We start from the raw sequence: 57671 nt of genomic DNA on the forward strand, positions 1-57671 counted from the left end.
GCATAAAAATGGGCAATGCAGCAAAAGTCAGATTTGGACAGAAATTTTCAGTAGAGCAGATGGTCGATCAATACCAGCGATATTACAGTGCAAGTTCGGCTCATTAAATCATCTATTTTTTTAATTTATGCTAAAGTTACGATGATGAATTTAGTGCTCGAAAAGTCTTTTTGCGCGCAAGGTAAATCTGGAGGTGTCCTCATGCAGGCCAACAAAAAATTTCTTGTTATTTGTATTTCTATACTTATAACCTCTGGCTGTAGCACTTTGACGCCTCGGGATATCGATACCTTGCCTGCGCCAGCTGCTTTGCCTGAAAAAAGTGAGCAAGGCGTTGTTGAGATTTGGTATTACAACAACATAACTCTCTCATCTGTAAGTGGTTTAGATAGCCTAGCACGATACCCCGACAACCCAGACGAAGTGTTACAGCTTAATCGCTTAGAAGGCCCCACTAACAGGGGTGACCGTTATGCTGGTTTGGTGAGAGGTTACATCACGGCACCCGCTGACGGGCAATACCGATTTTTCGTAAATAGCGATGATGATGGGCAGTTTTTACTGAGCGACTCTACCTCGCCCAGTGAGGCACGAGTTATAGCTTCCGTCCCTGGCTGGGCTAGACGCGGAGAATTCACAAAATATAGCTCTCAAACTTCCGGCAACATCACTCTGTCATCCGGTCAACGGTATTATTTTGAAATGCGGTACCGTGAAGCCGGCGGTGGCGACCAATTTGCCGTTGCCTGGGAAGGCCCAGGCTTTAGTCAGGCGGTAATAGACGGGCAGTATCTGTCATCGTTTTCACAAGGATCGCAGATTTATCCTGACGATGCTCAGTCTGTCGCCGGTTACGAACTCGGATACCGGGTTGGTTTCTTTGATGGCAAACAGGCTTTGCCTTTTACGCCCGCCTACCCGCCGTTAGATAACGACCAAGACCGTCTATACGACAACTGGGAAGCGTTCTATGGGCTGGATTCTACCAACCCGAATGACAGCAACGCCGACACTGACAATGACATTCTCACGAATTACGACGAGTTCTGGGTGGGCTCCAGCCCAACTATCGCTGATTCGGATGGGGACGGAATACCTGATGGGGCCGAATTTGCTTACGGCCTAGACGCATTGGACGCTGCCGATGCGCAGGCCGATTTCGATAACGATGGATTTAGTAACCTTAATGAGTATGAAGCTGGTTCGGATTTGACAGATAGTGAAGATATGCCGGTTCAAACAGAGACTCGCACAGCAGGAATATGGGCGCAGTATTTTTCGGGTAAGAATTTCGAAGAATTTGTGCTTGCGCGAGTAGAACCCGGACTGGACTTTAATTGGGGCGCCGGCTCTCCGGCATCTGGAGTTCCAGTTGATCGTTTCAGCGCTCGCTACGTCACACAATTCACTCCACCTCATGAGAGTGGAGCCAGGGACTATCAAGTTGTTATTAAACGTGATGATGGCGTAAGGATGGACTTCGACGGTCAGCGTATTATCAATACGTGGGTTGACGGGACATGGGGTGTTTCTGCTCAAATCACTGCGAATGCCGGACAAAACTACCCGGTCAATATTGAGTATTATGAAAATCGCGGCGATGCCCTTCTCGCTGTTCAGTTCGTTGACACAATTACGGGCAAGACGCTGAACTCAGCAGACATTTTGACGGTGTTAGATTTATCTGATCCGTCGAATCAGTCCTTTGATAATGATAATGATGGTATTCCAGACGTATGGGAGCAACAACAAGGCACGAGCGTTTATGTCGCAGATTCAGCGATTGTTAACAATACCGCAGGCATTTCGAACCTCGAAGCCTTTCAGACGAATGTGAGCCCGTGGACATTAGAAGCTCTTGATGAAGCCGTCAGCATTGTGCCAGGACCTGGTCAGTCGTCGGTTACCTTGACATGGACTGCGCCACTTACAAGAGTTGACGGTGGCTCGTTGACGTTGGGAGATATTAAAAGTTACGAACTAACCTACGGTCAGCAGCCCGATGCTTTAAATACAAAGATCGATATCCCAGGGCAGGAAACCAGCTATACCACTAAAGAACTAGTCAAGGGGACGTGGTATTTTCAGATACGGACTTATGACTACAACAACCTTTACAGCCCACCGACCGAGATTCTGGAATATGTCATGAAGTAATTTTTGGACTAATCAACCACTGTGTGCAGCGCTTAAAGATCAATATTACAGAGAGGCGCTCGATCCAGCTGGAGAGCGCCTCAAATCAATGAGTAATTGCTACCCTGTCACTCTAAACCAACAACATTCTCACTACCGAGCCCGACAGGCTCCAAAACGATGACCTTATCAATATAATCGATGAGCATTTGGGCTCCGGCTTTCGCAAGATGATCACTGTCAAAATAACGTATTTCACTTTTTTCCCAGAGTGGACAGTCGCCGTCGGGGCAAAGGGTACTATTCAGACGAATGAGTCGTAGTTTAGGACTTTCTATACCCTCAAGTACCTTCAAGCTTTGGAAAGGTGGTCTACCATCTACAAAAGTATCGATCGACTGCTGACCGATTAACGCCCTTCGTGCGAGGACATTTGCAACATCGAAACCCGGTTCTGGCAAGCTGTCCACGATGACAACATTGAGCCCTAGCCCCAGAAGCTGGCGAACCGTAGCCAGTAACGCATCACCAAATTTATTGCTTGATTGATTTTCCGTCAATGTCAGGGTCGTTAGTTGGTATAAAGGCCATCGGGCGGCGACAAGAACTGTGTTGATGGTCGGGTCAGACTCGATAATTTGTTTTGCTGACCTCTGCGATTCAAGACACGCTACCTTGTCAATATTTGCAGAAACTGGCACCCCATAAAAAATGGGGGGGCAGCCACCCTTGGTTACATGGCGAACAGCAGCCCCTCGCCGTTCGGCAATACTGTTGATTGCCCATATCAATGTTTGCGCGTGAGAGTCCCCCCACACTAGAGTTGTCGCTGGCTTCCCTTCAGGACCAAGAATACAATTATAATAGTGATCTTTATCGTATTTCGTCACACAGCTACCGAAGTCCGGCCATTTTTTAATAGCTATCAGACTCTGAGCGGCCTCTGGCAAACGTTTTTCGTATCCATCATGCAACATGATCATGCCGGCACTCACCGCGACGGGCACAGACATGACGACGGCACCGATATAACCTCGCCACTTGCCCGCCAACCAGCGATGCCCACGCAATCTGGATTCAATCCATCGCCAAGAGCCGTAAGAAAGCACGACTGTAACCGCCCAGCAAAGCAGTAATTGGAAAAGTGTCAGTTCATCACCGAAGTAAAAGCGGGCGTAGAGCAAGACCGGCCAGTGCCAAAGGTAAAGGGAATAGGACATCTTTCCGATCATCACAAGGGGGCGCCAAGAAAGACATGACGTCAGCAAGCCTGTTTCAGCCTGGGTTATGTTATAAACCAGAATGACAGTCGCAAGCACAGGAACGATCGCAGCAACGCCGGGAAACAGCGTTGACTTATCAAAGAAAACAAATGCCGCTACCAGAAGAAGCAGTCCTGCTGCCGTGAAGACATGTCGCTCTCTTCCCCGAAAGGCTCCATTCATGTACGCCAGACCCAAAAGCCCCCCAGCGATTAGCTCCCAAGCCCTCGCAGGAAACATAAAGAAGGTGAACTGCGCGTCTTGAGGGGTCATGACTAGATTCAAGGCTAAACTCGTTACGCCGAGAAGTAACAACGTAATGAGCACCCTGCCAGTAAACCGAAAGGCCAGCCAAAGAACGGTAGGAAATATCAAATAGAATTGCCACTCAACCGCCAATGACCAAGTGTGCAGTAAAATTTGCTGCTCAGCCGCAGCATCAAAATACCCTAGATTCTGATAGAAAAAGATGTTGGAGAGAAAAAATAAAGAAGCTAAAGCTGTCTCCGCGAGGCGTTCGAACTCAGCCGGCAAAAGAATGAAAGGCGCTGCCGCCAAACAGGCGCTTACCATCGCAAGATAGGCTGGGAAAAGGCGCCTAACACGCCCTGCGATAAAATCTACGTAAGAAAATCTTCCCGCTTCCAGGCTCCCGACCACCATCTGGGTAATCAGGAAGCCCGAAAGAACAAAGAAAACATCCACGCCAACAAAGCCGCCTGATAGCCAATCAGTCCGGGAATGAAAAATAACGACAGCCAAAACAGCCAAAGCACGCAAGCCATCAAGCTGAGGAAGGTAGGTTAGTTTTTTTGGCATTGTTCTCTCTGTGAAGTCCATGTTTCGAGTTATTCTAGATCGCGCAACCGCGATGAAACTGGTGTCGCCATTTTTTTATCGAGCACTATCTTTTCAGATTACGGCATACACTTACAACTCAATTCCGGCCGGTGGTTATTGATAATCACCTTTAACATAGAGCTTTGCGCGCTATTTTTTTCACATCAAAATTATATCAGACGGCTTACTCTCACATCACTCGGATTTGAGTTTTATGTAGACGAAATACACAGTATCCTATTGTTTGATATTCAGTCCGGCGCTAATAAAATGTAAGCGCTGCCTAAATGCGAAGGTTCACTTGAAAGGGTAGCTCGTCAAATGGTTCAAGTTAGCAAACTCTTACTACCAGATAACGGGTGATGGCGTTAATAATTGGTTCATCCGGACTAGCTAAATCATGACGACCAGCTTGAGAGTTCTCAAAAGTGGCAGCCTGCTGCTTGGCATGCAAGTCGTGCAGCGCGGCCTTGGCATTGTCAGCACTTTGGTACTGGCCCGCCTGCTGCTACCTGAGCACTTCGGTGTGGTAGCCCTTGTCATCATCGCTCTGCAGTTCTTTGAGCTTTTGGTGGAAATTGGAAATCAACAGTACATTATTCAAAAACCCGAAGTAACCGATGCAGACCTCAACACCGCCTGGAGCATGGACATCGTCATCAAGTCCACGATGTTCGTTGTGATTCTAGTTTTTGCGCCCTTCCTCGCTGATTTCTTCGAAACGCCTGAGCTCACAAAAGCATTAGCCGTCGCGGCAATCACACTCCCGGTCCGGGCACTAAAGAGCCCAGGCATGATGCTGCTGGCGCGCGAGATAAATTACAGCCCATTGTTCCAGCTGACGCTCTGGCAGAAGGGGCTCTCTTTTATAGTTGTCGTCCTCTGGGCAATCACCAGCCCCAGCTACTGGGCAATCATCGCGGGGACTTTGGTTTCCGGCATAGTATTCACCATTGGATCTTACCGCGTTCATAGCTTCCGCCCCCGCTGGACACTCGTCCACTTTCGTCAGCAGTGGCACTTCTCTCAATGGTTGCTTTTACGGGGCATCGTCGGGTTCACACGCTCGCAAATCGACAATCTGATGGTGTCTCGGCTGTTTGGAACGGCCCAACTAGGTGGTTACAATCTCGTGCGAGAGGTCAGCCTGTTACCTGCTCTGTCGGCTATTATTCCTATGAGCGAGCCTTTGCTCGCAGCCATTTCCGAAAGTAAAGCGGATCGCCAGGCTCTTGCTTACCGAATACGCTTGAGCTTGGCGCTGATGATAACCGTACTTACACCCGTAACCGCCTTTATCATGCTGTATCCGGAACTCATTATCCGTGTGCTGCTTGGCCCGGACTGGTCTGAATATGGCCCTCTACTAAAACCATTCGGGCTATTTTTCTTCACGTTCTGCCTGTTTGCCCTAGTGAGTGACGCCATTATCGCCCAGGGCAAGGTTAAATTATTGTTCTGTTTCGATGTTGTGTCGACTGTCGCGATCATCGTTATCCTCTGGCTAACCGCGACAGGTGGCCTAGAAATCATGGCATGGGTTCGTGGCTGGCTATCAGTTGCAACCACCGCTGCACTATTGCTCATTCTTGCGCAGCAAACGAAGTTCTCGTTATTCAAGCTTATTTTCCTGTGCATTCCAACGCTCACAGGAACGCTGTTAGCCGTTGTCGCTACACAGTCATTAGATCTCTCGAGCAGTCATTACTTAGTGCAATTTTTACTACTTGGCACACTGCACGTCATAACAGCCGCACTCAGCATTTGCATTATTAGTTTGTTCCTACTTAAGGGAACAGAAGAATGGGGGCAACTTCGCTATCTAGTAAAACAGGCTCGTGGAAAATGAGAATGCAGAAGCTATAACATGGCAAAATGTGGCTTTATGTTGCTCTTCTGGCAGACTATTCTATGCAATACACAGGACGTTAGGCAGTAGTCAGATTTATGGAAAAAATAACCATTCGGCTAGAAGAAAAAGACGGCACCGCTCGTATTAAAGAGCCCGTGGGACTAGGTATTCCGCTGCCAAAAGGCGGCGTGCAGGCCATTCACCAACTTGCGTTCATGCACGACCAGGAGCCTATCAATGTTCAAATTGAGCCCCTTGCACACTGGCCAGACGGCAGCCTTCGCTGGGTTCACACCAGTTTTCTGATCAGCCTAGATTCCGGCCAAATAAAAGATCTAGAACTGGCAAAGCCGCAAAACCCGAACGACAACACCAGCCATGCGCCTGCTATTGAGCAAGCTTCAGAAGGCTGCGTCATCCGCACCTCAACAGGTAGCGTGGTTCTAGTTTCTAACAGTCTTAGTTGGCAAGTCACCCAACAAAATAACCCAGGCACGCCATCGACCGTAACACTCCACGATGAAGCAGGCCTGCCCTGCACTGCTGAAGCCGATGTCAGTTGGGAAATCATGCATAAAGGCCCCGTTTTTGTCGCAGCAACGTTAAAGGGCCAATGGGTAAAGCAAAACAATGAGCCGCTGGCGCGATTTGAATGTGGACTCAGAATTTTTCTGGAGACTGGGCTCATTCATGTGGAGCTAACCACTCACAACCCAAAACGTGCCCGACATCCGGGCGGTTTGTGGGACTTAGGCGACACTGGCTCGGTGTACTTTCGAGAGCTGGCGATAGAAACAACACTACCAGCAAAGTGCCTGGCGCAAGTAACGCCGCAAGCGACCGATAAAGAACCAAAAATGGTTCAACTCGTCGATTTCAACCTCTACCAAGATTCCAGCGGCGGCGAAAACTGGCAAAGCCGCAACCATGTCGATGCGAACGGTGAAATAACCACACAATTCTGTGGCTACCGGCTCGCTAATCCGAACGACCTAGTACAAGAAGGCAAGCGCGCTAACCCACTAATCAGCATTGAGTATGATGGCGGAACACTCGATTTAGCCGTTCCGGGCTTTTGGCAAAACTTCCCAACCAGCCTGCGCAAAAAAGACAACAAACTTACAGTTGGTCTATTTCCAAAAGATTTCAAAAAGACCTACGAACTGCAAGGCGGTGAACGCAAAACCCTCCGCTGCATCATGGCGCACGGCTCAAACAGCAATATAGTTACCACAGCCTATACGCCTCTTGTGCCGGTCCTCACGCCAGAATGCTACGAGCGCACCAGCGCCTTCCCGTGGTTTAAGGCCAACACGCAGCCGGACGCACTCGACCAGCTCCTCACAGAAGGTGTGGACGGAAGCTCTAACTTCTTTGCCAAAAGAGAAGTGATCGACGAATTTGGTTGGCGCAACTTTGGCGATATCTTTGCCGACCATGAAACGCTTTACCAGGCCGAAGACGATGCACCGTTCATCTCCCATTACAACAACCAGTACGATGCGATATTCGGCTTCGCCCGACAGTTTGCCATGAGTGGCGACAAACGCTGGTTTGAGTTGATGGATGACCTTGCTCAGCACGTCACCGACATCGACATTTACCATACCGATCAAGATCGCGGCGAATATAACAACGGCCTGCTCTGGCATACAGACCACTACCTGGACGCACAAACAGCCACGCATCGAACGTTCACACGTCGTAACGATACCAGCTCCACCCCAGGGCAAACCGGCGGCGGCCCGGCAGCAGAGCACTGTTACACCACCGGTTTGATGTACCACTATCTGCTAACAGGCAGTAAAGCCTCAAAAACCGCTACACTGGAATTAGCCCAGTGGATGGTGACGAGCCATGAAGGGTCTGGTGGGTTACTGGAATCGGTACTCACGTTGAAAAATCGTGAACTCCCTCGCATCAGAGCCTTGGCTAGAGGCAACACGGTAACCACGCACAGCTACCCGTTCACCCGTGGTACTGGCAACTACCTGACAGCGCTTATTGATGCATCTATTCTTGAGCCTGAAAACGATTGGCTTACTCGAGCGGAAGACGTTATCAAAAACACCATTCACCCGAAAGACAACATTGCTAACAGAGATCTTTTAAATGTTGAAACCGGATGGTCTTATCTAATTTTGCTATCGTCGATAGCTCGCTATTTGCAGGAAAAACGAGCCCGTAACCAACTTGATGAATCCTATCAGTTTGCCACTGCATCCCTTCTTGCTTACACAAATTGGATGCAGCAAAACGAACGCCCATTTCTAGCCGATACAGCTCAGCTTGAGTTCGCCAATCACACCTGGGTTGCGCAGGACATTCGCAAAGCCATGCTGATATTTCAAGCCGCGGAATTAGTCAGCCAGCCAGAGGCAGACAGCCTTATGAGCACCGCTCAGGAGTGGCTCAAACAGGTATGTGACACATTAAAGGTCAGCGAAGAGCGTCACTTTGCGAGAATACTGATAATTCTGATGCAGAATTATGGCCCTCACCTAGCTGCGATCCCGGCAAACCACAACGCGGCGCTAAAAAGTCCCAAATTGATTGGGTCGAAGCCTTTAAAGCTTACTTGGCGTGAGCTCATTGGCAGAATCGCAGGCCGAATGGTTTGCAGCATCAAGCATTTGAATATTGCGAAAGAAAAAGCTTGGCTGGATACGCGGCGGGATAAAAAATGACTGCACGTCAAATCACCAAACGTTCTATTAAAAATGCTTTTTTGGTGTTGATATGGCCGGTTTACGCGTTGTATCGCGCTTTAAGTATGGTGGGAGACATTGACGGTACGTTTATGTCGTTCTCACAAGCGCTAAGCCTGATACCCGGTAAAGTCGGGACTTACCTCCGGGCGGCTTTTTATCGCCTGGCCTGCCCGGCCACGACTGACGAAATCTCAGTAGGCTTTTTGACTATTCTGTCCCACCGCAATACCAGTATCGCCAAGGGGGTGTATATCGGACCGCAGTGCAATATCGGTATGTGTTCTATCGGAGAAAACACGCTGATCGGCAGTGGCGTCCATATCCTGAGCGGAAGTCGTCAGCATGAATTCCAAGACGCTCAAAAGCCCATTCAGGACCAAGGCGGTGCCTTTGAAAAAATACGGATCGGTGCTGACTGCTGGGTTGGTAATAGTGCAGTGATTATGGCAACGGTGGCCGATGGCTGCATCGTCGCTGCGGGGAGTGTATTGAGTAAATCCGCGAATAAAGAGGGCGACATACTCGCAGGCAACCCCTCAAGGACCATCCGAAACCGTTTTGTAGATAGTAGCCAAACTCAACAAGGAACCGTAGGATGAAAAGTCACCTACCCGAGCGACTCTACTTATCTTCTCCCGTATGGCTCCAGAATCTAATGGTGAGCGTCTACGGATATATGGAACATAAAAGGCGATACGAAGGGGAATATGGCGCTTTCCTGAAGCACCTCAGAAACAACAAGCTTGTTAAACTTCAAGAAAACAAGCTCCTTCAAAAAAAACTTCTGGAGGCCACTCTCGCTAGCGCAACAAAAAATGTACCTGCCTATCAGCACTTGTGCTCTGCACAGCCGAAACTCTCTGACTTCCCGCTGTTAGACCGGCAGCAAGTCGCCAACAACACCGAGCAATTCGTATCGAGCGAATTCGATGTCAAAAACCTGTTAGCGCTCTATACCGGGGGAAGCTCCGCGAGCCCCCTGAAAGTGTACATCTCGAAGACGACACGGCAGAAAACCTACTCTTTCTGGCAGCTGTTCTATGACAATATGGATTTCAATATTGGAGACCGTAAAGCTTCTTTCGTAGGACGAAAGTTACAGGAACCTGACAATAACCTGCCCCCGTTTTGGCGATACAATATCACCGATAGACAGCTTCTGTTTTCGTCTTACCATATGGAAGAGGCTAATCTCCCGCACTATATAGAGAAGCTGAACACGTTCAAACCTAAGGTTATTGAAGGCTATCCATTTAGCATCTATCGCATCGCCGAGCACATTCTTAATAACTCGCTAACACTTTCATACACGCCCACCGGCATCAGTACAAGTTCCGAAAATTTATCTAAACACCACCGAGGCGTAATAGAACGTGCTTTTAACTGCCGAGTTTTTGACCAGTACGGATCCGCAGAATCGGTTGTCTTCGCATCAGAGTGCGAACACGGCACAATGCATATAGAGCCGGAGTATGGAATAATTGAAGTACTAACAGAGTCTGGAGAAATTACTCCAACTGGTACAGGCGAGCTTATCGCAACGACTTTACTAAACGATGCAATGCCTTTGATTCGATACAGAATAGGCGATCTCGGAGTGATAGCCGAAGAGTCATGCCTCTGCGGACGCGAGACCTTCGCTTTAAAAGAACTCCATGGCAAAGTCGGCGCTGTAGTCATCAACGAAGGGCGTCAAGCGCCAACTGCAGCAATCGCGATTGCATTCGAATATCTGGAAGGGATTAAAAACGCTCAAATTATTCAGAACGTACCTGGCGCTGTCATTGTTAAGCTTGTAAAAAAACCAGATTTCAATCCAAAATCTGAGGATTTTATGATTTGGGAGCTCAGAAAGATGTTAGGGGAATCGCTTAAAATCAAAGTTGAGTACGTCGACGGCATACCCCCAGAATCCAACGGTAAATATAAAATGGTCATTCAGAATCTCTACCAATAAGATAATAGACACTTTTCTAAGTGACGTCGATTCAATACCCCGAGATTCCAACGGTAAATTCAAAAATTTGCTTCGGAAAGCGCTACTTTGGTCATAATCTATACGAATAATTTTTTGTGACATTAATCCCGGTGGATACTAAACACCTTTTGGAAGCGGCCTCATGAGCTACCTGGAACACTTCGACGCTTTCGAGAATATGTGTTTTTTTAGCCACGTAAAAAAAGTTAAACAATTTATCGTATGGGGATTTACGCACATGATCAGTCAGGATATTGAAATTAAAGAAAAATATTTTTGAAACACCATTCGACTTACATATATCATGAGCCAAATTTATCACAAACACATTAGAACAAAAAATTCATAACTAAATAAGTGAAAAAAATGAGCCTTGATTTTATTAGCGTTATTGTACCCGCCCATAACGAAGAAAAGTATTTATCACAATGCTTAACCTCACTTATAAACCAAGACTATCCTTCCGATAAGTATGAAATAATATTAGTGAACAACAACTCTACGGACGGGACAAAAAAAATTGCGGAAAATTTTAAAATAATTACTATTGATAAAAAAACTGGTCCGGTTGGCGCTGTGAGAAATGCAGGCGCCGCTCGCGCGCAAGGGTCGGTGCTAGCTTTTATCGACGCTGACTGCATAGCTCATGGGAATTGGCTAACGACTGGTGCCGGGTTAATAAAAAATGGCAATACTGTTTGCGGGGGAGGTTACGACCTCAGGCCAAAGCCTTTTTGGTTAGAAAAAGCATGGCTACTTAAAACAGGTAACCGCCTAAAGACCTCCTTGGTGGATGCATTATTATGAACAAAAACGATTTTTTTTCAGTAGGTGGTTTCGATGAAAAGATAACGTCTGGCGAAGATACTAAACTCACAGTATCCCTAAAGAAAAAAGAATATCAAGTGATAATGACCACTGAACTAAATGTGATTCATTTAGGAAACCCCATAAAAATTAGCCACTTCTTCACCCGCCAAATATGGCACTCCGAAAACTACTTCCAAAACTTATCTGACTCAGTGAGAGATCCAACATTCTATTTGGTGATCACATTTTTTTTCAGTATCGCAACGATGGTTTCGTGTCTCATCCTAAATAACCCAGTAGGTTTTATTACTTCTTTGACTATCACGCTAATCATCCCGGTTGTACTATCAATAAAAAGATTACACAGATCTAAATATTTACTTAGCAATCTACGCAATCTTCCCTCAATTTACTTGCTAGACTTAACCTATATATCTGCCCGAGTTATAGGTCTTTATAAAAGCTTCGTGAATATAATGAAAAAAAAACTCCAATTGTGAAGTCTGTCATTCTCCTCTGCCAACCTAGTCACCCAGTTAGGGATTACGCATGAATTTCACTAGATGGTACAAATAAACACATTTTTATATTATCCTGAAAAGTACACAATCGTTTTTAGCAACTTGACCGGAGTTTTGCGAGAACATCAACACTGATCAGTTTCGACCAAAAAAATGCAAGCCAGTGTTATTACAACCTTTGATAGCCGGGTGTTTACTTCACTTCAAGATTTCCTGGAGGCATTGGCTCGTAGCCTAGTTTAACTCCGGTAGATAAATCAGTCGGTAAGTCAGATCTTACAACGATGTCATCAATGGAGTACCAGTCTTCAAACTGGTCTTTGTTCGGAAACGGTGCAAAGTAGTCATTGCCACCAATGGCAAAGTAATTCCAACCTGGATGCACCCCCGTACCGTTATCCTCTACCCAAGGAATATTGGTCCTGTGTACAATGCGCTCATCGTTTATAAACACACTTAGCGTTCCGTCCGCCGCGCCAATTGCGCTGTTTTTCTTGACATGAAAACCCATCTTCGTCCAATGCCCCGCAGCGCCGAACACTTGGTCATGACTTGTTGCGCCACCGAAATTAGCCAGAAAACCACCACTAACCTGATCCAGCACTTGAGGATCACCACCGCCAACGGCCATTCCTTTCGTGCTACTTGTATAATTTAGAGATTGCTCACTTGTGTAGGACCCGCTTGGAAAAGCATAATTCGCACCCCAAGGGCCACCCCGCACGGAGAAGAAGTTCCTCACACCATAGGCATCTTTTTTGTAGTCCCAAAGATACAGCGGACCGATGTCACCATTGATGCCGGATTCGATATCTCCAGATTGAGACCAACTACCGACCCGAAATATCTTTGATTGCCAGTTTGCTTCGTTCCCCACGGTTCGCTGCCACCAGTTCGGAGAAAACGCAATCCAGAACTCTACATACAGCTCGTCGTATTCCTGTCCCAAATATTTAATAAGCTGGCTATCGCTGTTAAACGCATAACCACCTCCAGTTACGTAGGACTCACGCCAGTTAACCATAGCCTTTCCAGTGCCGTTGCGCGTCTTTTCGATATTGCTGGCCAAGATTTCCATCGAGGCATGCTTAAATGGCAATCCTTTTTCTGGAGACCACCAAGTGCTCTGGTACAACCCATACCAGCCATCAGGAATGACGGCTCCGAGATTAGCAAACTGAGGCTGACTTGTTGTATGCATCGTGCTGGTAAAGTCGGGTTGAGAATCAAACGTTTCCTCGAAAAGGATTTCCCCAGTCGATTTTGAAGCGATCCCAAGACAGATAAGAGCTGCGCTTACTAATACAAAATGCCGATGATAATTCATAACATTCCTCATACTAATAACTTAAAACGGCCATTAATACCGATTTTTCGTTTGGTAATTCATGAATCTGCAAGCTAGTCGCCGAGAACTCAGAAGAGTTTCACCTGATGCAGCTCCACTAAAAGCACTTGGCCCGCTTCTTCGAACAGCCGCCCCTATCGAGAACGTCACAGTCTCGCTCCTCAACTCTTCCTGCAACCTCGCAACTCACTTAATTCGAAGAACCGCTATCAATTTAAGCTTCGCCTCAATATTCACCAAACACCTTCGACTAACCATTCACTAACCAAAAAAAACTTCACCCTTGGTGTACTAGCCATAGTAAATCCCCGTAGCAGCGCGACAAGAATACCTAACCGGTTGGATACAGTTTGCACCAACTTTGCAAGCCATGCCATGTATCAGTTCAAAAAAATTAGTACCCACCGATTGGTCATTTCTTTGTAAAATCCAGCGATGCGTTTTGTTTGCATGTTCCACTGAACGTTACGAAACAGCTCTAAATGGTTGCGAAGATTAAGGGATAATGATTATTCCCAGAGAACCGTTGAGCAGTCTGCTTTCGCTGTAAAAAATCATAACAACGAGATCCGTGAGTTTTCGGCGTAGGCCAGCTACCAGCGCCAACTATTTCGAGTGAGTCATCGGCGGTCCCCGTTTTCATTTCGTAAGCTAGCCCGCCATTATATTCCTAAAAAATCACCTGAAAAGTAGACTGGCAACCAGATTTTTTAAAGTTTCTTGATTCCAAGGCGCAGCAACAAAGCTCGCCAAAGCAGACCTAATGGCCTTGAGCTTATGTCCATTATTTCGATACCAGTAAGTATTTAATACCAGGTGATGGCGGATCTCACTCTTTAAAATAGCCCTGTGCCCTTGGAAAGCTGGGTCATTTAGAAGTTTTCGAAAAACATCCACTGCACCTTTCGTTTCAGGATCTCCCGAATGAGTCAAGCTGCCTATTCTTTGTCTATACCGTGAACCTACAACTGGGATGTAAACGATGCAATCCGAGTATGCTGATAATTTAAGCCAAAGAAAAACATCCTCATAAGTATAAAGAGACTCATCAAACCCGTCTAGAGACCGCAAAAGTTCAGTCTTAATCATAATAACTGATGTATGAGTAAGCGCCGATTCAATAAAGGCCCCAATTGGTTTGAACATTTCAAATGATTCGCCGCTTTTGTTGCTCGCCGAAAAATATTTCGCCCAAACTGGATTAACGGAACTTATCGAGACCTCCGCATCGTCATTATCCGGAAACCAAATGTTGTAATCAGAGGTAATGACATCGCAGTTTGGGTATCTATTGACTACAAAAACTCTCTGTTCAAGAGTGCCTGGAAACCAAATATCATCACTATCAAGGAATGCAACCCAGGCCCCTCTAGCCTCTGATATCCCTGTATTTCTCGCTCCACTAACACCCTTTGTTCTCATGTTATTCAAGGAAAATACTCGAGGATCTTTACTCACAAACCAATCTATAATGCTCGCGGTGCCGTCAGTAGAGCCATCGTCTATCACTAATAGTTCAAAATTAGAGAAACTTTGAGCAAGAACGGATTCAATACTGTCAGCAATAAAACTCTCTGCATTAAATGCCGGCATTATTACGCTAATAAGTTGAACATTTCCCATCTATGCAGCTCACTTTTCCCTATACTTCTGCGTAGTTTTGGCCTGTTTATTTCAGAAGGCAACAAGACTTGTAAAAAAATTGATCATTTTGAAAAATCTCACAAATTACAAACCCAAAACTCCACGTACGAATGCAACTAAAAATCGTATTCGGTCTCGGGTGCCAAGATTTTTTAAGGGAATATTCCTTGCCAACTGCACCGCTTTTTTATTTTGCGATGTCCAATAGTAGGATCGAAATAACCGAACTGAAAAATGATTTAGTTGCTCCGCAATCACTTTCATCAATGAGTCAGGCACCAGTTTGCGATCACGAATATCTTGTAGTATGCGGACCTCACCCTCTAAATTTCTGACATATTCGGAAGAAAAGTTGCCTTCATGCTTGTTAATCAAAACCGTTTTTTCGGTACAAACAACCGCGTCCGCAAACGCAGCCAACCTTGCTGTAAGATGGAAGTCTTCCGATGCCCAACGGGAGACACAGTCATTTATGCCCCCTGCGGCCTGGTAAACATCTCGACGGAATATTAGGCAGGATTGAAAGCAAGCTTGAAACTCTAATAGGGTTTCCAAGAAAGGGTTCTGAACTTGGTAGAAAAGCTTGGTGCCTTCCCACGGCTCACCAGTGAGGCGTTTAAACCAACCCTCCGGAGCGAACTCAAACTTGGTCTGCTCCGGCTTGTCCGAGGTTGAAAAGTTCGAAAAATAAAGATTACTTTCTGGAAATTGAGTTCGAGAGTTTAGAAAGTTTTCGAGGTGGTTTGGACACCAGAAATCATCGCTGTCGCATAACGCTATCCAGTCACCATTACTGTGCTCGATAGCTGTCTTGCGAGCAATAGCAGGGCCACTGTTCTCAATTCGAATAACTTTGATCCTGCTTCTATAGTCTTGGATCGCCTGCTCTAAATCATCTGTGGATCCGTCATCACAAAGAACAACTTCATCAACAGGGACGCTCTGCGAAAAAATATGTTCTAGTGTCTTGCCAATCCAGTCAGCTCGATTAAAGACAGGAATTGCTACCGAAATTGATTCCTTCAAAGTTTATCTTCCTCTCTCTTACTAAACCAACTGTAGTATTGCCCGTTATCATTACACGCCTTACTGAAATAACTCTATCGCCTTTTCTGCCAGCTTATCCCAACTAAAATTTTGTTCCATATGAACACGGCCGTTGCTTCCCATATTATCAATACGTGGCATATCACTAAGCAAAGCCTTAACTGCTTTTACTAAAGGTTCAGGTTCAGTGCAGTCAACAATAACTCCTGTTTTTTCAGCTACAAGCGTTTCACCTGTGCCACCGGCATCCCCGGCGAGCACCGGGCGCCCACAGGCCTGAGCCTCCAGAAGAACCATTCCGAAGCCTTCATCATCATTACCGATACGACGGTTGGGTAGTGCGAACAGATCACAATGCCGGTAGTGTTCTACCATTTCCGCATCATCAATCTCCCCCACAAACTCAACCATGTGAGAAACACCCAGCTCGGTAGCTAATCTGGCCAGCGGCTCTCGCTCTGCACCATCACCAACAATGCAGTAATACAAATCGGGAAACTGGGCTTCTAACGCTGGCAAGGCGCGGATCATCATATCTTGGCCCTTGCGTTGCTGCAGTCGCCCCACCGTAAGAACAACCCGCTTGCCAACCCATTTCTGGAGAGGCTGGCTGCTGGGAGACGGAGTAAACTTATCCACATCCACTCCCGGCGTCATGACCACGACTTTGTGTTCAGGTAAGTGCCACTTCTCCGTGAGAATACGACGACTGTTCTGGCTATTCGCTACAATCCGCTCGACGCGCTGCATTACCAGCCGCGTTAGAAGCTTCAGTTCACGGCTGGTCAAAGCCACTTCTACATCTTCACCATGAACATAGCAGGTATATGGTACTCCATGGGTCAGCTTGATGAGCATTGCCGCCAGCCCCTCTGGCAGAATACGCCCACAGTGTATCTGCGTAATACCTTCGCTTTTTACAAGTTTCCGAAGCCTGTTCCATACCTTCAGGTAATAACGCAATCCAGAAAATGAACGCAATCCCCATTCGGAACTGCTCAGAGCGAAGCGTTGTATGGGGTGAGGGAAAGTAGAGTCGATTACCGTGGCATTTGGGTGTTCGCCCACCAGGCAAGCTACATTGCCGACCGAAAAGCGACTGTAAATTTCCCAGAACCAGCGCCCACTTCCACCGTGGGTAGGAGGAAATATCTCGCTGACCAACAGAATCTTACGCATTTTTTAATTACTCCCTGAAAATTTTTCCCACACCCCTTACTCGATTACAAGCGCGACTCCATGATCCCGCTTGTGAAAAGGCTAACTAGATTCACGATAACAATCCAACAGGCAAGGGTCATAAATACCCCACAAGCCAGCTTTTAGCGTCTCACACTAAAATGAACAGAGGGTTATATTTCTGCCAACAGCAACCTCATACAAACCCCTCTAGTCAAATTTTCAATAATAGACGAATTTCCCCATACAGGGGGTGGCGTAAAACTTTCAGGGATACCAGCCAGACAATCGGCAAGCACAAGGCAATCACCCCCACTGGACGCCAAGCCTGCTCATCGTTGAATGACACAAAGTGCGATATCGCGACAGTGGAAGCAGCACATATGACAGAGAGCATTAGATTTGGCAGTAGCGCCAGGAAAAACGGCCCTGTTTTAAGGTGGACAGCACGAGTGAGAAGACTGCTTACCAAGATAATTTCAAAAATACCTAAGACTATAAATGACTTGGCTACCGCCTGAAGCCCCATCGGGAATGAAAAAATGACAAGACCGAACACGCTGCCCATAAGGATCGCCTCCTTGATAAGCATCAGACTCTCGTTGCCCGAGGCAATAAACAGATTGTTGGCGAAGTTATGGGTTGAACGCAAGATCAACCAGATAGCTAGAGTGGATGCTATAGGTGCCGCCGCATCCCACTGATCACCGAAAAAAATCCGAATAACCGGTAAACTTGCCACCGACGCAACGCTTAATACTGGCCATACCAGTGCCCCAAGCAATACAGTCGCTCGAGTGTATGCCTCACTCAAATTCTCACCAGAGCGTTTTGCTTCAGATAAGTAAGGCAGTACGACGGGCGACACGCCCACCTGCAGTGTCCCGGAGAGAAACTCAACAAATCCAAGACCACGAGAAAACATCCCCACCTGGGCCGTTGTACCCATTTTGCCAATTACCAGATCGGGCGCGATATTTATTGCTCTACTGCAGAGATTGCTCAAAGAGGCAAAAATGCCGAACCGGGCTATAGCAGCGATACCCGAGAAGGTTGGCACCCAATACTTCGGGAACTCGCGAATTAGACAGACAACAGCAAGCTGAGTCGCCATCTTTGCGCAATAGCCCCACGCCAGCGAATAGTAGCTGAACCCCAGATTTATAAGAAGAACTGTCGTGGCCAGTGACGTAATCGAACTTACAATATCCGCGACCAGCACAACCCTGAATTCAAAACGCCTTGCAACCACTGCCATGGGGATACTAATGAAAGGGGCAAGAAAAAGTCCTGTGGAGAGTATCGCAAAAATCACTGCAAGCTGAGGGATATCGTAAAACGCCGCAGTTGGCATCGCCAAAGCCAGAGCAAGCAATCCCAACCCCCAGGAAATGAGTATGGTAAGGCCCAGCGCGCGCCGAATTTTGAGATCCGTGATTTCCGGTTCCCTTATAAGATAGTCGGCAGCGCCAAGGAGCTTGAACTCAGAGAGAAGCATGATGATAGCGCTGGCGATGGCGAACGTCCCCACTTCGTCTGGCGTTAAAAGGCGGGCCACAATCATCGTGGTGACTAGCCCTACTAGGCGCACGCCATACTGAGCCATTGAGGAAAATACAACAGCTCTGCGAATTTTAGACATATTAGTGAATCACTGGAGTTGATTGAAACCGCTCAATCGTCATTGCGAGTTTCCGTTGTTGAACCCGAGTTTGGCCTGAACCAGGCCAAGTAACAAAGGAACAGCAAGATAAGTAATAGAGGAAATACCCATTTCGCTATATAACTCACTTTTTCGAAAATATATCGCAAGGTCATAAAGTGATAGGTGTTATCGAACAGCGCGAACGCGGTTTGATAAATGCTAATCAGATCGTCTACTTCGGCGTCGCTGTATCCGGCCGCAAAGTATCGCGCACGCACCTGTTCGGGTCGCTCTAACAAACCCTCAAGGGGGATCACCAGGGCAATACCGAAATCCGGGTCAAGGAGCTGCGATTTTCCGTCCTCCTGCTCATATTCAACGATGACGTGCCCACCAAACGATACAATGCGGTTGGGAATCTGATGCTGATCGAGAATACTGGAAAGAATCGTGGAAGCGTCTCCACAGATCCCGATACCCCTCTTGATGTTTCGCTCATAATCTGCGTAATGATAGCGCTCGAACTGAGGTAATCCTGAAAACATGCCGATACCCCACAAGAAGTAATTTTCCCAGATGGGCACCAACTGCCGATACTCAACAGGGTCGATTTCCTCCCAGTCGGGGTGAACCAAACTCTGATGAACGACTCGATTGGCGGCTTCGGCTAACGCACTTCGCGGCGACACGGCATTGAGCCCGTTTATCGCAGTAAGACTATCCTCATAACTCCAAACCTGCTCCGGAATAAACCGAAGTTGATCGTGATCGGTAACCCCCAGGCCCGGCTTCCGGATGGGCTGGGTCAACCCATAGATGTTAATCCCCATAAGCATAAGAGCAACCACGAGGCTTATGACGGCCAGTCCGTGAAGCCAGTAGCTGAGCCGCCCTCTAGCTTTCCTATCATGGCGTTCATCCATGTCATGGCTCCCGCTTTTAGTCTTTTTTATCATTGGTACGCTTTCCACCAAAGCTCAAATGCCAGCATACTCCAGAGTTCCTGAGTATTCTGGTCCTGGCCGCGCTGATGGTTCTGCCAAAGCTTGCGAACCTTGTGCATGTCAAAACACTGGGCAAGGCCGCCGTTATCGGACTGGAAGGTGGCGTCTGCGACTTCAAAAAGCTCGCTTCTCAACCACTGGGCCAGTGGCACCGAAAATCCCATTTTCTTACGATAGAGCACGTCCTCCGGGAGCAGCTTTTCAAATGCGCGTTTCAGAATGTATTTTTTTTCCTTGCCACTGAGCTTCAGGGCAGATGGAATACTGGCAGCGTATTCAACCACCCGGTAATCCAGCAGGGGAGCTCGTGTTTCAAGGGAATTAGCCATGCTCATCCTGTCCACCTTGACTAGAATATCCCCTGGCAAGTAGGTCTTAATATCCGTGTAGAGAATTTTGGACAAATGATCATCCGCGTTAGCGTTAGCGTTAGCGTAATGGTAACGGGTAATGTCGGCGGGGTCATATCCTGCGGTCTCGCGCTTCAGATCACCGCGAACCAGATCATCCCAAACGCTCTGGCGGAAAAAGCTATTGGTTATGAAGAAGGAACGGTCTGGATCCATGGCCAAGGTTCCGAGAAGTGACTGAGCCTTGCGGGTAGCCGATGTGCCAAATCCACCGGCCATTTTTTCCAGCATAGGAAACAGGCCACGGCGCAGGGGCCCGGGGAAAAGATTGCGAAGCCGGTTTTCAATCTGGTCCGTACGATATTTGCTGTAGCCCGCAAAGTTTTCATCTCCCCCGTCACCAGCAAGGGCAACGGTCACTTTCTGGCGCGCCAGCTGGGACACAAAATACGTTGGAACAAACGATGGGTCGGCAAAAGGCTCATCAAAGTAACGAGCGATGTCGACAAGGCTGCCCGCAACATTGCCTTTCACCGTGAACTCGTGATGATCTGTTTTGAACTGGTCAGCTACTTTTTTGGCCCATTGCACTTCATCAAAACGCTTTGAATCGAACCCGATGGCGCAGGTGGTTACCGGCTTACTGGAGTGGCCAGCCATCAAACCGACAACGGCGCTAGAGTCAATCCCGCCGCTGAGAAACGCTCCAAGAGGTACGTCACTGATCATACGAAGGCGAACAGCGTCATCAATCAGATCGTAAAGGCCGGCTTCCAGTTCGGACTGACTTGCACTACTAGGATTTGCGAAAGACAGATCCCAGTACTGTTGTAGCTGACATTCTTCGCCGTTCGTGATCAGCCAGTGGCCGGGGGGTAGCTTGTGAATATTCTTGTAGATGCTTTTCGGGTCTGGCACATACTGGTAGGCAAAAAAATCTTTCACTGCGTCCGGGCGAAGCTCGGTTTTGATAAACGGGGCGGGAAGTAACGCCTTGATTTCGGAAGCGAACGCAAATTGCCCGCTTTCCTGATAATAATACAAAGGCTTCTTACCCAGGCGGTCCCGGGCCAAAAACAGCTGTTTTGCTTCAGTATCCCAGATGGCAATAGCGAACATGCCATTGAGCTCATCAAGACATTTGACACCTTTATGCTCGAACAGGGCCAGCAGAACCTCAGTATCGGTTTGAGTGCGAAAAATGAAGCCGTCCGTATTTAGCGTTTTCCGGAGCTCTAGATAGTTGTAGATCTCGCCGTTAAAGGCGATGACATAGCGGCCAGTTCGAGACACCATGGGCTGAGTACCGGCGTCACTTAAGTCCAAAATACTCAGGCGGCGGTGCACTATACCGATGTGGTCATCTAGCCATACCGCACCAGCGTCTGGGCCGCGATGAATAATGGCCTGCCCCATGGCTTCCAGCCAGCCTTGATGAGCCTCACGATGAGGCGTAGCTGGGGTACGGAAAAAACCTGCCAGTCCGCACATACCTAGCTTACCTCCTTCTTGGCCGAAGGCTCCGGTTGATCCGGATTTACCAGTTGCGCAAACAGGGCTTCGTATTCCCGGGCCATACGCGCGGCAGAAAAACGCTCATCAACCAGCTTCCGGGCGTTGGTGACCATGTAACGAGCCATCTCAGGATTTGTGAGCACCTGACAACAATAGTCTACCAAGGCATTAACGTCGCCCAGAGGTGCAAGCAGGCCCGTCTCCCCATGTTTAACCAGTTGATCCACACCTGGAATGTCATAAGCAACAACGGGCACACCAACTGCCATGGCCTCCATCAGGCAACGGGGTATGCCTTCAAGGGAAGATGTCATCACAAAGAGGTCAAACTGTGACAGCAGGGCAAGCCTGTCGCTGCGAAAACCCAGAAACTCTATCGCGCTGGCGCTTTCCAGGGAGGCAGCCTGGGCTTCAAGTTCTGCCCTCTGGCTGCCATCGCCGAGCATTTTCAGCGTCATTGACTCATCCTTGGCGTAGAGTCTGTCAAACGCGGCCAGCAGGTCAGGCAACCCTTTCCGTGGAATCATTTGCCCGATGTAGCCGATGTTTTTGAAAATTTCCTGAGAGTCCCCAGCGGGCAGGTTCTGCGTAGCGGCGTCAATCTCCGTTAAATCGACGCCGTTGCGGATAAACCGGGTTTTGCTTGGGGGAACCTTGAAGCGGCTCATGTCGGCCTCTAGCTCTTCCGACAAGGGCGCAACCGCGTCGAAGTACCGGAGCATATAGGTACCAATTCGAATAAAAGTGGCCAGCTTAAATCCGACATTTCCCGCAAAGCCGTGAGGGGTGCTAACGCAGCGGATACCGGCTTTCTTTGCTGCTAAAAGTCCAAGAATATCGGATTTGTAGCCGTGGGTATGAATGATATCTATCTGCCGCCTTCGGATCACGTCCACCAACTGGCGAATAACCCGCAGATCGAACCGCCCCGCCATCTCCAGGTAATGAACTTCGCCTACAGCTTGGGGGTAGACCTCTGCCACGGTCAGATCCTGGTGTTCGCTCTCCCGGGTCACCGCCAGGTCGCAAGTCACGCAGTTCACGTCGATGTTATTTGCCAAAGCCAGCACCCAGCGTTCAGCGCCGTAAAAGCCGGCAGGCGTGATGAACTGCAGAATATTCAGACGTCGCATCAGCGCGAGGGCTCCTTGGTATAATTTGGTGTTAGTGAATTGGGCATCACATCGTCTTGTGCTTTGGAAACTGCCACTTTCGCTTTCCGGCGTTGCAAGAAATAGACGTTAATTCCGATAGCTAAAAGCAAAATCATCCAATACAAAATTTCAGCACGGAAACGGTTAATAAAGCTGCCAGCTGCCAAATAGCCCAGAAGCGCACATTCTAGCGCAAGCAATTTGAAATAAGATGCGTTGTCGTCACTTTCAAGCACCCATTTTTTTGCCTTTCGGGATAGCCTGAATAACGAGAAAAGCGCAATAACGAAGAGCCCGGTACCGGGCCAACCTACCTCACTCAACCCCTGAAACCAGAGCGAGTGAACGCTTTTTCCTCCCTCTCCCCCGTGATATTCCGGAGCAAGGTAAATGTCGGAAAGGAAGTTAAAACCATAGATTCCTGCACCTAACGGATAGTCTTTTGAAATATCCAGCGCGGCCATCCAGTAGTTAATGCGTTGCGAACCGCTTTCACCTTCGTCCTCTACATTTTCCATGGTGCGCATACGATCCCAGAACTGATCATCGGCAACATAGAGCCCTCCACTGATCCCAATAATAATAATGAAAACAGCCATCGCCCGCTGGCCTTCCTTTTGGTAGCGGGAAAACATCATATACAAAAGGAAAAGACCTGCACTAACCACAACGCCCACAAACGAGCCTCGGCTGTTGATCAGAACCAGGCCGTTCGCTATCAGAGCGCCACAAAAAACACAGAGTAATTTAACCTTTTTGTTGCCCATCCAGGCGTAGTACATAAGAAAAACCGCAGCGGGCACCAAAGCTGCGGCCGTATCATTTGCGTCTGGCGCGTCGGCCATGCCGATGCCTTCAACCCGGGCCCCCGCCCCTCGCCCGACAGACGTAGCCAAATAACCAATATAAGTGGCACCTAAAAGGTAGGCCCATATCGAAATATCTAGAATTCTGGGTGAATTGACCAGTTTGTAAGCGACCAAAACGATAATCACCAGTTTGGTGAACTGAAACGTGAACTGGTAGTGCACAGCAGGATTAAGAGCCCAAAAATAGACTAGGTAATGATATAACAACAGAACGATAATCCATTTGAAAGCGGGTAGCTCTTTCCATGGCGCCAGCGTGGAGTACTTTCGGTAGCCAATACCGAGCGAAATCAACATCAGAATAGATGCGATGAAGGAGTAACTGATGCCCGGTATTTCTGCAGCCCACCACCTGAAGTCTGGATTCAGGAAATAGACAAACTGATAAAGAATAAAGGAAGAAGCGCCACTATAAGTGAAGGTAGCAATAACACCGACTATAAACACCATCAAGAACACGAGCGCTATTTTAGACATAGTTCAGCTTGCCACCGATTTTCCAGCATGAAGGCTCAACCCACATAACCCCACCCCAAGCTTGCCAGTAAAAAAATTAGGCCAGCCACCCACCATGTAAGCCTTACCTTTGAATTCTGCGAGACGTACCCAGCATTAGTGTTCGCGGCTGGCCGTGCGCTGCTCCACGTAATCTGAGTTTCGCCCCTTGCCGCACTTAATACCCCACGGACGGAATACGCATTCACCAACACGAAATAATAGGGAGTTGACAGCCATATTGGGAGGTTGTTCTTGTCTTTGGACAGGTGTCCGGCTGTAGCGAGAGCTAGCAGCGCAAAAGACCCTAAGGTGATCAACCGGAACAGCAACAGCCCCTGGGCTGCTAACAATGCGCTGCCTGCGACACCAACGACGAGGAATACCGGTATTAGCCAGCGCATCAGCTTGTGGGAAACCACCTCCCAAGCGAAAATACCGGTTTTGCGGGGATTCATAACGGCTTTGACTTGCATAAGCCCCCGAATGCTGCGGTTTACAATCCGCTCTTTTCGAGCCACTTCGCGGCCGAAATCCCCTGCAGTTTCCTCAAAACAGTGTGCACGGGGGTCAAACCGGCCGCGATAGCCTTTGGCGATGATTTGTAGCGGGTTCACAAAATCGTTGATGTCCTGCGGCTGTAAAGGCTCCCAGAGCTCAGTGCGAATGGCGTAGATGGCGCCGTCGCCGCCGACTACGGAGTGCAGCTTTGATTCCATTTCTTTGATGGCCAGCTCATAACGCCAATAGAGGTCTTCATTGTTGGCGCTGGCACCGCTGTCTGCGTCTGTGTAGAGCGCAGCGCCTACGGCGTAGCCAACCTTTGGGTCGTCAAAGTTTTCTGCCAGGCGGCTGATGGCATCCGGGGCGTACATGGCGTTGGCGTCGCTGAACACGGTGATTTGGCTGTGTATCTGTTCCATGGCCAGGTTGATGCCCATGGTTTTTCCCAATCGGCCTTCTTGGCGGATCAGTGTGATGCGGGGGTTGCCAAGGGCTTTTACTTTTTCGTCGGTGCCGTCATCGGAGCCGTCGGACACGACAACGATGTTCAACTTGTCGGTGGGGTAGTCCAGCGCTGTGGCGTTGTTGAGTTTTTCTTCTATTACTGCGGCTTCGTTGAAGCAGGAAATGACCAGGGTTACGGTTGGGATGCTGCCATTTTCAGTGCCGACGTTTACCGGTGCTGGCTTTGGCTGACTGTTACGGGTGAGCAGCCACAAAATAGCGGGGTATCCGAAATACACGTAGACCGGCACCAGTAAGCACACAACGGTAACAAACAGAATAACGCTCATAAGGTGATATAACGCCGTAATTTAGGGCCAATCCAGTTGGCGACGGGCAAAGGAAAGCGCTGCCAGATGCGTTCGATTAGCGGGCGCAAACGGCTGACAGTTTTGCTTAAACTAGAACTTAAAATTTGGCCTGACACCGCGCCTTCGTTTGCCTGGCTGTCATTGCGCCAAATCAAATGGTGGGGTACTGCACCCCACTGCTTTTTAAAACGGAATGTGCCCTCGCCCAATGTGGAGCGGCCAAAATCAAACTGGGTGCAGCCCAGGTCATTCACTTTGGCCAGCAGGGTCCAGTACAACAGCATGTTCGGCGCCAGCTTGTTGTGTTCTTCAAGGGTAGACGCCCAGGGAATGCACGCCTGCTTGCCCTGTACCAGCACTATGCCACCACCTACCGGCTCGTTACCTTTGAACACCAGACCTACCAACATTTTGTCGCCGTATGCCCTACCCAGTTCTTTGAACCAGCTCAGGCTGTGCACCGGTGAACCTAGTCGCAGCATGTTTCGCGAAAATACCGCATAAAATGAGGCAATAGCGTCGTCGCCTTGGCGTACTTCTGCGGTTAAGCCATTTTTTTCCGCTTTGCGGATTTGGCTGCGCAGTTTGGGCTTGTAGCTTTTCATCAGGGTTTCACTACAGGCCGGCAATTCGCAGAGCATGCGCACTTTGGTGTCGCCGGCAAGCTCAGTGCATTCTTCCGGCAGCAGTTCTGGCCCGCCTTCGCGAATTTCCAGAGCAGCACCGCCGAGACTGGCGGCGAGATTCTGCGCCGCAAATCGCATTTCGTTGGCAATGTGCGGGCTGTTGGCCAGCAGCCCACCAAGATCGCAGAATGGCAGTGACACCAAGGTGCTTGGCCGAAAGGGTCGTTTCACTTCCACCAGCGGCAAGGCTCCGCACAGCTTGTCGTTTTGATGGGCGGTTACCACCCAGGCAGTGTGGCCGTAGGCTTTTTTGACTGCCGTTAACCAGCCGCTGTAATGGTAAGGGGTGGCGTTTGGTTGGCTGGCGATGTAGTCGTTGTAGTCTTTCAACGGCAGAGCCGACAGCCGTGCCGCACGTACCTGAAGTTCAGCGTTCATTAGGGGCTGTTTCCTTCAGCCAGAGCTGTTTGGTGCGCCGGGCGGCGTCTTCCAGTTTCAGCTTGAAGCGGCCACGTTGCAGTGACACCTGAGTGAGCTGCCGGTGCAACTGGCCCAGGTTGGCTTTGTAGCGTTCTTCGCCACCCATAAAGTCGTAATAGTGAAAGCCGTGGTGACGGTAGTCTTCAATGCACAGGGTGTGGCCCAGAAGCCCGGGTTTTAGCCGGTTGTCGCTTTCAGTTTCCATGCCGCCCAAGTAGAAATAGATAACGCCTTTGTGCAACAGGTTATAGAAGCTGGCGATTTCCTGGTCGCCGGCCATCAGCGATACCAGGTCTATACCGCCATCTGCCCATTGGGTTCGTATCAGTTCACGATGGAAGTGCAAAAAATCGGGGTTGGCAAAGCCACTCTGGTCGGCACCACTGCCCCAACGCTGAAGGTGTCGCGGGCCTATGCGATCAAACAATGCCAAGGCACCTTCTACGGAATCTGGCCGCTGCAACTGCACCTGGCCCCGCTGCTGGTATAAGCGTTCGCAGCGGTTTATTTGGTAACGGGTGTTGCGTGACAGGGTATCGAGGTAATGCACGCCACCGCGCCGCAGTTCGTCCAGATTCACTCCAAAACAGGGTGCTTCCCAGCGGATGTGTTTGTGTAACCCGGTTAGCTGGGCGTAGCGGTCGGCGTCTTTACTGTCGATGGCGCCGACAATGAATTCGTCCCATTCCGGCAATTCTTCACAGATATACTTTAACGACGCAGCAGCTACCCGGTCTTCATCGCCTTTTTCAGACAGAAAACCGTTGTATTCAATCCAGATCTGGTCTTGCAGGCGCTGCCCGGTTTGGTGCAAGCGCAGGCAATGGCTTTTCAGCACGCCATGGCGGCGTTCGCTGGTTTCAACCAACAGGCCCAAGCCGATAATGCGCTCGCCCTCGGTCACTTTTAACACCAGTGCTGCAGGCTTGTAAGTCGCCAGCCAATGCCCCAGCCACTGCCACGACAAAAACACCGTGGGTTCGGCGCGGTATTCCAGATCTTGCCAGTCAGCCTTCAAACCCGGGTAGGCGGAGGCTGGCTGCAATGTCACTGATAAGTTGGCCTTGGCCATGGCATTGCTTCCTGACACCTGTTTAATGCTGCGGATTCGGGTGTTTCACCAAGAATGGCCCAATGGCCAAGTAGTCCAGAGCTCCCTGCAAAAATGCACGAACGCCATCTTCCGGCGAGCTTACAATGGGCTCTTCGTGCATGTTAAAGCTGGTGTTGATCAGGCTGGGGATGCCGCTGATTTTTTCGTATTCTTTCAAAATGTCGTAATAGCCGGGATTCACGTGGCGCTGAATCAGCTGGGGCCGGGCGGTGTTGTCGACGTGCACGGCGGCCGGGCAGTTTTCTTTCATGAAATCGGTGCAGTCAAAGGTGATGGTCATGAATTCGGCGGCATGTTCGGCGCCTTTGATGTTGTGGTAGCACTTCTCGCGGGCCTCGTACAAGGTAACCGGGGCGAACGGCATGAATTCTGTGCGGCCCAGGCGCTTGTTCAGCCATTGGTTCACTTCAGGCTCGCGGGCGTGGTACATGATAGTGCGGTTACCAAGGGCACGAGGGCCGTATTCCATGCGGCCGTCAAAACGCGCGACTACGTTGCCGTTGTGAATCAGCTCGGCCACGTCTTTCGCGAGGTGTTCCGGACGCTGGTACGTCAGGCCTTCGGCTTTCAATGCTGCTTCAATTTCAGATTCGGAGTAATCCGGCCCCATGTAACTGTCACCCATGGACGGCTTTGCCCCACCCGGCCAGCTGTGATACATCGCCGCGCCGGTGCCGCAGCCGCCGTCGCCCATGTTGGGGTATACGAAGATGTGGTTTACGCCTTCGATTTCAAAAATGCGCTGGTTCAGCTTCACGTTGGCAGTAACGCCACCGGACAGCACAAGGGTGTCTATACCGGTTTTTTGTACCCAGTGGCGGATGTAATCGGTAGCCACTTTTTCCAGAACGTACTGATAAGCCGCCGCCACGTCGATTTTCGGAAACTTGGACGCCAGATAGCGGGAGAAGAACACGTTATTGGCTTCGTAAATGCGGAAGTCACCCGGCGTCTGTTGAATACGGGACAGCAGAATGTCGCCCAAGATAGACGGATCGCCGTAGGACGCCAAACCAACGATTTTGCCTTCGTGGCGGCTGGGTTTAAAGCCAAGGCTGGAGGTAACATGTTCGTACAGGGTACCCAGAGAGTTCGGGAACGGCAGGCCGTGCAAACGATGGATTTTGCCGTCGCGGCCTTCACTGATGGAACCGGCCAGGCCAGTTCCATAGCCATCCAGGGTAACGCACAGGGCACGATCGAAACCGCTGCACAGGAAACTGTTGGCAGCGTGGGACAGGTGGTGGTCCATACGCTTGATGGGGCCACTCCAGCCTACCGAGGCCAGGCCGTCGGTCAGTTCGGTTTGCCAATGCTGGAAAGATTCTTGTGCGTTCTCACCCCACTGCCGCGAGGCTTTCAACGCCATGGTGTTGGATGCCATTTTTGTGGCACCGGTCATGGAGTAGTAGGAGCTGTGCAAAAAGCTCTTTTCCATGATGGCGTTGGGGTGGGTTAGCCCGTGAATGGCTTCGCTGCGGTCTGGTACGCGGCTGAGAGCTTCTTTTATTTGCGGGCCCAGGTCTTTGGGTGCAAACGACTTTATAAATTCTTTTTCGTCTTCCAGGTTTTTCGAAAACAGCTTCTGTTCGTTTTCTGCGGTCAAGAACGGGTAGCAAACCAGGTCAAAATCTGACATGGACAGACCAGTGTAGGCAAGGGCTTTTTCCAGGGCCAGGCGCGGAAATCCGGATTGCTGTTTAACCCGGGTAAACCGTTCTTCGCCGGCGGCAAACAGAATGTTGCCGTCTTCAACGATGGATACCGTTGAGTCTTTATCTAACGGTGATATGCCAAGCACCTTCATTCCATTCTCTCCATAAGCGTTCGAATGCGGGCCGGTGATGATGCCTGGCCGCCTAATTCATTAAAGAAAAAATCAAAATACTGTCGAAAACTGTCCAGAAATAAGCGCAGTTGCGCCTCGCTCTGAACGTAAGAGGTGTGCCCGGGCACCACGCTGGGGCTATGGAAGCTCCAGGTAAAGGTGCGCACACCCTGTTTATACAGGGCACGGGTGAGCTTTATGTGTTCTGCCGGGACGAAGCCTTCTGGTGAGAGCATAAGCCGGTCTACCGCGCCCAGTCGTGACAGAATGCCGGGGGCTTTGAATTTTTTCAGGACCAGCGCAGACTCGTAGAGCGGAATGGCAAGGGCGTTAGCCCAGCCTATGAATCCGCCGCTGCACGGGATTTCCAGAATAGGTTTACCACTGTCGCTACCAAACCAAAACGGGTGGGCAGTGAATCGCCGGTAGTCCGGGCCGCCGTCTGCCCGGGAATCCAGGGGCGGACATACCGACAAATCGATGTTAAAACCCAGTTCCTGAAGTATGCCTGTGGTGTTCGGCCCAAAGCCGTAACGCCCGGCTTTGTAGGTGGTGGGTTTCACACCAAAATTGTCCGCGATGGTTTGCTGAAGAATTTTGAGTTTCTGCCGCTCCAGATCTTCAGGCAGATTCCCCGGGTAGCTGTTGGCGCGGTTGACTACTTCGGTTTGCGGCGGGTTTACCCAGGGATGCAAATGGGCGCCGATTTCGCACTGGCCGTCTAAGGTAAACTGCTTCAACAGGCCGTAACCGTGGGGCTGGCTGGCTACCGGGTAGTCGATGACGTAACACGGGCAAATGCCGTATTCGTTGAAAATACTCTGTACCCGGTCGATATGCGCCATGGCCGACACCTGATTTGCCTGGGCGTTTGGCTCGGCGCTCCAGTCAAATTCTTCTTCGGTGTCGATCACTACGATTAATTGCGGTGGCAATTCGCATGGCAGGTTGATGGCCTGGCGCTGTGAAAACATAGGTGCGTCCCTTAATCCCTGTGTCATAAAGCCTGCCGCCTAGCGCCGGCCGTTTAACGCAAAACCGTGGGTTAACTCTAAGCGGATAACGTATTGATCGCGATCATCGCTGCCCGTTCCGCTCCCCAAGTCGCTGCGCAGGTAGGATTGGTTAAACGCCACCGCGAATTCGGTGTTTTCTGCCAGTTGCCGTGACCAGCGGGTATCAAACCGGTGTATCTGATCAACAATGGTACCGGCCTGGTCTTCCGCATCGCCCTGCCAGCTGTAACCGAAAGTGATGCGCTGAAGGTCGGTTAACTGCACACCCAAGCTAACGCTGGAGCGGTATTCGTGGGTTTTGTCGCCGCTGATTTGAGATTTCAGCAAGGCGGCTTCTGCGGCCACGCTGAGTGTGCAGGCGTTGCACAGCAGATCGGTGCTGTGGGATATCGATACGGAATCGCTAACCACCAAATCTCGCAGCTCGACTGTTTCCGGTAAAAAATCAAATTCGGGCGGTAAATTCAGCGACAGCTCTGTGGCGCTGTCGGACAGCCTTCGGTTGTACTGAAGCGAGGTGCGGTATTGGTCGGCCACCCAGCTGCGGTCCAGGAACCCGGTTAATGCATCGCTGTCGGTTTCGGTATTGTTTGAATACTCGGTTGTTGCCCAACTTTGACCGCCACCGATGCTGAACGAGCCGTTTTCCAGATCGCGCCGGTACACCAGCTCGGCGCTGTCGATTGTTTGGTCAACACTGCTTCCGTCAGACCAACTCCGGTTGGCGTTAAGGCTGGCACTGGAGCGTTCGCTAAGCCTTCGGGTTAGCTCGGCGCCTGCCGTTAAGGAGTTTTCATCACTCAGGTCACCGCCACCAAAACTTTGGCCGGCCTGGCTGAACAGGCGCAAGGTAGATAGGCTGCCGGCATTAAAGCGTAAGCCTGCCCCGGCGCTTAAGGTGTTTCGGGTTTCGTAACTGGACGGGTTGACCACAAAGCCGGTGTTGTTGCGCACCGAGCTGACGGTGTGGCCCAGATTAAAATCCAAAGGCTGAGCCGGGTCGAAATAGGCGTAGCTGGCCGCGCCTGAAATGGAGCTGGTGTCTGTTTGGTCGCCAACGGAGGTGTCGCGCCTGGTTTCCAGGGTGCCACCGTATTGCAGTGCTAGCGAGTTTGCGCCGCTGGCAAGCACGCCACCAATACGACCAGATACACCCACGCTGGGTTCCGTGCGGGTGTCTGTGCCGCCGACACTGTCGGTTCGGGTGTGGGTGGCTGCCGTAAAGACGGAAGCGGAACCAGCAATGGATTGCAGTGTGCTGCCGTCAGCCACCTGTGCCGCTAGTGGCAATGGTAAACCACATACCGCGATTAATGCAGCCGATGAGCGGCCAAATCGTTTCCCTGCTCTGCGTTCCATGTGTTACTCCTGAAAAACCAGCCCGGCAAATTTGTCCGTTTCCAACAGACTAACCGCTTCTGCGATTTCGTCGCCTGTTACTTCGCCAAAGGGCACACCCATGATCACTTGGTCAGCAAAGCGTTCGAGTATGCGGGCTTCGGTGTTATCCCGGAACGCCGGGGCGTTGATCACGATACAGCGGTCCGGATAACGATTTTTCAATTCGCTGATCAGCTCGCGCATGCGCACCGCTGCAAACAGTTCTACCGCCGACGACGCCTGAGTGCCCGCCGGAATGACGCTTAAACGGGCAACGCCGCTGGCGTACAGAATATCTTTGATGTTCAAAGAACGATCGGCGACGAAGTCGGTCACACCAGCGCCTAAAGGAACCGACACCAGGTTCTGGAGATTCTGGTTGTATGGGTCGCAATCTACCAGCAGCGCAGACGTGTGTGAGTCGAGTGCAAAGGCCGCCGCCAGGTTGTACGCGGTGGCGACGGAGCTGCCGCCCAGTCCCAACGAGCTGAACATAACCGCAAAATTGCCCTCGCCGTGGCGGCTGCGCAGCTGAATTCGCAGTTCGCGGTAGGCGTCCATCACCTCTTTATCTGGCATGCCAAGATAGATGATTTTCTTTTCCCGCAACTGCTCCCGGCTCCAGGGGTTGGGATTTCCGATCAGTTCCAGCGAAACGGCAGAGTCATAGACCGTTGGCGGGCGCTCTGAATCTGCACTTTGTGCTGCACCCAGCTGTCGACGTGGCGCTTCGACACCGGCAAAGGGCCGTTCTTTGCGGAAGTTGTCTTCAGAACTCGCTTCGCCTGCTGAATGGGCGCTTTGGCGTTCTTTCTGATTTTTCAGCAACGCGTTGTAAAGTTTGTTGTCGTCCACTAGCTGCCCCCGAACCCGGTTAACTCGCGGGCTTTATTGATCAATTGTTCCGGGGTTATTCCCATTACGCTGAACAGCAGCACGCCGAGGTAGACCGCCATGAACACGGCCAAAATAAACAGTATGGCCATGACATCCTTGCGTAGCAGGCGGTCTTTCCAGGTACTACGGTAATGCGGAATACTGGTCAGCACCGGAAGGCCCGCGGGCAATGACAGCTGCAAAGCTCTCGGCGAGCGCAAGCGCTGGTCAAACATCACCAGCATAACCAACAGGCCTAGCACCATGGTGCTGCCCAAAAACGGGCCAGCCAAGCCAACCTGGTAAAGTTGTAGCCCATCCCAAGTGGTAGGATAAGTCGCCGGCTCCTGAATTTTGTAGCTTACGCCCTCGCCTTGTACGTCGAGGGTCATGGATAACCTTGCTCGCTCGCGGCGTTGCAGCATGTCGTCGTAAACGCCGCGGGTGACGTCGTAATCGCGGGTCAGATCAGAGAACTCGGCCTGGTTTTCGGCGACGCGTTGGGAACGTTCAAAGGCTTCTTCTAACAGCCGCTCAAGCGATACCAGTCGATTGGTTTGTACCGCTAGGCGAGTGGTGCCCTCCGAGAGCTGAATTTTCAGGTTCTCGTAGACCGGGTTTTCCATCACTTCGGTCACCCCACCCTCACGGGAGGAATCACTCTGGCCAGACACTTGGCGTTCCAGGTCGGCAATCTGTGCCAGAGTGCTGATGACGTCTGGATGGCGCTCTTGATAGCGCAACAGTAGCGAATCCAATTCTATTCGCATCGACGCCAGACGGCGCTCTGCAGCGGACTTGCCAGGGTCTACGGTAATGCGGCGTACCGGTTGTTCCCGGGACAGCTGTTCGCGGGTTAAGCGTACTTCGGCCTCGGATTGCTGCAGTTCCAACTTCAGATTTTCAATTTCGCCGCGCAGGCTTTCGATGCGCGCCATGGCGCTGTTTTCATTGCCGTCTTGGTTGGCACTTTTGAATTCTTTCAGCCGCTCTTCGGCGTCTTCTAGCTGGCGCTGGTAGGTTTTTACCTGAGAATCAATAAACTCAAACGCGCCCTGGCTTTCAGATCGTTTTTTACGCACTGAGCGCTCAATAAACCGGCTTAAAGCCGCGCTGAGTACCTGAAATGAGCTGTCTGGATTGCGGCTGGTGTAAGTCAGTTCCAGGAAACTGCGGTTAGACACGCTCAATCGAATCTGTTTGCGCAATTCACTGATGATGCCGTTGCGCGTTGCATCGGCTTCGCCGCCGTTGATCATTCCGGTGTCCAGCGCGACTTGCTCCAGAAATGACCGGCTTTGAATCATCTCGCGGGCTTCGTTAATGCGGTCAAGCTGGGTGACTTCAGCCTGGCCGCGCAGTAGTGGTACAAGAATGTTGGACTGGTCGGCGTAGAGCACCGCCTTGGATGTATAGCTTTTCGGGGTAACGTACCCCATTGTTAAAACACCGGCTGTTACCAACATAAAGATAACAGCCGCCGCCAACCTGTGGCGATAAAGCTCAAGCTTTACCGCACGCAGGGTGTCGATGATGAACTGTAGATCCATCAGAGCTCGCCTCGGAACAACTGTTTGCGGGGCACGCTGATGACGTCACCGGCCTGCAAGGTGTGGTTGGTCTTCATGTCGCCTTCGGTGAGGATGGCGGCCAGATTCAGGCCGTAGCTCTTATATTCCCCATCGACCTGGCGGTGCAACACTGCACGGCCGTCGGCAGCAAAGTCGGTCACGCCACCGGCGATGAGTACCAAATCCAGTACGGTCATGCCTGGCTGAAAGGCAACGGACTGGGGTGACGCTACTTGGCCGGTAATGCGAAGGCGGCTGCGGAATTCTTTGCTGGCCGGTGAGGTAACCATAACGGAGACTTCGGGGGTGCGAATGAACTCGCTCAGGGCAGTGCCTACTTCGGTGGCCAGTTCTTCAGGGCGTTTGCCATCGGCTTTCACATCGCCCATCAGGGGCATAGAAATAAAGCCGTCCGGGCGCACCACAATGGTTTGATTTAGTTCCGGGTTACGCCACACGTGTACTGCGATGGTGTCGCCCACACCAATTTCATAGGCTTCGACGTCCATTTCGGAAGACGGAGGCATTTGTGCGGAAGATGGCAGGCCGGAGCAACCCGCCAACACAAGCGTGAACAATGTCGTACAAACTGCTGCAATCGTTTTAAACCTGCCCATAATTTTCTCCAGATCCCTGTGTTTTTGTCGTTGTTTCTTTTGTTACTGCCGCTGCTACCGCACGCCTTTGCCCAAAAGCACCACTTCCACTGTTTGAATCATAATGAGTATGTCCATCAGTAGACTGTGATTTTTCGAGTAATAAAGGTCGTATTCCAGTTTGCCTTTGGCGTCTTCTACCGAAGCGCCGTAAGGGTATTTAAGCTGGGCCCAGCCCATTAAGCCAGGCTTTACGTAATGCCGTGTGTCGTAAAGCGGTATTTTCTCTTTCAATTCAGAGACAAATTCCGGCCTTTCCGGGCGCGGCCCGACAAAACTCATTTCGCCTTTGATCACGTTGTAAATCTGTGGCAGCTCATCCAACCGAGTGTTGCGTATGAACCCACCAACACGGGTGACGCGGTTGTCGTTCGCCGAAGCCCAGCGGGCTTTGCCGTCTTTTTCTGCATCCTGGCGCATGCTGCGAAATTTATAGATGCGAAATTCTTTGCCCAGCAGGCCGATTCTTTGCTGACTATAGAGCACCGGGCGGCCAGTCTCTAGGAATACTGCAATAGCGGTTAGTATAATAAATGGCGACATAATGGCCAGCAATGCGAGGCTCAGCGCAAGATCGACAAAACGCTTAGCAAGCGCGCGGCGACGAGAGGCGCTAAAGCCGTCGGAAAACAGGATCCAGGACGGATGCACCATATCGAGTTTGGCTTTTTTCAGCTCGCGCTCGTAAAAATCTACCCCGCTGGTCACGGTGATGCCGCGCAGTTTGCATTCCATTAAGCCCGCCATAGGTAGAAAGCCACCCTGGGCTTGGCGCCGTTCTTGTGCGGCAATCACAATTTCAGACACTTTGTTGTGGCGGCAAAACTCGTGGAAATTGACGGGGATTGGCAGTAACTGATCTTTTTTTACAGCGGCCTGGTCCGAGTTGTCTGCAATGCAACCGATGATGCGAACGCCCATGGCGCGCATGTTCTGTTCGTACTCTTGCATTAAGTTAGCGGCAAACGGGCCTGCGCCAAACACCACTACCCGGCGTACCAGTTGTTCTGAATCTACTACTTTTAAAAAGGCCAGCCGGCACAGAATGACAATTAACGAGGATAGAGCAACGGCGTAAAATAGCGCGGAACTGCCCGGGTCAAGCGCTGGCACGAACAAATAGACAATGGTGAGCCCCAGGCCGCCTACGAAGCAGTAAGCCACCAAAGTGCGGAAAAACAGGGAAATGGCGTTTTCATTCGCAAGGGACGAATAGCCACCCATAGACAAGGTACCAGCGCTGAGCATAAGCGCGAAAACCAGCGCGGCTAAGGTACCAGGCGCCAGTTCAGGCGGTAGAAAAATGACCAGCTGTACGCCGGACGCGAGCAGGCGATACACAAAAAACAGCAGGCAAAACTCCAGCGTGCCAAGCAACAGATACGGAATGTGCAAAAACTGTTTCCGAAAACGAATATAGGACAAACCAAACTTCCTTGCCGCTCGCTTATTGTTTAATCGAAAAATCGACGCTGTAACCTGGACGACTTTAAGCCCTTTGTATCTTTATGTAACAAGCATTTACCGCTCTATAACCATGACTGAGATATTACGGGTAAGGCGATTGTTTTTGAACCTGTAGTAGGTGAGAATTGCATAATACTTGCAATAAGGATGCCCACGCCCATGTCAGATCGGCAGAAGAGTGAAACCAGCGCACCTGCTGCCGCGTCAGGCGACACTTTACGCGACAGAGAGGGCGGTGCAGGAACGCTACACGCCATGAGCATTGATGTGGAAGACTACTTTCACGTGGCCGCTTTGGCAAAGGTGATTCACCCGGACCAGTGGGGCAGCCTGCCCAGCCGTGTAGAGCAAAACACCGAGCGCCTGTTGGCACTGTTCGAGCGCAATAATGTGAAGGCCACATTTTTTGTGTTGGGCTGGGTGGCCGACAAGTACCCGCAATTAGTGCGCAAAATTGCCGCTGGGGGTCATGAAGTGGCGTCCCACGGCTACAGCCACCAGCTGATTTACAGCCAGACTCCGGACGTGTTCCGCAAGGAAACTATGCGCTCAAAAGCGCTGCTGGAAGACATAATTGGGGCCGAGGTGAGCGGTTATCGCGCTGCCAGCTATTCGATTACCCATAAATCGCTGTGGGCGCTGGATATTCTGGCGGAGTGCGGGTTTACCTGGGATTCCAGTATTTTCCCGGTGCGCCATGACAATTACGGCATTCCGGGTTCGCCCCGTGCTCCCTACACCATTGAAACTGAAAAAGGCCATTTGCTGCGGGAATTCCCGCTGACCACGGCCAAGATCGGCGGGCTGTCTATACCGGCGGCGGGCGGGGGCTATTTTCGCCAATTCCCCTACCCTATTTTCCGCTATTTGTTCAATAACGCCTCTGGCGGTGGCAGCCGGCCGCAAATGTTTTACCTGCACCCTTGGGAGATAGACCCAGACCAGCCGCGCTACAACAACGCCAGCTGGTTTTCCCGCTTCCGTCATTACACCAATCTGGATAAGTGCGAGCACCGCCTGGAAAGGCTGATGCAAGACTTCCACTTTGGTACAGTGTCACAAAGCTACAATGCGTATAAACCCGAGAGCTCTCAGTCGGGCACGCGACTGACCACCCAACAGATGGTCGGACTGGCCTGAAACTGACGGGGATTGCCCATGTATTTAGAATTTTTCGGCCTGCACAGAAACCCGTTCCGGATTACGCCGGAAGACGACTTTATTTACATGAGCCAGCAGCATTCGCGGGCTTATGTGTACATGTCGTCGGCTATCTGGAGCTCAGAAGGTTTTGTGGTGATCAGTGGCGAAATCGGCTCTGGTAAAACTACCCTGCTAAAGAAAACCATCCGCAATATGGATGGGGATTTGAAGCTGTTGAACGTGGCCTACACCAACCTGGAATCCAAGGACCTGTTCAGCCTGATTCTACGCAAGGCGGGATTGAAGGCCGAAGACGACAGCAAGGTGGGCATGCTGTTTCAGATTACAGAGTATCTCGAGAAGATGGCCGCCGAAGGCACGCCAGTGGTACTGACTATCGACGAAGCCCAAAATCTGACCCGGGAAAACCTGGAAGACGTACGCATGCTGGCCGGTATGGAAAGTATGGGCGGGCCATCCATGCGGGTGATTCTACTGGGCCAGCCCGAGCTTAAAAAGGCGGTCACTTCTATTCCCCAATTGGCGCAACGGGTAAAGCTGTTTTTCCATCTGGAAGGGCTAACGCCAAAAGAAACCGCTGAGTACATTGATTACCGCTTGCTGGTGTCTGGCCACGGTGGCAATAAGCTGTTTGATAAAGACACGGTTCAAGAGATTCACGATTTGAGCCATGGCATTCCGCGCCTGATTAACAAGCTGTGCGACGGTATGATGATGTGCGCCTACGCTGAAGACCGGCCGTTTATAGACCCCCACGACTTGAAAAACATCCGCAAGGATTTGCTAGGCGAAGACGACGAGCCAAAGGCAAAACTGCCGGAGAGCGCGCAGCACAACAGAAACGCGCGCCCTGCCCCGGTTAGCGCGCAATCAGGCGAGGGCTTCGGTGACCTGTCAAAAACCCTGCAGCGTATTGCCAGTGCTCTTGAGAGCATTGATGGGCGTTTGGCAAAGATGTCACCAGAAGGGAAATCCTCACAAAAAGACTCCGTTAGTTCCACTGACAATATAAAGCCACTCACGCCCTTCTGGAAGAAATAGCCGGATAAGCATCGTCGAGTTATTTTACACAGTGGGCAAGTGATTGTTATGCCTTATTATTTTCTTTACAAGGGCATTTAAACGTCGCATATGTAGACACAACTCTTAGCTATACATGTTTTGTGTCGATTTTTTTTACATATACTCCAGCAAAGTCGCGACCTAAAACTTTTAAAGCACTGAAATAAAAACAAAAAAGTTTTCTGGCACCAAGTTTGCTTAATTTAATTAAGCCTAGAAAAAAACTTAGTTAAGGAAAATCTTATGTCTTTATTCAACCGTATCGCCGCTATAAGCGCTTTCAGTTTTTCTCTTGCTATTGCAGCCCCTGCCATTGCGGCCCCTGTCACTGGAAACCTGATTCAGAATGGCAGCTTCGAAAGCAACTCCATATCTGTGAATAGCTGGAAATCGTTCGCTGTTATCGATGGATGGAAAGCCGATAACAACAGATTCGAAATTTGGAACAACTTTAGGGGCGAAACCGCTAAAGAAGGTAACCAATTTGTCGAGCTAAACGCCGATCCTGGTACAGGCGCTGCTTTCAGTTTTTATCAGAATATCAGTACCGTTATAGGCCAAACCTACGACATCAGCTTTGCTTATCAGGCCCGCCGTAACAACAACGAAGAATTTTCCTTTTCTGTCACTCCAAGTGGAAGTCTTACCTGGCTGCTCATCACCGACCACACGACTAGTAACTGGAGCACGTTCCAAAATTCATTCGTAGCCCAGGACGCAATCACTAAAATCACCTTCACTTCTGTAACACCGCTGACTGGCACCGTTGGCAATTTCATTGATGATGTAAAAGTGACCGCAGCGGTTCCAGAGCCTGGCACCCTGGCGCTTCTTGGTCTGGGCCTGTTTGGTTTGACTGCTGCGCGCCGTCGTAAGAACGTCGCGTAAGTTAATAGCCTAAAAGGTAAGTTTCACCGGTCATTCCCTGACTGGCGAGCCTTTAAAAACCTCGGCCCTGTGCCGGGGTTTTTGCTTTCTACGATTCCTGACAAGAGTTCATCACATTTTGTTCAAATCACAAACAGCGACGTAAATTCGTGAACGGCCATGCATTCCAGCTCCGCCTGGCTTTGTAGCGCTTGGGAGATTCGCTGGCATTGGCCTGCGGGGAAACGAGTTGCAAGGTTCTGCTCGAACTTCTGTTTAAGCAGCGGAATCGCGGCTTCGCGACGGCGGCGATGGCCTATCGGATATTCGACGACCACGTTTTCTGTGCTTGTACCGTCTTTAAAGAAAATCTGTACCGCATTGGCGATTGAGCGCTTGCTTGAGTCCAGATAATCCGCGGAGTAAGCCTCGTTTTCGACAACCTCCATTTTGCCTCTTAGCTGATCAATCACTGGGTGGGCACTGTGAAAGCTGTCTTCATAGTGCTCGGCCGTGAGTTCACCAAATATCAGCGGCACGGCTGTCATGTATTGCAGGCAGTGGTCGCGGTCTGCAGCGTTGGCCAGGCTGCCCACTTTGGAAATGATACGAATGGCGGATTCGTGGGTGGTCAGTACTATTTTATCAATATCTTGCAGGCGGTCTTTCACTTGTGGGTGAAGTGTGACAGCGGCTTCTGCGGCGGTTTGAGCGTGGAATTCTGCAGGGAAAGACACTTTGAACAGGATGTTTTCCATCACGTAGGAACCAAATGCCTGTCGTAAAGAAAGCTGACACTTGTCTGCAGGTTTGATTTTTTGGTCTTTGTTGGTTTTGCTGAACAGCACATCGTTAAAGCCCCACTGGGGTGCTGTGAGCGCGCCGGGTATGCCCATTTCGCCGCGCATGGCAATGTCTGCCAAGCGCACGGCTCTGGAGGTGGCGTCGCCTGCGGCCCAGGATTTGCGGGAACCGGCGTTGGGGGCATGGCGATAGGTGCGCAGGGATTGGCCGTCTACCCAGGCGTGTGACAGCGCTGACAGCAACTGGTCACGGTTGGCGCCCATCAGCCGAGCCACCACGGCGGTAGACGCCACTTTCACCAGCAGAACGTGGTCTAGCCCTACCCTATTGAACGAGTTTTCCAGCGCCAGCACGCCCTGGATTTCGTGGGCCATGATCATGGCTTCCAGCACGGCTTTCATGGCGATGGGGGATTTGCCTTCGGCCACGCGCTTTTGCGACAGGTGGTCTGCTACGGCGAGTATGCCGCCCAGGTTGTCTGACGGGTGGCCCCATTCGGCCGCCAGCCAGGTGTCGTTGTAATCCAGCCAGCGAATAATGCAACCAATGTCCCAGGCGGCTTTGACCGGATCCATACGGAACGATGTGCCGGGGACTCGCGCGCCGTTGGGTACGATGGTGCCTTCTACCAACGGGCCTAAAAGCTTGGTGCATTCCGGAAATTTCAGGGCCAGAAGGCCGCAACCCAAGGTGTCCATCAAGCAATGGCGGGCGATGGTCCAGGCCTCGTCACTTTTGATTTGGTAGTTGAGGACGTAGTCGGCGATGGTTTGCAGGATATCGTCGTAATCCGGGCGTTCGTTTAGATCGAATGTGGCAGACATGGATTTTCTCCTGTTTGAAATGTGCGGGTAAAAAAATACCCCCGGCTGGGTCTCCGGTTATTCCCTAAGGGTAGCCGGTTATTAGCGCGGGGGTACTTTCAAAATCTGGAAAGCTACGAAGCTAAAACGAATCTCCGGGAATTCTTACCCAGCCTTCCATCAGCACTCGCGCGCTGCGGCTCATAATAGCCTTTTTGGCTGTCCACTGGCCGTCTACTTCTTTGGCTTCTGCACCCACCTGCAAGGTGCCAGACGGATGGCCAAAGGTGACCGATGTACGGTCACCGCCGCCAGCCGCCAGGTTTACCAGGGTGCCGGGAATGGCCGCAGCCGTTGCTATAGCGACGGCCGCTGTACCCATCATGGCATGGTGCAGTTTGCCCATAGACAAAGCTCTAACGACTAGGTCTATGTCGTCAATGGCAATGGCTTTACCGCTTGAAGCGCTGTAGCCCGCAGGCGGCGCAACAAACGCTACTTTTGGTGTGTGCTGGCGCGCAGCCGCTTCTTCGATGTTCTGGATCAGCCCCATTTTCAGCGCACCGTAGGCACGAATAGTTTCAAACATCACCAGCGCCTCGGGGTTGCCATTAATCGCATCCTGCAGTTCGGTGCCGTTGTAGCCCACCGCGTCTGCATTGATAAACACCGTGGGAATACCGGCGTTGATCATGGTGGCTTTCAGGGTTCCAACGCCTGGTACTTCCAGGTCGTCGACCAGGTTGCCGGTGGGGAACATGGCGCCTTCGCCGTCGGCCGGGTCGATGAATTCCACTTGTACTTCGGCCGCTGGGAAGGTGACCCCATCCAGCTCGAAATCACCGGTTTCCTGCACTTCGCCATTGGTGACCGGTACTTTGGCTATGATGGTTTTGCGTATGTTGGCCTGCCAGATGCGGACGATGACTGTTCCACTTCCTGTACCATTTTCGGGTAAGCGATCTTTTTCCACATAGCCACTGCTAATGGCAAAGGCCCCGACTGCTGCGGTGAGGTTGCCGCAGTTGCCGCTCCAGTCCACAAAGGGTTTGTCTATGCTGACCTGGCCAAACAGATAATCCACATCGTGGTCTGGCTGGGTGCTTTTGCTCAAAATAACGGTTTTACTGGTGCTGGAGGTTGCACCGCCCATGCCGTCGGTCTGTTTGCCGTAGGGATCCGGGCTGCCGATCACCCGCAGCAACAGGTTATCCCGGGCCGGGCCCGGGATCTGCGCGCGCTCGGGCAGGTCTTCCAAACGGAAGAACACGCCTTTGCTGGTGCCGCCGCGCATATAGGTCGCGGGGATTTTTACTTGTGGTACCTGGCTCACAAGACCGCTCATGCGACCGCCCCCTCTGCCTCAAGGAAATCCTGAGCAAAGCGCTGCAATACACCGCCGGCTTCAAACACAGACACTTCGTCTGCGGTGTCCAGGCGGCAGGTTACAGGTACGTTCAGGGTTTCGCCGTTGGTGCGGTGAATAACCAGAGTCATGTCGGAACGTGGGCTCATATCGCCTTCTACGTCGTAGGTTTCGGTGCCGTCCAGCTTCAGGGTCAAGCGGGTGGTACCCGGTTTAAATTCCAGTGGCAGCACGCCCATGCCCACCAGATTGGTACGGTGGATGCGTTCAAAGCCTTCAGCGGCAATGGCTTCTACGCCAGCTAATCGCACGCCTTTGGCGGCCCAGTCGCGGGAGGAACCCTGGCCATAGTCGGCGCCGGCCACGATGATCAGCGGCTGCTTGCGTTCCATGTAGGTTTCAATGGCTTCCCACATGCGCAGGTTTTTGCCTTCCGGCTCCACACGGGCCATGGAACCCTGGATAATCTCGCCTTTCTCGTCCCGTACCATTTCGTTCATCAGCTTGGGGTTGGCAAAGGTGGCGCGCTGGGCGGTCAGATGGTCCCCGCGATGGGTTGCGTAGGAGTTGAAATCTTCCTCTGGCAGGCCCATTTTGTGCAGGTATTCACCGGCAGCGCTGTCCATCATGATGGCGTTAGACGGCGATAGGTGATCGGTGGTGATGTTATCCGGCAGAATCGCCAGTGGGCGCATGCCTTTCATGGTGCGTTCGGCTGCCAGTGCGCCTTCCCAGTATGGCGGGCGACGAATATAGGTGCTCTTCGGGCGCCAGTCATACAGGGGGCTTTCGGCTTCTTCGAACGCGCCCAGATCAAACATCGGGATGTACACCTGTTTGAACTGTTCGGGCTTAACGCTGGATTTTACGATGACGTCGATTTCTTCATCGCTTGGCCAGATGTCTTTCAGGGTAACCGGGTTGCCGTCTTTGTCTTTGGCCAGGACGTCTTTTTCGATGTCAAAACGCACGGTACCGGCGATGGCGTAAGCCACAACTAAGGGCGGCGATGCCAGGAATGCTTGCTTGGCATACGGATGTATACGGCCGTCGAAGTTACGGTTACCCGACAGTACCGCGGTGGAGTAAAGGTCGCGGTCGATAATTTCTTTCTGGATTTTCGGATCCAAAGCGCCAGACATGCCGTTGCAAGTGGTGCAAGCGTAGCCGACGATACCAAAGCCCAGCTTTTCCATTTCTTTCAGCAGGCCAGCTTCTTCCAGATACAAGCGGGCGACTTTGGAACCCGGTGCAAAGGAAGATTTCACCCAAGGCTTACGCACCAGACCCAGCTCGTTGGCTTTTTTCGCAATCAGGCCAGCAGCGACCACGTTGCGGGGGTTTGAGGTATTGGTGCAGGAGGTAATCGCGGCGATGATCACCGCGCCGTCTGGCATTTTGCCTTCGGCTTCTTCCGCCAAGGCCCTTTCCAGATTACCGGCAATGCCCTGGGCGTGCAGATCGCTGGTCGCTACGCGGCGATGAGGGCTAGAAGGGCCAGCCACGTTGCGCACAACGGTGGACAGGTCAAATTCCAGCACCCGCTCGTATTCCGCTTCGACCAGCGCGTCGGCCCACAAGCCAGTGTGCTTGGCGTAGGTTTCTACTAATGCAATCTGCTCTGGCTCACGACCGGTCAGCCTCAAATAATCGATGGTTTGCTGGTCGATGTAGAACATGCCGGCAGAAGCACCAAATTCCGGGGTCATGTTGGAAATGGTGGCACGGTCGCCGATAGTCAGACTTTCCGCGCCTTCGCCAAAGAATTCCAGGTAGGCGGAAACCACACGCTCTTTACGTAGAAATTCGGTAATGGCCAACACGATATCAGTCGCGGTGATGCCCGGCTGGCGCTTGCCAGTGAGTTTTACACCAATAATGTCGGGCACCCGCATCATGGATGGGCGGCCGAGCATGACGGTTTCTGCTTCAAGACCACCCACGCCAATGGCAATTACGCCCAGGCAGTCGATGTGCGGGGTGTGGCTGTCGGTGCCGACGCAGGTGTCCGGAAAGGCAACGCCGTCACGGGACTGGATCACCGGAGACATTTTTTCCAGGTTAATCTGATGCATGATGCCGTTACCGGCAGGAATCACGTCAACGTTTTTAAAGGCGGTTTTTGTCCACTCGATGAAGTGGAAACGGTCATCGTTGCGGCGATCTTCGATGACGCGGTTTTTATCGAATGCGTCTGGGTCAAAACCCGCAGCTTCTACCGCCAGGGAGTGGTCCACAATCAGCTGGGTAGGTACCACCGGGTTTACTTTTGCTGGGTCACCGCCTTTTAGGGCGATGGCATCGCGCAGACCCGCCAGGTCAACCAGAGCGGTGGTACCCAGGATGTCGTGGGTGACGACGCGGGCCGGGTACCAGGGGAAATCCAGGTCTTGCTTGCGTTCGATAAACTGCTTCAGTGATTCGGTGAGCATGTCGGGTTCGCCACGGCGAATCAGTTGCTCGGCTAAAACGCGGGAGGTGTACGGCAGTTTGGCGTAGGCGCCAGGCTGTATGTCTTCGATGGCCTGGCGGGTGTCGAAATAGTCCAGGCTGGTGCCTGGCAGGTTTTTGCGGTAGTGGGTGTTCATATTTTGGGCTCTCTACGCAACAGATGTTGAGGACAGAATTTAATTCTGTCCTCCGGCTGGTCTCGATATAAGGGACGGATTTCAAATCCGTCCCTTATCTGGCGCTAGCGCTTTTCGATCGGCAGCCATTCGGCGTGTTCGGGGCCGGTGTATTCCGCACTCGGGCGAATGATACGGTTGTTGGCGCGCTGCTCTTTAACGTGCGCGGTCCAGCCGGACACCCGTGACATCACAAAAATAGGCGTGAACAGTCCAGTAGGAATGCCCATGAAGTGGTAAGTAGAGGCGTGAAAGAAGTCGGCGTTGCAGAACAGCTTCTTCTCGCGCCACATGACTTCTTCACAGCGCACAGATACCGGATAGAGCACGGTATCGTTCACTTCTTTCGACAGTTTTTCGGCCCATTTTTTAATGATTACGTTGCGCGGGTCGGAGTCGCTGTAAACCGCATGGCCGAAGCCCATGATTTTTTCTTTGCGTTGTAACATACCCATCAAGCCGTCTTCGGCTTCTTCCGGGGTCTTGAATTTCTGGATCAGTTCCATCGCCGCTTCGTTGGCGCCGCCGTGCAGCGGGCCACGCAAGGTACCAATGGCGCCAGTTACGCAGCTGTGGATGTCAGACAAGGTAGAGGCACAAACGCGCGCAGCGAAGGTAGACGCGTTGAATTCGTGCTCGGCGTACAGAATCAGGGAAACGTTCATCACCCGTTCGTGCAGCTCGCTTGGCTTTTTGCCGTGCAGCAACTCTAAGAAGTGGCCGCCGATGGAATCGGAGCTACTGTTGGTATCAATGCGCACACCTTTGTGGGCAAAGCTGTACCAGTAATTGATGATACTTGGGAACACAGCCAGCAGTCGGTCGATTTTGTCGTCTTGCTCACTGAAGTTTTGCTCGGTTTCCAGGTTGCCCAGCATCGAGCAGCCGGTGCGCATCACATCCATCGGGTGGGCGTCTTTGGGGATATTTTCCAGCACGGTTTTCAGTGCGTCTGGCAGCGTGCGCAGGCTTTTAAGTTTGGCTTTGTAGGCGTCCAGTTCCTGCTGGTTTGGCAGCTTGCCTTGCAACAGCAGATAGGCCACTTCTTCGAACTGGGCGTTGTCTGCCAGGTCGCTAATGTCGTAGCCGCAATAGGTGAGGCCGGTTCCGGTTAGGCCGACGGTGCAGAGTGCGGTTTCACCGGCTACTTGTCCGCGCAGTCCTGCGCCACTTAATTTTTTTGCTTCAGCCATGGGTGCTTTTCCTTAAAACCGGGGACAGATTTAAAATCTGTCCCCTAATTTGTTATACCGGGGACAGACCTAAGGTCTGTCCCCTATTGTCAGGTCGGGGACGGATTTTAAATTCGTCCCCTACTCTTTCTCTCTCAGCCTTTGGACTGCTGGAAAAGCTGGTCAAGCTTCTGTTCGAAATCGTGGTAGTTCAGGTAGTCGTATAGTTCCATGCGGGTTTGCATCAGGTCGATTACATCTTTCTGGTCGCCCTTCTCCAGAATGTCTTGGTAAACTGTTACGGCGGCTTTGTTCATGGCGCGGAAGGCGCTCAGTGGGTAAAGCACCATGCTGGCACCGGCGTCGCCCAGCTCTTTGCGGTTGTACAGCGGCGTAGCGCCAAATTCGGTGATGTTAGCCAGCAGCGGCACATTGCCCAGGGCTGCAGAGAAGGCTTTGTAGTGTTCCAGCTCGTTTACGGCTTCAGCGAAGATGCCGTCGGCACCGGCTTCTATATAAGCTTTGGCGCGATCAATGGCGGCTTCCAGGCCTTCTTTCTGGAACGAATCGGTACGGGCCATGATGAAGAAGTCTCTGTCGGCGCGGGCGTCAACGGCTGCTTTTATGCGGTCTACCATTTCTTCTTTGGAGACAATTTCTTTGTTCGGGCGGTGGCCACAGCGTTTCTGGGCCACCTGGTCTTCAAGGTGAACGGCGGCTGCACCGGCTTTTTCCATTTGCTGAATGGTACGGCCAATGTTGAATGCGCCACCCCAACCGGTGTCTATGTCTACCAGCAGCGGAATATCCGTAGCGGCGGTAATACGGCGCACGTCTTCTACTACGTCGTTCAGACTGGTCATGCCCAGATCTGGCAAGCCATAGGAGGCGTTTGCAACACCGCCACCAGACAGGTAAATAGCCTGGTGCCCCACCCGCTCGGCCATCATGGCCGCGTAGGCGTTGATGGTACCAACAATCTGCAGGGGCTTGTTGTCGTTCAGGGCTTTACGAAAACGGGCACCCGGGGAAAGTTTGCTGGACATGGTGTTGCCTCCTTTGGATAAAGATGACGATGGTTTGCTGATGGGTTAAATGGTCAGTTCGCCGTCGCGGATTTTTTGTTCAATGTTTTTTCGTGCTGCGTGAATGTGGCGTTTCATCAGAAATTCCGCCAAGTCGCCATCTCGGCTGGCAATGGCATCAACAATATTGCGATGCTCGCCCAGCGCCATGTGCGGGCGTCCGGCCGAGGTGCTTAAACGGTAGCGGTACATGCGCACCATGTAGTATAGGTCGCCCAGGAGCATTTGAGTCAGCTTGGTGTTGCGGCTGCCAGTGGCGATGCGGTGATGAAAATCGTAGTCGCCCTCAGCCTGGTAGTACGCCTGGCCCTGGGCTTGTTCGATCATGGTTTCGTGGGTGTCGAGGGTGGCACGCAAGGCGGCAATTTCTGCATCTGTCATGCGTTCGGCGGCCTGCCGTGCGGCCAGGCCTTCCATCAGTTCGCGTATGCGATAGAGCTCTATTAACTCGTCGGCGCTTACGGCGACCACTTTCACCCCTGCGTGGGGGCGGCGTACCAGCAAGCCCCGGGATTCCAGGCGTCCCAACGCTTCGCGCAGCGGCCCGCGGGTTAAATGAAAGCGGGAGCAGAGCTCAACTTCACCGATTTTTTCGCCCGGGATTAGGTCGCCTTTCACAATCGCCGTTTGTAGACAATCGAAGGCTTCATCGGCACGAGTATAGACTTGCGAGACGGTTTCCAACATGCTTTGTTAACAATCCTAAGAATAATGATGCGAAATTACGCGCCATCACGCGGATTGTCAACAATCCTTCAGTATAAGACACTCTATCGGACGTATTACAGTTCCAAAAACCGAGCTTGCTCGCTCGCTGGCGGCGGCGTGTACTGGTAAAGCCACATTTCTGAGACCGGTTGCCCGCTGAGCGTCAGCTGCAGACGGATGTCGACGGGATCACCCGATTCACCGGGCACCAAATCAAACATTGCGCGGTAGCCCTTAATCGAGTCCAGAGGGCGTACAGACGCTATTTCTACCTTGCCACTGCTGGTTGTAATGGCAACTTCCAGCTCGGCATCGGCCGCCAACATGCTCAAACCACCACCACCAAAATCGATCGCAAACCGCCAGGAAAATACCTCCCGCTGCTGGCCTATAACGCCGCCAAGCCCGGTACGGGTGGCCTGCACTTGCGCCAACTTGTCTGGCTGCACCGGTGGCTGTTCACCCCAAGTTAGAATGTAGGAAAACAGGTGTTCTTTGCCAACAGCCAAAGGCTTTTGCGGATTCCAGAATGCCACGATATTGTCGAATGTTTCGTTTCCGGTGGGGATTTCAGTGAGCATTACCTGCCCTGGGCCCCAATCTCCTTTTGGCGTAATCCAGGCGCTTGGCCGGCGATTGTAGAACACGCCGTCGTCTTGGTAGTGCTCAAAGTTACGGTCGCGTTGCAACAGGCCAAAGCCTTTCAGGTTATTGTCAACAAAACTGCTGACATGCACGTTGCGGGGGTTCATCAACGGCCGCCACAGCCATTCGTTGTTGCCGTTTTGAATCGCCAGGCCATCTGAGTCGTGAATTTCCGGACGCCAGTCGTACGCCATACGGCGATCGTTTTCGCCCATTTGGTACATGCTGGTTAACGGCGCAATGCCCACCCGTTCGATGGCTTTTCGCGGGTAGAGCGCCACATCCACGTCCATCACTGTATTTTGCCCAGGCTGAATACGGAAGGCATAGGCGCCGGTAACGCTGGGAGAATCCAGTAAAGCCCAGACGGTGACAAAGTCCTGGCCGGGGGCCGGTTTCTCTAGCCAGAAGGTGGTGAAGTCGGGGAATTCTTCTTCTCTGCTCATGCCCGTGTCTACGGCCAGGCCGCGGGCAGACAAACCGTACTGCATGGATTCGCCCACCGCACGGAAGTAACTAGCACCCAGAAAAGACGCCAGATCTAATTGAAAATTGGTGTAGAAGTGCAAGCGAAAGCCGGCGTAACCGAGATTCGATTCCAAGTTACCCAGTGCCTGTTTGCCGCTGTAGTCGAAGTTGCTTTGACGATATTCCAAGGCTCGGGCGATACCGCCGTCCACTTCGAATATTTGCACTGGTTTTTTGAAGTACAAGCCAAGATGGAAAAGCTGCACCTGAAACAATAAATCGTCGCTGCGCCAGAGCGCATCCTGGGGCTTGAAGCGAATGGCTTGGTAGTCATCCCAGCTTAAGGTGTTCAGGCTTGCGGGGATGCCGCTGGCTTGCGGTTGGTAGGCTTTGTTGGCCAGATGGCGGGCATGGCCTTTGAGCCAGGCGTAATCAAAAGACCCGCTGCGTTTTGTGCTGCGAGCCACTTCACCCGCTTGCAGCAAGGCCGGTATGGGTAACACGCCTAAAACAGCAGCAGATACGGCTTTTAGAAGAGAGCGACGGCGCATTATTAAACCTCAAAAGTCATCTTGGTCGGTTGTCGATGTTCTGTTGTTGATCGATGGTCAGTTGTTGGTTGAGTTCGTTATTCTTCACTATCCATTTGTCAAAGACGGGCGATCGCCTGGCCCCAATAACTTTCCGTTGGCGCGATCCAGGCGCGGCGATGAAGCTCGGCCAGGGCCACTCGGTCTTGACACAATTCGCTGATTTGTTTTTTATTCAATGCCGCCGGGCCGGTGCGGATGCATTGGTCCACCAGGCTGTTGAGCCTTACGGCTCGCCTGGAATGGCGGTCCGGCCTGGCCAGCGCCAGTTGTTGCTGGTGAACCAGCGGCACCAGAACGGCCTGTTCAAAGCGGCCAATACTCCAGGGGCTGGCCGGCTGGGCTCGATTCTCGGCGGCGTTTTTCAGCAAAGGCAACGGTGCCAGCTCTTCAGGAATCAGTAGCAGCCCGGCGCGGCGTATGGCTTGACCGACTCTGACCCGGCTAAGCAGCACCGAGGTGGGCGCGGCAAGTATTAAAGGCACAGCAACAGGCAGAGACCAAATGAAAAAACTGACATCTAACCACCAGGCGAACACCGCCCAGCTACCGCCCATTATTAATCCCGGTGCCTGGGTTATTAACGCCTCGCGCCAGCCGGTTTCTTCCGTGCGATTTTGCCCGGCCCAGCTTAGGGAGACGTTTAACAAAGACGCGATTACGAACCGGCTGTGAGCCAGCATGCGGATGGGTGCCAGTAACACCGAGAATACAATTTCTACCCACACGCTTAAAAACAGCCGCCAAGGGCCACCGAAGCCTTTGGCTAAGCCATGAATGATGGCGTCGATAATGGCCAGAAATTTTGGCACGAACAGCAAGGCCAAGGTGCTAAGGGCGAGAGTAAGCGCCCACTCTGGCCGCCATTCCGGCCAGAGTGGGAAGAGCCCTTCGTGGCCGGCAGGAAAATACTCGATGGGCGACAACGTTAACTCCGCGGCAGCCACTGTGGTTAACGCCAGAAACGCTAGCCACAAGGGCGAAGCCACGTAGGCCATTATGCCGTTGAGGAACGCCATGCGGTGCGCCAAACAGATGCGGCGGCCAAAACACAGAATCCACAGGTGCTGCAGATTGCCTTTGGCCCAGCGATTGTCACGTGACAGTTCATCCGCCAGCGTGGGCGGTGACTCTTCAAAACTTTCGCCCAAACCGGGTTCCAGCCAGACTTCGTAACCGGCGCGGCCAATATAGGCAGCCTCGACAAAATCGTGGCTCATGATCGGCCCTTCAAACACCCCAAAGCCACGTAATTTACGCAAACCGCAGTGCTGCATAAACGGCTCTACGCGCAGTATGGCGTTGTGGCCCCAAAAAGCGGCATGACCCATTTGCACAGCGGCAATGCCCGTCGCAAAGAGTGAGGAATACAGCCGATTGCCAAACTGTTGCAGACGGGCAAACAGCGACTGGCCGTTAATAATGGAGGGGTTTGTTTGCAGTATTCCAACCTGTGGCTCGCGCTCCATTAACTGAACCATGCGCACGATGGTGCGCCCACTCATCAAGCTGTCTGCGTCTAACACCACCATGTATTTGAAGCGCCGGCCCCAACGCCGCAGGAAATCGGCGACGTTGCCGCTTTTATAGTTCAGGTTAACGCCGCGGCGGCGGTAAAACAGACGGCCGTGGGCACCCAACTCGTCACACAGCTGGTGCCATTTTGCTTGTTCTTCCAACCATATTTCCGGATTCCGGCTGTCTGACAGTATGAAAAATTCAAAGTGTTCAATCTGGCCGTTGCACTCCAGCTCGTGATACACCGCTTTCAGTCCGCTAAACGTCCAGTGCACCGGTTCGTGGTAAACAGGCAGCACAATGGCGGTTTTGACCAGCGGGGTGTTTTCCAGGTCATCGCTGCTGTAACGGTTTAGCAGCGAGTGCTTATCTCCACCCATCAGCCGCAACACAAATCCAACCACCGCGGTCCAAAAACCTACGGCTATCCAGGCGTAGAGCAATGCAAACAATACCAGCAGGCCAATTTCTACCGCGGTGCCTCCGTGGTAGGGCATGATCCACAACAAGTAATAGCTGGCTATCGCGGTTTGGCCAAATACCAGCAGCGCCAGCAAGCTGCGCCTTATTCTGGCTACCGTGCGCCAGCGCCAGAGTTTCTGGGGAGCCCGATCATTCATAACCCATGCTTCCCCTGAGCAGCTCTGGCCCGGCTTCAAGCGACAGTTTTGGTTGTGGCAACTCGAAATACTGGGGCAGCAGTTCCATCACCAGCTTTAGATAATCGCCATCGGGGGCCTGCTGCAACGCATGATCAACCAGTTCAAGCGCGGTGCGGCATTCATTGACACCCGGTTTGATTCCGCTGCCGCGAAGGTAAGCTATTACCCGGTTCAGTGCCTTCTGGCACGGTAGCTGCTCCACGCTTAGTCCCTCGCCTGGGCTAAGTCAGGCAGCTGATACAACCAGGTTTCAGACACCGCATTCGGGCCTGCCAATAATCGCGCCCTTAGAGGTGTGTCCTTATCGGGCGCAGGCTTGACCAGCATCGACAGGCGCCAGATGCCCTGCTCGGGCAGGTGCTCTACAAAGTGTTCCAGTATTTCGGCGCTGTCGTTGGTGCCCACTTCGCTGACAACGGGAACACTGGCGGCGTTCAGGGTTTTTCCCTCAAAGTCGACGACCACCCGCCAGGTACCTTGCAGGTTGCGATTGTTTTCGCTCTGGTTAACGCCATTAATTCGGCCAGCACCCACCCAGGTGTCCACAACGCGGCCAATATTACCGTCAAACGCGGTATGTTCTCCGAATCTAAGGCGGTACTGGAAATTCAGCTCTGCGCCCTTCTCGATTTTCTGACGCGGCTTCCAAAAGGCCACGATGTTGTCGTTGCTCTCTGAGGATGTGGGGATTTCTACCAGCACAACTTCACCTGAGCCCCAATCGTCGGTGTTGTCAATCCACGCGCTCGGGCGCTTTTCGTAGTGGGCTTCTGCGTCTGAAAAATCATCAAAGCGAGTATCTCGCTGCATCAGCCCAAACCCTTTCAGGTTGGTCACTTGAAAATAATTTATCCGCAAACTGGTGGGGTTCAGTAATGGCCGCCATACCCACTCGGTCACGTCAGCGGATTTTTCGTCCCGTATTAGCAGGCCATCAGAGTCGTGAACCTGGGGCCGCCATTCCCCCGCTGGCTGACGTGTGTTCTCGCCGTAGTAGAACATGGACGTGAGCGGCGCCAGGCCAATCTGATCGATATTGCTGCGGGCAAACAGGCGGGCACTGACCTCGATGCCAGTGACCGTGTTCGGGCTGATCACAAAACGGTAAGCGCCGGTTGCGCTGGGGCTATCTAACAATGCATAAACCGTCATAGTAGCTGCGTTGGCAGCTGGTCGTTCCAACCAAAACTCGGTGAACGCCGGAAACTCTTCGCCGGAAGGTAAGCCGGTGTCTATAGCCAATCCCCGGGCTGCCAAGCCGAAACCGTTATCGGCCCCAACACCGCGAAAATAACTGGCGCCGCCGAACACCAGGAACTGGTTGCCCTGGCGTTCGGCGCTCTTAATTGCGGACGATGATTGTAAGGGCCAAGTCAGCCAAAAACCCGCGTAACCCAGGTCGGTTGGAATACGCTTGGCCAGATCAGGCGAAGGGTAGGTAAAGTGATCGCGATTAAAAATCAGCGGCCTTACGCCCTCTTGATCCACTTCGTTCAAGGTAACCGCGTGCCGATATACGTTGCCAGTGGGCACCATCATGACTTCAAAATGCTTTTTTTCCGCACTGTCCGGCTGACGCCAAAGATTGGCTTCGGGCTTGAAGCGGATTGACTGGTAACGGTCGTAGGGCAATGACGTTAAAAAGTCGGGAACTGCGCTGGGCGCTTTGTAAGGACTTTGCGCCAGCGCCTGAGCTTTTTTCGTGACATCGTTAAAACCAAAGCTCCAGACTGGAGCGCTGGCGCCCAGGCAGAATACGACAATGCACCCGTTTACAACACGGGCTGTCCTTGCAAGCATGGATGGTATTCCCTGAGTTCAACTCAATTTGTTGTGACTATACAACACCACACGTGTTGTCGCGCTTTATGTGACACGTTTGTAAAAGCTTGTTCATCAAGCCAGAAACCGGTTTTAATACTCTTCGCCGCGCCTGATCACAAGCAGGCAGCAATCTTTCTTTTGGTGAAACTGCATTTTAGCCATCAACTTGGGTAAACTTCGCCAATACCGACTTTCATAAGGACGCTGAAATGATCAAGAAGTGCCTGTTTCCCGTTGCCGGTTATGGCACCCGCTTTTTACCGGCCACTAAGGCCATGCCCAAGGAAATTCTGCCCATCGTCAACAAACCATTGGTTCAGTACGGTGTTGAAGAGGCATCAGATGCCGGCATTCACGAATTCGGGTTTGTTACCGGCCGCGGCAAGCGCGCCATTGAAGATCATTTCGACATCAGCTACGAGCTTGAGCACCAAATTGCGGGTTCAGGCAAAGAGGGTTTACTGACCTCTATCCGCGATTTGATTGACAACAATACCTTCGCCTTTACCCGTCAGAGCGAAATGAAGGGCCTGGGCCATGCAATCCTGACCGGGCGCAACTTGGTGGGCGACAACCCTTTCGCTGTGGTGCTGGCCGACGACTTCTGCGTGGGGCCTGACGGCGGAGACGGCGTACTGGCACAAATGGTCAAGCTTTATAGCCAGTTCCGCTGCTCTATTGTGGCCATTGAAGAAGTACCGGCCAACGAAACCCACAAGTACGGTGTAATTGCCGGCGAGTGCATGAAAGATGGCCTGTTCCGGGTAACGGACATGGTCGAAAAACCTGCGCCTGAAGACGCGCCCAGCAACATGGCCATCATCGGTCGTTATATTCTGACACCGGATATTTTCGACATTCTAGAGCGCACGCCACCTGGCAAGAACGGTGAAATGCAAATTACTGACGCCCTGCTGGAACAAGCCAAAACCGGTTGCGTACTGGCTTACCAATTCAAAGGCCGGCGTTTTGACTGCGGCAGTATAGACGGCTTTGTAGAAGCAACCAATTACGTTTACGAAAACATCTATAAAAAAGGCTTATAGCCTTAGCCAATAAAAAGTTGACGCATCGCAGCCGAATCAGTATATTTCGCTGCGTTGCAAAACAGGACCATAGCTCAGTTGGTTAGAGCGCTGCCTTGACATGGCAGAGGTCGGCAGTTCAAATCTGCCTGGTCCTACCATTTTTTTCAATGACTTCCACGACCTCGCAAAACCCCATTTTGAAAATTGTTGTAATGCTGTTGTAAAACGTCCCGCTTATATAGTATTAGTTTCAGGCTCAATTCCGCAGCCACCGTCATCCATTTTTGTTCATGCCCAGCTTGGTAATACGCCGTTATCTTCTTGTCACTGTTACCCCTCAGCGCTTGTACATATCCCTGACTGTACCCTGCTTTTTCGTAGAGCCATGAGCTAGATCCAGTGCTCGCGACCCCCTGCCCTCACTCTGTGCGTCGGCGCCCGGCGCGGAGCGATCGCATGAATGGACCGGTATTGATCCAGGTTCATGCGCTGGCGGTCTTTACCGTAATCGGTTTTTGAATACGTGACTTCAACCGGGTTGTCGCGCTCTGACGGGCTCCAGCCCTTGGTCTTCGCAAACCGGAACAAGTCAGCCACGAATTCACGTTTACACCGGTGGCGCAGGGCAAGATAGAGCCGCCCCTATGTGTTAGCGTAGTTGGTCAGGTGTGGTTTGCTTCCGAACTGATACAGTGAGAAGCGCGGTTCGTAGAATAGCAGTGAGTTGTCAAATAAAAATCGTTTTTAACGCAAAGGGACATGTATGAACAATTCTGAAGACGTGCTTCAATCCCCACTGTTTCAAACCGTCGCTGGCTTGGCTTTTGAATCGATCATGGTGACAAAAGCTTCTTTCGATCATACTAATTCTGTGATCATCTATGTAAATCAGGCCTTCAGCAATCTGACCGGCTATTCTGCGGATGAAGTAATCGGAAAAACACCAGGATTGCTTCAGGGACCGAAAACCGAGAGAGGAGTAAAAGAGCGCTTGTCTGACGATCTGAAAAATAATCGGACCTTTCACGGCGACACCATCAATTACCGCAAGGACGGCTCCTCTTTTATCATTGAATGGAAAATCTCACCGGTAATGGATGGCGACGAAGTCACGCATTATGTGGCAGTTCAGAGAGCTATCGGTTAGTGCTTATAAATCCGCCCGAGCAGAGGGCGACATGGCATCATTAACGTTTCGACCACCGAGCTCAATGAGCACCTGCCATCGGGTATATTCGTCTGTATCTTCGACAACCAATGGATGAGTAATTTAGATTTTTTTCGCTTCTACCGCCCACTTCAACGATGTGCTGGTCGGCAGTTGGTGATTTCGCCAACTCATTCCTGATCTCACATCCAGGCGCCCGCGGAGCATTCTTTTCGGGGAGTTTCAGCCGCGACCTGCAGTCCAAGTGACACATGCCAATGCCGATGCGCGGCTTATCTAGGGAAGCAAGGCCTGTGTCCAGCAGGTTCATGGGTGGGCTATCAGCCCGTTATTGTTAATTCAACACAACCACATACTGCGCTCACCGAATCCTTGGATGTCCGGATTCCGGACACTCATTACCTAACAGTTGCCAACCACTCTCCAAGGCGTAAAATCCTAACAACTAGCTCCGAGCACAACTTTGGGCACCGATCAAATATTCTATTTCCGGACAATGAAGCCCTATCAGCCTTGTGCTCAAAAGTAGCGGTGCTCTCCGAAGGCTGTGGTCACAGGTTCGAATCCTGTCGGACGCGCCACATTTTCCAGGTCTTACGTGAAAACGTAGGATCTTTTTTATTGGCTGTTTGGTTCTCGATGAACCTGACGGTGATCTTTCGTATGCAATTGATTTTCTTTTTGAGCATCCACCAAAGAAACAGATTTTACGTGCGAGTGGGTAGATGACTCTGATGGCATGAAGGGCAAGCGAGGGAAAACGTCCGAATTGGAGTTGTTACCCCTCACAACTCGTATGATGGCTGGCAACCAATTACGCGATGTGAACGGAATGATGGTAGATGAAAGTGCTTCAGGCGTATGGTATGAAATTCATAACGGCGTTTGCAAGAGATCTGCGCTTAGTTCGCCGTTAATTTGTATAGAGGGACAGCCAAAAGATGCCATTAGCGATGACGGGCAAATAATGAGCGCTTATCTGTATGGATTAGTTCATCGTCCCGATGCCTGCCAAGCGCTACTAAAACGGCTGGACCTCACTAATGGTGAGCGAAACGATTACCAAGCCCAACGTGAAATTGATCGCTTGGCGGTTTGCTGGAAGTCTGCATAGATATCGATGTGGTTATTGCTCTGATTGAGGCTGGCGTTTGGCCATCACGGTAATTTCAACATTACCACCGCCACAGATGTTAGGCGATTCCGTGCAGGTACGGGCAGGGTAGCGACCGGGTTCAAAATGCTCTGAATATACAGAGTCCATATCTTGGATGGCATGTAAATCAGTGAGGTGGATATCCACCCGCAGTATATCCGTCAGGCTGCCACCTACCGTCTCAAGCATGCGTGACAGTGCACGCATGATAAGACGCGTTTCTTCTTTAATATCTCCCCGTGCGGCATGGCCGTTGGAAAG

Annotated in this window: 43 protein-coding genes, 1 tRNA gene and 1 pseudogene (2 of these 45 only partly in view); 14 read left to right on the forward strand and 31 right to left on the reverse strand. The window is 51.5% G+C overall.

Going from position 1 to position 57671, the window contains the following annotated elements:
* Both ABA45_RS10315 and ABA45_RS10320 read left to right on the forward strand, forming a co-directional pair.
* On the forward strand, positions 1-107 hold the final stretch of the coding sequence (locus ABA45_RS10315; protein WP_084708322.1) for a glycosyltransferase. The gene continues 1036 nt to the left of window position 1, outside the view; only the last 107 of its 1143 coding nucleotides appear in the window; its start codon lies beyond the left edge, outside the window; the stop codon is at positions 105-107.
* Positions 88-2157 carry a PA14 domain-containing protein gene (locus ABA45_RS10320; RefSeq protein ID WP_227506007.1) on the forward strand — a complete coding sequence of 690 codons (2070 nt, stop codon included), beginning with the start codon at positions 88-90 and terminating at the stop codon, positions 2155-2157. The genes ABA45_RS10315 and ABA45_RS10320 overlap by 20 nt, the downstream gene beginning before the upstream one ends.
* A gap of 107 nt (positions 2158-2264) precedes the next feature.
* On the opposite strand, the gene ABA45_RS10325 is transcribed toward ABA45_RS10320, so the two are convergent.
* The gene (locus ABA45_RS10325; RefSeq protein WP_048385890.1) at positions 2265-4217 is read right to left on the reverse strand and encodes an acyltransferase family protein; all 1953 of its coding nucleotides are present in this window, start codon (positions 4215-4217) and stop codon (positions 2265-2267) included.
* Positions 4218-4638: 421 nt separating this feature from the next.
* Between ABA45_RS10325 and ABA45_RS10330 the strand changes: the two genes are divergently transcribed.
* The 5 genes from ABA45_RS10330 to ABA45_RS10350 all read left to right on the forward strand — a co-directional run bounded on the left by ABA45_RS10330 (position 4639) and on the right by ABA45_RS10350 (position 11586).
* A complete protein-coding gene (locus ABA45_RS10330) occupies positions 4639-6087 on the forward strand; it encodes a lipopolysaccharide biosynthesis protein (RefSeq protein ID WP_048385892.1) in 1449 nt (482 codons plus the stop codon).
* Between the two features lie 98 nt (positions 6088-6185).
* Positions 6186-8777, forward strand: a complete 2592-nt coding sequence (locus ABA45_RS18300) for an RIFT barrel domain-containing protein (protein ID WP_053076167.1) — start codon at positions 6186-6188, stop codon at positions 8775-8777.
* The gene (locus ABA45_RS10340; RefSeq protein ID WP_048385893.1) at positions 8774-9400 is read left to right on the forward strand and encodes an acyltransferase; all 627 of its coding nucleotides are present in this window, start codon (positions 8774-8776) and stop codon (positions 9398-9400) included. The genes ABA45_RS18300 and ABA45_RS10340 overlap by 4 nt, the downstream gene beginning before the upstream one ends.
* Positions 9397-10758: a phenylacetate--CoA ligase family protein gene (locus ABA45_RS10345; protein ID WP_048385895.1), complete on the forward strand. Its 1362-nt coding sequence runs from the start codon at positions 9397-9399 to the stop codon at positions 10756-10758. Before ABA45_RS10340 ends, ABA45_RS10345 begins: the two co-directional genes overlap by 4 nt.
* A 387-nt stretch (positions 10759-11145) precedes the next feature.
* On the forward strand, positions 11146-11586 hold the full coding sequence (locus tag ABA45_RS10350; RefSeq protein WP_053076168.1) for a glycosyltransferase: 441 nt from the start codon (positions 11146-11148) through the stop codon (positions 11584-11586).
* A gap of 717 nt (positions 11587-12303) precedes the next feature.
* Here ABA45_RS10350 and ABA45_RS10360 read toward each other — a convergent pair.
* The 19 genes from ABA45_RS10360 to ABA45_RS10450 form a co-directional block, all read right to left on the reverse strand.
* Positions 12304-13437 (reverse strand): hypothetical protein, encoded by a 1134-nt coding sequence (locus ABA45_RS10360; protein ID WP_048385900.1) that lies wholly within the window; start codon positions 13435-13437, stop codon positions 12304-12306.
* A gap of 699 nt (positions 13438-14136) precedes the next feature.
* Positions 14137-15081, reverse strand: coding sequence for a glycosyltransferase family 2 protein (locus ABA45_RS10365; RefSeq protein ID WP_048385902.1), 945 nt, complete (start codon positions 15079-15081; stop codon positions 14137-14139).
* A gap of 105 nt (positions 15082-15186) precedes the next feature.
* Entirely contained in the window at positions 15187-16128 is a 942-nt protein-coding gene (locus ABA45_RS18305) for a glycosyltransferase family 2 protein (RefSeq protein WP_053076169.1), read from the reverse strand.
* Positions 16129-16188: 60 nt separating this feature from the next.
* Positions 16189-17328: a glycosyltransferase family 4 protein gene (locus ABA45_RS10375; protein ID WP_048385904.1), complete on the reverse strand. Its 1140-nt coding sequence runs from the start codon at positions 17326-17328 to the stop codon at positions 16189-16191.
* Positions 17329-17542: 214 nt separating this feature from the next.
* Positions 17543-18970 carry an oligosaccharide flippase family protein gene (locus ABA45_RS10380; RefSeq protein WP_048385906.1) on the reverse strand — a complete coding sequence of 476 codons (1428 nt, stop codon included), beginning with the start codon at positions 18968-18970 and terminating at the stop codon, positions 17543-17545.
* A gap of 32 nt (positions 18971-19002) precedes the next feature.
* Entirely contained in the window at positions 19003-19896 is an 894-nt protein-coding gene (locus tag ABA45_RS10385) for a hypothetical protein (RefSeq protein WP_157035543.1), read from the reverse strand.
* 29 nt (positions 19897-19925) lie between these two features.
* Positions 19926-21818 carry an asparagine synthase (glutamine-hydrolyzing) gene (gene asnB / locus ABA45_RS10390; RefSeq protein WP_048385911.1) on the reverse strand — a complete coding sequence of 631 codons (1893 nt, stop codon included), beginning with the start codon at positions 21816-21818 and terminating at the stop codon, positions 19926-19928.
* 2 nt (positions 21819-21820) lie between these two features.
* A complete protein-coding gene (locus tag ABA45_RS10395; protein WP_048385912.1) occupies positions 21821-22975 on the reverse strand; it encodes a glycosyltransferase family 4 protein in 1155 nt (384 codons plus the stop codon).
* Positions 22975-24342 carry an O-antigen ligase family protein gene (locus tag ABA45_RS10400; protein WP_048385914.1) on the reverse strand — a complete coding sequence of 456 codons (1368 nt, stop codon included), beginning with the start codon at positions 24340-24342 and terminating at the stop codon, positions 22975-22977. The genes ABA45_RS10395 and ABA45_RS10400 overlap by 1 nt, the downstream gene beginning before the upstream one ends.
* 35 nt (positions 24343-24377) lie before the next feature.
* Complete coding sequence (locus ABA45_RS10405; RefSeq protein ID WP_084708324.1) at positions 24378-25658, reverse strand: glycosyltransferase family 2 protein; 1281 nt, start codon at positions 25656-25658, stop codon at positions 24378-24380.
* A complete protein-coding gene (locus ABA45_RS10410; protein WP_048385916.1) occupies positions 25655-26743 on the reverse strand; it encodes a GNAT family N-acetyltransferase in 1089 nt (362 codons plus the stop codon). The genes ABA45_RS10405 and ABA45_RS10410 overlap by 4 nt, the downstream gene beginning before the upstream one ends.
* A complete protein-coding gene (locus ABA45_RS10415; RefSeq protein ID WP_048385918.1) occupies positions 26733-27857 on the reverse strand; it encodes a GNAT family N-acetyltransferase in 1125 nt (374 codons plus the stop codon). The genes ABA45_RS10410 and ABA45_RS10415 overlap by 11 nt, the downstream gene beginning before the upstream one ends.
* Before the next feature lie 22 nt (positions 27858-27879).
* Positions 27880-29706, reverse strand: coding sequence for a carbamoyltransferase family protein (locus ABA45_RS10420; RefSeq protein WP_048385920.1), 1827 nt, complete (start codon positions 29704-29706; stop codon positions 27880-27882).
* Complete coding sequence (locus ABA45_RS10425) at positions 29703-30701, reverse strand: polysaccharide deacetylase family protein (protein ID WP_048385922.1); 999 nt, start codon at positions 30699-30701, stop codon at positions 29703-29705. Before ABA45_RS10425 ends, ABA45_RS10420 begins: the two co-directional genes overlap by 4 nt.
* Before the next feature lie 39 nt (positions 30702-30740).
* The gene (locus tag ABA45_RS10430) at positions 30741-32102 is read right to left on the reverse strand and encodes a porin family protein (protein ID WP_048385924.1); all 1362 of its coding nucleotides are present in this window, start codon (positions 32100-32102) and stop codon (positions 30741-30743) included.
* A 3-nt stretch (positions 32103-32105) separates the two neighbouring features.
* Complete coding sequence (locus ABA45_RS10435) at positions 32106-32978, reverse strand: P-loop NTPase family protein (protein WP_048385926.1); 873 nt, start codon at positions 32976-32978, stop codon at positions 32106-32108.
* Positions 32978-34549: an XrtA system polysaccharide chain length determinant gene (locus tag ABA45_RS10440; protein ID WP_048385928.1), complete on the reverse strand. Its 1572-nt coding sequence runs from the start codon at positions 34547-34549 to the stop codon at positions 32978-32980. The genes ABA45_RS10435 and ABA45_RS10440 overlap by 1 nt, the downstream gene beginning before the upstream one ends.
* Complete coding sequence (locus tag ABA45_RS10445; RefSeq protein WP_048385930.1) at positions 34549-35187, reverse strand: XrtA/PEP-CTERM system exopolysaccharide export protein; 639 nt, start codon at positions 35185-35187, stop codon at positions 34549-34551. Before ABA45_RS10445 ends, ABA45_RS10440 begins: the two co-directional genes overlap by 1 nt.
* Before the next feature lie 54 nt (positions 35188-35241).
* The gene (locus tag ABA45_RS10450; protein WP_048385931.1) at positions 35242-36651 is read right to left on the reverse strand and encodes a TIGR03013 family XrtA/PEP-CTERM system glycosyltransferase; all 1410 of its coding nucleotides are present in this window, start codon (positions 36649-36651) and stop codon (positions 35242-35244) included.
* Positions 36652-36852: 201 nt separating this feature from the next.
* On the opposite strand from ABA45_RS10450, the gene ABA45_RS10455 reads away from it, so the two are divergent.
* From ABA45_RS10455 to ABA45_RS10465, 3 genes are all read left to right on the forward strand, one after another.
* A complete protein-coding gene (locus ABA45_RS10455; protein WP_053076170.1) occupies positions 36853-37833 on the forward strand; it encodes an XrtA system polysaccharide deacetylase in 981 nt (326 codons plus the stop codon).
* A gap of 18 nt (positions 37834-37851) precedes the next feature.
* Positions 37852-38898: an ExeA family protein gene (locus ABA45_RS10460; protein WP_048385933.1), complete on the forward strand. Its 1047-nt coding sequence runs from the start codon at positions 37852-37854 to the stop codon at positions 38896-38898.
* A gap of 264 nt (positions 38899-39162) precedes the next feature.
* Positions 39163-39807 (forward strand): PEP-CTERM sorting domain-containing protein, encoded by a 645-nt coding sequence (locus tag ABA45_RS10465; protein WP_048385935.1) that lies wholly within the window; start codon positions 39163-39165, stop codon positions 39805-39807.
* A 122-nt stretch (positions 39808-39929) separates the two neighbouring features.
* Here ABA45_RS10465 and prpD read toward each other — a convergent pair whose 3' ends face one another.
* The 10 genes from prpD to ABA45_RS10515 form a co-directional block, all read right to left on the reverse strand.
* Positions 39930-41414: a 2-methylcitrate dehydratase gene (gene prpD / locus ABA45_RS10470; RefSeq protein ID WP_048385937.1), complete on the reverse strand. Its 1485-nt coding sequence runs from the start codon at positions 41412-41414 to the stop codon at positions 39930-39932.
* Between the two features lie 121 nt (positions 41415-41535).
* Positions 41536-42726, reverse strand: a complete 1191-nt coding sequence (gene prpF / locus ABA45_RS10475; protein ID WP_048388972.1) for a 2-methylaconitate cis-trans isomerase PrpF — start codon at positions 42724-42726, stop codon at positions 41536-41538.
* A gap of 8 nt (positions 42727-42734) precedes the next feature.
* Positions 42735-45347: a Fe/S-dependent 2-methylisocitrate dehydratase AcnD gene (acnD, locus tag ABA45_RS10480; RefSeq protein WP_048385939.1), complete on the reverse strand. Its 2613-nt coding sequence runs from the start codon at positions 45345-45347 to the stop codon at positions 42735-42737.
* A gap of 104 nt (positions 45348-45451) precedes the next feature.
* Positions 45452-46579, reverse strand: coding sequence for a bifunctional 2-methylcitrate synthase/citrate synthase (prpC, locus tag ABA45_RS10485; protein WP_048385941.1), 1128 nt, complete (start codon positions 46577-46579; stop codon positions 45452-45454).
* A gap of 134 nt (positions 46580-46713) precedes the next feature.
* Positions 46714-47604: a methylisocitrate lyase gene (gene prpB, locus ABA45_RS10490; protein ID WP_048385942.1), complete on the reverse strand. Its 891-nt coding sequence runs from the start codon at positions 47602-47604 to the stop codon at positions 46714-46716.
* Positions 47605-47649: 45 nt separating this feature from the next.
* On the reverse strand, positions 47650-48330 hold the full coding sequence (locus ABA45_RS10495) for a GntR family transcriptional regulator (protein ID WP_048385944.1): 681 nt from the start codon (positions 48328-48330) through the stop codon (positions 47650-47652).
* 95 nt (positions 48331-48425) lie between these two features.
* Positions 48426-50015, reverse strand: a complete 1590-nt coding sequence (locus ABA45_RS10500) for a glucan biosynthesis protein (RefSeq protein ID WP_198146954.1) — start codon at positions 50013-50015, stop codon at positions 48426-48428.
* A 98-nt stretch (positions 50016-50113) separates the two neighbouring features.
* A complete protein-coding gene (gene mdoH, locus ABA45_RS10505) occupies positions 50114-52192 on the reverse strand; it encodes a glucans biosynthesis glucosyltransferase MdoH (RefSeq protein WP_048385945.1) in 2079 nt (692 codons plus the stop codon).
* On the reverse strand, positions 52185-52436 hold the full coding sequence (locus tag ABA45_RS10510) for a hypothetical protein (RefSeq protein ID WP_048385948.1): 252 nt from the start codon (positions 52434-52436) through the stop codon (positions 52185-52187). Before ABA45_RS10510 ends, mdoH begins: the two co-directional genes overlap by 8 nt.
* A gap of 2 nt (positions 52437-52438) precedes the next feature.
* Positions 52439-54034 carry a glucan biosynthesis protein gene (locus ABA45_RS10515; RefSeq protein WP_048385950.1) on the reverse strand — a complete coding sequence of 532 codons (1596 nt, stop codon included), beginning with the start codon at positions 54032-54034 and terminating at the stop codon, positions 52439-52441.
* Positions 54035-54267: 233 nt separating this feature from the next.
* Between ABA45_RS10515 and galU the strand changes: the two genes are divergently transcribed.
* The 4 genes and pseudogenes from galU to ABA45_RS10535 form a co-directional block, all read left to right on the forward strand.
* On the forward strand, positions 54268-55104 hold the full coding sequence (gene galU, locus ABA45_RS10520; RefSeq protein WP_048385953.1) for a UTP--glucose-1-phosphate uridylyltransferase GalU: 837 nt from the start codon (positions 54268-54270) through the stop codon (positions 55102-55104).
* 63 nt (positions 55105-55167) lie between these two features.
* Positions 55168-55244, forward strand: a tRNA-Val gene (locus ABA45_RS10525).
* 605 nt (positions 55245-55849) lie between these two features.
* Positions 55850-56233, forward strand: coding sequence for a PAS domain-containing protein (locus ABA45_RS10530; protein ID WP_048385955.1), 384 nt, complete (start codon positions 55850-55852; stop codon positions 56231-56233).
* A gap of 745 nt (positions 56234-56978) precedes the next feature.
* Positions 56979-57368: pseudogene (locus ABA45_RS10535) on the forward strand (cobyric acid synthase); the annotation flags it as partial.
* 12 nt (positions 57369-57380) lie between these two features.
* Here the strand turns inward: ABA45_RS10535 and ABA45_RS10540 are convergent.
* Positions 57381-57671, reverse strand: partial view of a RidA family protein gene (locus ABA45_RS10540; protein WP_048385959.1) — the 3' portion only. Its footprint extends 108 nt past the window's final position; 291 of the gene's 399 nt are visible here — the last part of the coding sequence; its start codon lies off the right edge, out of view; it ends in the stop codon at positions 57381-57383.

The organism is Marinobacter psychrophilus, from assembly GCF_001043175.1.
In the GTDB taxonomy this organism is placed as follows: domain Bacteria; phylum Pseudomonadota; class Gammaproteobacteria; order Pseudomonadales; family Oleiphilaceae; genus Marinobacter; species Marinobacter psychrophilus.

Bases quoted from the DNA above. Each gene is read 5' to 3' on its own strand.
- ABA45_RS10380 (WP_048385906.1), bottom strand. From the start codon at position 18,970: ATGTCTAAAATTCGCAGAGCTGTTGTATTTTCCTCAATGGCTCAGTAT.
- galU (WP_048385953.1), top strand. From the start codon at position 54,268: ATGATCAAGAAGTGCCTGTTTCCCGTTGCCGGTTATGGCACCCGCTTT.
- prpD (WP_048385937.1), bottom strand. From the start codon at position 41,414: ATGTCTGCCACATTCGATCTAAACGAACGCCCGGATTACGACGATATC.
- ABA45_RS10530 (WP_048385955.1), top strand. From the start codon at position 55,850: ATGAACAATTCTGAAGACGTGCTTCAATCCCCACTGTTTCAAACCGTC.
- ABA45_RS10445 (WP_048385930.1), bottom strand. From the start codon at position 35,187: ATGGGCAGGTTTAAAACGATTGCAGCAGTTTGTACGACATTGTTCACG.
- ABA45_RS10375 (WP_048385904.1), bottom strand. From the start codon at position 17,328: ATGCGTAAGATTCTGTTGGTCAGCGAGATATTTCCTCCTACCCACGGT.
- ABA45_RS10410 (WP_048385916.1), bottom strand. From the start codon at position 26,743: ATGAACGCTGAACTTCAGGTACGTGCGGCACGGCTGTCGGCTCTGCCG.
- ABA45_RS10515 (WP_048385950.1), bottom strand. From the start codon at position 54,034: ATGCTTGCAAGGACAGCCCGTGTTGTAAACGGGTGCATTGTCGTATTC.
- ABA45_RS10415 (WP_048385918.1), bottom strand. From the start codon at position 27,857: ATGGCCAAGGCCAACTTATCAGTGACATTGCAGCCAGCCTCCGCCTAC.
- ABA45_RS10460 (WP_048385933.1), top strand. From the start codon at position 37,852: ATGTATTTAGAATTTTTCGGCCTGCACAGAAACCCGTTCCGGATTACG.
- mdoH (WP_048385945.1), bottom strand. From the start codon at position 52,192: ATGAATGATCGGGCTCCCCAGAAACTCTGGCGCTGGCGCACGGTAGCC.
- ABA45_RS10360 (WP_048385900.1), bottom strand. From the start codon at position 13,437: ATGAATTATCATCGGCATTTTGTATTAGTAAGCGCAGCTCTTATCTGT.
- ABA45_RS10330 (WP_048385892.1), top strand. From the start codon at position 4,639: ATGACGACCAGCTTGAGAGTTCTCAAAAGTGGCAGCCTGCTGCTTGGC.
- ABA45_RS10465 (WP_048385935.1), top strand. From the start codon at position 39,163: ATGTCTTTATTCAACCGTATCGCCGCTATAAGCGCTTTCAGTTTTTCT.
- ABA45_RS10350 (WP_053076168.1), top strand. From the start codon at position 11,146: ATGAGCCTTGATTTTATTAGCGTTATTGTACCCGCCCATAACGAAGAA.
- ABA45_RS10400 (WP_048385914.1), bottom strand. From the start codon at position 24,342: ATGTCTAAAATAGCGCTCGTGTTCTTGATGGTGTTTATAGTCGGTGTT.
- ABA45_RS10440 (WP_048385928.1), bottom strand. From the start codon at position 34,549: ATGGATCTACAGTTCATCATCGACACCCTGCGTGCGGTAAAGCTTGAG.
- prpC (WP_048385941.1), bottom strand. From the start codon at position 46,579: ATGGCTGAAGCAAAAAAATTAAGTGGCGCAGGACTGCGCGGACAAGTA.
- ABA45_RS18300 (WP_053076167.1), top strand. From the start codon at position 6,186: ATGGAAAAAATAACCATTCGGCTAGAAGAAAAAGACGGCACCGCTCGT.
- ABA45_RS10425 (WP_048385922.1), bottom strand. From the start codon at position 30,701: ATGTTTTCACAGCGCCAGGCCATCAACCTGCCATGCGAATTGCCACCG.
- asnB (WP_048385911.1), bottom strand. From the start codon at position 21,818: ATGTGCGGACTGGCAGGTTTTTTCCGTACCCCAGCTACGCCTCATCGT.
- ABA45_RS10325 (WP_048385890.1), bottom strand. From the start codon at position 4,217: ATGCCAAAAAAACTAACCTACCTTCCTCAGCTTGATGGCTTGCGTGCT.
- prpB (WP_048385942.1), bottom strand. From the start codon at position 47,604: ATGTCCAGCAAACTTTCCCCGGGTGCCCGTTTTCGTAAAGCCCTGAAC.
- ABA45_RS10420 (WP_048385920.1), bottom strand. From the start codon at position 29,706: ATGAAGGTGCTTGGCATATCACCGTTAGATAAAGACTCAACGGTATCC.
- ABA45_RS10365 (WP_048385902.1), bottom strand. From the start codon at position 15,081: ATGGGAAATGTTCAACTTATTAGCGTAATAATGCCGGCATTTAATGCA.
- ABA45_RS10345 (WP_048385895.1), top strand. From the start codon at position 9,397: ATGAAAAGTCACCTACCCGAGCGACTCTACTTATCTTCTCCCGTATGG.
- ABA45_RS10395 (WP_048385912.1), bottom strand. From the start codon at position 22,975: ATGCGACGTCTGAATATTCTGCAGTTCATCACGCCTGCCGGCTTTTAC.
- ABA45_RS10385 (WP_157035543.1), bottom strand. From the start codon at position 19,896: ATGGATGAACGCCATGATAGGAAAGCTAGAGGGCGGCTCAGCTACTGG.
- ABA45_RS10405 (WP_084708324.1), bottom strand. From the start codon at position 25,658: ATGAGCGTTATTCTGTTTGTTACCGTTGTGTGCTTACTGGTGCCGGTC.
- ABA45_RS10500 (WP_198146954.1), bottom strand. From the start codon at position 50,015: ATGCGCCGTCGCTCTCTTCTAAAAGCCGTATCTGCTGCTGTTTTAGGC.
- acnD (WP_048385939.1), bottom strand. From the start codon at position 45,347: ATGAACACCCACTACCGCAAAAACCTGCCAGGCACCAGCCTGGACTAT.
- ABA45_RS10455 (WP_053076170.1), top strand. From the start codon at position 36,853: ATGTCAGATCGGCAGAAGAGTGAAACCAGCGCACCTGCTGCCGCGTCA.
- ABA45_RS10495 (WP_048385944.1), bottom strand. From the start codon at position 48,330: ATGTTGGAAACCGTCTCGCAAGTCTATACTCGTGCCGATGAAGCCTTC.
- ABA45_RS10340 (WP_048385893.1), top strand. From the start codon at position 8,774: ATGACTGCACGTCAAATCACCAAACGTTCTATTAAAAATGCTTTTTTG.
- ABA45_RS10430 (WP_048385924.1), bottom strand. From the start codon at position 32,102: ATGGAACGCAGAGCAGGGAAACGATTTGGCCGCTCATCGGCTGCATTA.